The 57,671-nt window shown below is 67.0% G+C and carries 48 protein-coding genes and 1 pseudogene (1 of these 49 running past the window's edge); 20 read left to right on the top strand and 29 right to left on the bottom strand.

Features of this window, described 5'->3' with window-relative positions; all coding sequences use genetic code 11:
* The 6 genes from BAU06_RS00245 to BAU06_RS00220 form a co-directional block, all read right to left on the bottom strand.
* A protein-coding gene (locus BAU06_RS00245) for an ABC transporter ATP-binding protein (RefSeq protein ID WP_066342672.1) crosses the window boundary here: on the bottom strand, positions 1–438 show its 5' portion. Its footprint begins 273 nt before the window's first position; only the first 438 of its 711 coding nucleotides appear in the window; the start codon lies at positions 436–438; its stop codon lies beyond the left edge, outside the window.
* Positions 416–1,198, bottom strand: coding sequence for an ABC transporter ATP-binding protein (locus tag BAU06_RS00240; protein ID WP_066342669.1), 783 nt, complete (start codon positions 1,196–1,198; stop codon positions 416–418). The genes BAU06_RS00245 and BAU06_RS00240 overlap by 23 nt, the downstream gene beginning before the upstream one ends.
* The gene (locus BAU06_RS00235) at positions 1,195–2,193 is read right to left on the bottom strand and encodes a branched-chain amino acid ABC transporter permease (RefSeq protein ID WP_066342666.1); all 999 of its coding nucleotides are present in this window, start codon (positions 2,191–2,193) and stop codon (positions 1,195–1,197) included. The genes BAU06_RS00240 and BAU06_RS00235 overlap by 4 nt, the downstream gene beginning before the upstream one ends.
* 7 nt (positions 2,194–2,200) lie before the next feature.
* Positions 2,201–3,070, bottom strand: coding sequence for a branched-chain amino acid ABC transporter permease (locus tag BAU06_RS00230; RefSeq protein WP_066342665.1), 870 nt, complete (start codon positions 3,068–3,070; stop codon positions 2,201–2,203).
* Positions 3,071–3,140: 70 nt separating this feature from the next.
* Positions 3,141–4,319 carry an ABC transporter substrate-binding protein gene (locus BAU06_RS00225; protein WP_066342662.1) on the bottom strand — a complete coding sequence of 393 codons (1,179 nt, stop codon included), beginning with the start codon at positions 4,317–4,319 and terminating at the stop codon, positions 3,141–3,143.
* A gap of 43 nt (positions 4,320–4,362) precedes the next feature.
* Entirely contained in the window at positions 4,363–5,655 is a 1,293-nt protein-coding gene (locus tag BAU06_RS00220; protein WP_066342660.1) for an amidase, read from the bottom strand.
* A gap of 188 nt (positions 5,656–5,843) precedes the next feature.
* Between BAU06_RS00220 and BAU06_RS00215 the strand changes: the two genes are divergently transcribed.
* From BAU06_RS00215 to BAU06_RS00205, 3 genes are all read left to right on the top strand, one after another.
* Positions 5,844–6,731 (top strand): LysR substrate-binding domain-containing protein, encoded by an 888-nt coding sequence (locus tag BAU06_RS00215; RefSeq protein ID WP_066342659.1) that lies wholly within the window; start codon positions 5,844–5,846, stop codon positions 6,729–6,731.
* A gap of 123 nt (positions 6,732–6,854) precedes the next feature.
* Positions 6,855–7,877 (top strand): asparaginase, encoded by a 1,023-nt coding sequence (locus BAU06_RS00210; RefSeq protein ID WP_066342658.1) that lies wholly within the window; start codon positions 6,855–6,857, stop codon positions 7,875–7,877.
* A 1,179-nt stretch (positions 7,878–9,056) separates the two neighbouring features.
* Positions 9,057–10,304 carry an IS256 family transposase gene (locus tag BAU06_RS00205; RefSeq protein WP_066342657.1) on the top strand — a complete coding sequence of 416 codons (1,248 nt, stop codon included), beginning with the start codon at positions 9,057–9,059 and terminating at the stop codon, positions 10,302–10,304.
* 72 nt (positions 10,305–10,376) lie between these two features.
* Here BAU06_RS00205 and BAU06_RS00200 read toward each other — a convergent pair.
* A pseudogene (locus BAU06_RS00200) lies at positions 10,377–10,709 on the bottom strand (transposase); the annotation flags it as partial.
* Between the two features lie 1,400 nt (positions 10,710–12,109).
* Here BAU06_RS00200 and BAU06_RS00195 point away from each other — a divergent pair.
* On the top strand, positions 12,110–13,084 hold the full coding sequence (locus BAU06_RS00195) for a Bug family tripartite tricarboxylate transporter substrate binding protein (protein ID WP_197509394.1): 975 nt from the start codon (positions 12,110–12,112) through the stop codon (positions 13,082–13,084).
* Positions 13,085–13,158: 74 nt separating this feature from the next.
* On the opposite strand, the gene BAU06_RS00190 is transcribed toward BAU06_RS00195, so the two are convergent.
* Positions 13,159–14,049 (bottom strand): polysaccharide deacetylase family protein, encoded by an 891-nt coding sequence (locus BAU06_RS00190; RefSeq protein ID WP_066342652.1) that lies wholly within the window; start codon positions 14,047–14,049, stop codon positions 13,159–13,161.
* A 192-nt stretch (positions 14,050–14,241) separates the two neighbouring features.
* Between BAU06_RS00190 and BAU06_RS00185 the strand changes: the two genes are divergently transcribed.
* From BAU06_RS00185 to BAU06_RS00155, 7 genes are all read left to right on the top strand, one after another.
* Entirely contained in the window at positions 14,242–15,126 is an 885-nt protein-coding gene (locus BAU06_RS00185; RefSeq protein ID WP_066342649.1) for an FAD binding domain-containing protein, read from the top strand.
* Between the two features lie 19 nt (positions 15,127–15,145).
* Positions 15,146–15,676: a (2Fe-2S)-binding protein gene (locus BAU06_RS00180; RefSeq protein WP_066342647.1), complete on the top strand. Its 531-nt coding sequence runs from the start codon at positions 15,146–15,148 to the stop codon at positions 15,674–15,676.
* Positions 15,677–15,680: 4 nt separating this feature from the next.
* Positions 15,681–18,062, top strand: coding sequence for a xanthine dehydrogenase family protein molybdopterin-binding subunit (locus tag BAU06_RS00175; protein WP_082993456.1), 2,382 nt, complete (start codon positions 15,681–15,683; stop codon positions 18,060–18,062).
* A gap of 230 nt (positions 18,063–18,292) precedes the next feature.
* A complete protein-coding gene (locus tag BAU06_RS00170) occupies positions 18,293–18,952 on the top strand; it encodes an SRPBCC family protein (protein ID WP_066342645.1) in 660 nt (219 codons plus the stop codon).
* A 138-nt stretch (positions 18,953–19,090) separates the two neighbouring features.
* Positions 19,091–20,815 carry a class I adenylate-forming enzyme family protein gene (locus BAU06_RS00165; RefSeq protein WP_231933964.1) on the top strand — a complete coding sequence of 575 codons (1,725 nt, stop codon included), beginning with the start codon at positions 19,091–19,093 and terminating at the stop codon, positions 20,813–20,815.
* Complete coding sequence (locus BAU06_RS00160) at positions 20,812–21,285, top strand: PaaI family thioesterase (RefSeq protein ID WP_082987879.1); 474 nt, start codon at positions 20,812–20,814, stop codon at positions 21,283–21,285. The genes BAU06_RS00165 and BAU06_RS00160 overlap by 4 nt, the downstream gene beginning before the upstream one ends.
* A gap of 38 nt (positions 21,286–21,323) precedes the next feature.
* Positions 21,324–22,325: an NADPH:quinone oxidoreductase family protein gene (locus BAU06_RS00155; protein WP_066342643.1), complete on the top strand. Its 1,002-nt coding sequence runs from the start codon at positions 21,324–21,326 to the stop codon at positions 22,323–22,325.
* A 25-nt stretch (positions 22,326–22,350) separates the two neighbouring features.
* Here BAU06_RS00155 and BAU06_RS00150 read toward each other — a convergent pair whose 3' ends face one another.
* Positions 22,351–23,268 carry a LysR substrate-binding domain-containing protein gene (locus BAU06_RS00150; protein WP_066342641.1) on the bottom strand — a complete coding sequence of 306 codons (918 nt, stop codon included), beginning with the start codon at positions 23,266–23,268 and terminating at the stop codon, positions 22,351–22,353.
* 220 nt (positions 23,269–23,488) lie between these two features.
* Here BAU06_RS00150 and BAU06_RS00145 point away from each other — a divergent pair, with 220 nt between their 5' ends.
* Genes BAU06_RS00145 through BAU06_RS00120 form a run of 6 tightly spaced genes read left to right on the top strand, consistent with a single transcriptional unit; the run spans position 23,489 to position 29,455 of the window.
* Entirely contained in the window at positions 23,489–24,460 is a 972-nt protein-coding gene (locus BAU06_RS00145; protein ID WP_066342639.1) for a Bug family tripartite tricarboxylate transporter substrate binding protein, read from the top strand.
* A gap of 14 nt (positions 24,461–24,474) precedes the next feature.
* A complete protein-coding gene (locus BAU06_RS00140; RefSeq protein WP_066342638.1) occupies positions 24,475–25,641 on the top strand; it encodes a mandelate racemase/muconate lactonizing enzyme family protein in 1,167 nt (388 codons plus the stop codon).
* A gap of 41 nt (positions 25,642–25,682) precedes the next feature.
* Positions 25,683–26,729 (top strand): D-2-hydroxyacid dehydrogenase, encoded by a 1,047-nt coding sequence (locus BAU06_RS00135; protein WP_066342637.1) that lies wholly within the window; start codon positions 25,683–25,685, stop codon positions 26,727–26,729.
* A 9-nt stretch (positions 26,730–26,738) separates the two neighbouring features.
* Positions 26,739–27,836, top strand: a complete 1,098-nt coding sequence (locus BAU06_RS00130; protein ID WP_066342635.1) for a mandelate racemase/muconate lactonizing enzyme family protein — start codon at positions 26,739–26,741, stop codon at positions 27,834–27,836.
* A 20-nt stretch (positions 27,837–27,856) separates the two neighbouring features.
* Positions 27,857–28,837: a Bug family tripartite tricarboxylate transporter substrate binding protein gene (locus BAU06_RS00125; RefSeq protein WP_066342633.1), complete on the top strand. Its 981-nt coding sequence runs from the start codon at positions 27,857–27,859 to the stop codon at positions 28,835–28,837.
* Positions 28,838–28,891: 54 nt separating this feature from the next.
* On the top strand, positions 28,892–29,455 hold the full coding sequence (locus BAU06_RS00120) for a LuxR family transcriptional regulator (RefSeq protein ID WP_066342627.1): 564 nt from the start codon (positions 28,892–28,894) through the stop codon (positions 29,453–29,455).
* Between the two features lie 1,509 nt (positions 29,456–30,964).
* On the opposite strand, the gene BAU06_RS00115 is transcribed toward BAU06_RS00120, so the two are convergent.
* The 7 genes from BAU06_RS00115 to BAU06_RS00085 all read right to left on the bottom strand — a co-directional run bounded on the left by BAU06_RS00115 (position 30,965) and on the right by BAU06_RS00085 (position 37,633).
* The gene (locus BAU06_RS00115; RefSeq protein ID WP_066342626.1) at positions 30,965–31,951 is read right to left on the bottom strand and encodes an NADPH:quinone reductase; all 987 of its coding nucleotides are present in this window, start codon (positions 31,949–31,951) and stop codon (positions 30,965–30,967) included.
* Positions 31,952–32,005: 54 nt separating this feature from the next.
* A complete protein-coding gene (locus tag BAU06_RS00110) occupies positions 32,006–32,767 on the bottom strand; it encodes a fumarylacetoacetate hydrolase family protein (RefSeq protein WP_066342625.1) in 762 nt (253 codons plus the stop codon).
* A 21-nt stretch (positions 32,768–32,788) separates the two neighbouring features.
* On the bottom strand, positions 32,789–33,208 hold the full coding sequence (locus tag BAU06_RS00105; RefSeq protein WP_066342624.1) for a nuclear transport factor 2 family protein: 420 nt from the start codon (positions 33,206–33,208) through the stop codon (positions 32,789–32,791).
* Positions 33,147–34,418, bottom strand: a complete 1,272-nt coding sequence (locus BAU06_RS00100; RefSeq protein ID WP_231933963.1) for an alpha-hydroxy acid oxidase — start codon at positions 34,416–34,418, stop codon at positions 33,147–33,149. The genes BAU06_RS00105 and BAU06_RS00100 overlap by 62 nt, the downstream gene beginning before the upstream one ends.
* Before the next feature lie 25 nt (positions 34,419–34,443).
* Positions 34,444–35,448 (bottom strand): Bug family tripartite tricarboxylate transporter substrate binding protein, encoded by a 1,005-nt coding sequence (locus BAU06_RS00095; RefSeq protein ID WP_066342623.1) that lies wholly within the window; start codon positions 35,446–35,448, stop codon positions 34,444–34,446.
* Between the two features lie 112 nt (positions 35,449–35,560).
* Positions 35,561–36,448 (bottom strand): TauD/TfdA dioxygenase family protein, encoded by an 888-nt coding sequence (locus tag BAU06_RS00090; RefSeq protein ID WP_066342621.1) that lies wholly within the window; start codon positions 36,446–36,448, stop codon positions 35,561–35,563.
* 27 nt (positions 36,449–36,475) lie between these two features.
* Positions 36,476–37,633 carry an iron-containing alcohol dehydrogenase family protein gene (locus BAU06_RS00085; RefSeq protein WP_082993453.1) on the bottom strand — a complete coding sequence of 386 codons (1,158 nt, stop codon included), beginning with the start codon at positions 37,631–37,633 and terminating at the stop codon, positions 36,476–36,478.
* 111 nt (positions 37,634–37,744) lie between these two features.
* Here BAU06_RS00085 and BAU06_RS00080 point away from each other — a divergent pair, with 111 nt between their 5' ends.
* Positions 37,745–38,650 (top strand): LysR family transcriptional regulator, encoded by a 906-nt coding sequence (locus BAU06_RS00080; protein ID WP_066342619.1) that lies wholly within the window; start codon positions 37,745–37,747, stop codon positions 38,648–38,650.
* Positions 38,651–38,656: 6 nt separating this feature from the next.
* On the opposite strand, the gene BAU06_RS00075 is transcribed toward BAU06_RS00080, so the two are convergent.
* From BAU06_RS00075 to BAU06_RS00040, 8 genes are all read right to left on the bottom strand, one after another.
* Positions 38,657–39,562 (bottom strand): LysR family transcriptional regulator, encoded by a 906-nt coding sequence (locus BAU06_RS00075; protein WP_066342617.1) that lies wholly within the window; start codon positions 39,560–39,562, stop codon positions 38,657–38,659.
* Positions 39,563–39,796: 234 nt separating this feature from the next.
* The gene (locus tag BAU06_RS00070; RefSeq protein ID WP_066342615.1) at positions 39,797–41,236 is read right to left on the bottom strand and encodes an MmgE/PrpD family protein; all 1,440 of its coding nucleotides are present in this window, start codon (positions 41,234–41,236) and stop codon (positions 39,797–39,799) included.
* 105 nt (positions 41,237–41,341) lie between these two features.
* The gene (locus tag BAU06_RS00065; protein WP_066342614.1) at positions 41,342–42,532 is read right to left on the bottom strand and encodes a CaiB/BaiF CoA transferase family protein; all 1,191 of its coding nucleotides are present in this window, start codon (positions 42,530–42,532) and stop codon (positions 41,342–41,344) included.
* A gap of 37 nt (positions 42,533–42,569) precedes the next feature.
* Positions 42,570–43,727: an acyl-CoA dehydrogenase family protein gene (locus BAU06_RS00060; RefSeq protein WP_066342612.1), complete on the bottom strand. Its 1,158-nt coding sequence runs from the start codon at positions 43,725–43,727 to the stop codon at positions 42,570–42,572.
* 69 nt (positions 43,728–43,796) lie between these two features.
* Positions 43,797–44,711 carry an HTD2 family dehydratase gene (locus BAU06_RS00055; protein WP_066342608.1) on the bottom strand — a complete coding sequence of 305 codons (915 nt, stop codon included), beginning with the start codon at positions 44,709–44,711 and terminating at the stop codon, positions 43,797–43,799.
* Between the two features lie 513 nt (positions 44,712–45,224).
* Positions 45,225–45,548 (bottom strand): DUF4148 domain-containing protein, encoded by a 324-nt coding sequence (locus BAU06_RS00050; protein ID WP_066342596.1) that lies wholly within the window; start codon positions 45,546–45,548, stop codon positions 45,225–45,227.
* A gap of 320 nt (positions 45,549–45,868) precedes the next feature.
* A complete protein-coding gene (locus BAU06_RS00045; protein WP_197509393.1) occupies positions 45,869–46,849 on the bottom strand; it encodes a Bug family tripartite tricarboxylate transporter substrate binding protein in 981 nt (326 codons plus the stop codon).
* 131 nt (positions 46,850–46,980) lie between these two features.
* A complete protein-coding gene (locus BAU06_RS00040) occupies positions 46,981–48,456 on the bottom strand; it encodes a sulfatase-like hydrolase/transferase (protein ID WP_066342605.1) in 1,476 nt (491 codons plus the stop codon).
* 312 nt (positions 48,457–48,768) lie between these two features.
* On the opposite strand from BAU06_RS00040, the gene BAU06_RS00035 reads away from it, so the two are divergent.
* A complete protein-coding gene (locus BAU06_RS00035; protein ID WP_066342599.1) occupies positions 48,769–49,692 on the top strand; it encodes a LysR family transcriptional regulator in 924 nt (307 codons plus the stop codon).
* A gap of 301 nt (positions 49,693–49,993) precedes the next feature.
* On the opposite strand, the gene BAU06_RS00030 is transcribed toward BAU06_RS00035, so the two are convergent.
* Positions 49,994–50,317: a DUF4148 domain-containing protein gene (locus tag BAU06_RS00030; protein ID WP_066342596.1), complete on the bottom strand. Its 324-nt coding sequence runs from the start codon at positions 50,315–50,317 to the stop codon at positions 49,994–49,996.
* Between the two features lie 305 nt (positions 50,318–50,622).
* Here BAU06_RS00030 and BAU06_RS00025 point away from each other — a divergent pair, with 305 nt between their 5' ends.
* Positions 50,623–51,537 (top strand): DUF6216 family protein, encoded by a 915-nt coding sequence (locus BAU06_RS00025; protein ID WP_066342597.1) that lies wholly within the window; start codon positions 50,623–50,625, stop codon positions 51,535–51,537.
* A gap of 307 nt (positions 51,538–51,844) precedes the next feature.
* Here BAU06_RS00025 and BAU06_RS00020 read toward each other — a convergent pair whose 3' ends face one another.
* The 4 genes from BAU06_RS00020 to dnaA form a co-directional block, all read right to left on the bottom strand.
* Positions 51,845–52,168, bottom strand: a complete 324-nt coding sequence (locus BAU06_RS00020; RefSeq protein ID WP_066342596.1) for a DUF4148 domain-containing protein — start codon at positions 52,166–52,168, stop codon at positions 51,845–51,847.
* Positions 52,169–52,483: 315 nt separating this feature from the next.
* The gene (gene gyrB, locus BAU06_RS00015; protein WP_066342594.1) at positions 52,484–54,937 is read right to left on the bottom strand and encodes a DNA topoisomerase (ATP-hydrolyzing) subunit B; all 2,454 of its coding nucleotides are present in this window, start codon (positions 54,935–54,937) and stop codon (positions 52,484–52,486) included.
* An 89-nt stretch (positions 54,938–55,026) separates the two neighbouring features.
* The gene (dnaN, locus tag BAU06_RS00010; RefSeq protein WP_066359814.1) at positions 55,027–56,136 is read right to left on the bottom strand and encodes a DNA polymerase III subunit beta; all 1,110 of its coding nucleotides are present in this window, start codon (positions 56,134–56,136) and stop codon (positions 55,027–55,029) included.
* A gap of 2 nt (positions 56,137–56,138) precedes the next feature.
* Complete coding sequence (gene dnaA / locus BAU06_RS00005) at positions 56,139–57,671, bottom strand: chromosomal replication initiator protein DnaA (RefSeq protein WP_066342590.1); 1,533 nt, start codon at positions 57,669–57,671, stop codon at positions 56,139–56,141.

The raw sequence follows: 57,671 nt of genomic DNA, 5'->3' as shown, positions 1-57,671 counted from the left end.
GATGGCCAGCATCTGCTGTTCGCCGCCGGACAGGCTGCCGGCGGCCTGGCGCGCCCGTTCCTTGAGCCGCGGAAAATACCCGAACATCTGCTCCATGCGTTCGGCCTGGCGGTCCCCGCCGCGGCCGAAGGCGCCCATTTTCAGGTTCTCCTGCACCGATAGCGACGGGAACACGCGGCGCCCTTCGGGCGAAAAGCCGATGCCCAGCTTGACGACCTCCGACGCGGCCATGCCCTTGATGCTCTTGCCTTGCCACAGGATATCGCCGCCGTAGCCGTTGACGAGTCCGGTGATGGCCTTCAGCGTGCTGCTCTTGCCCGCGCCGTTCGAGCCGATCAGGGCCACGGTTTCGGCTTCGCCGATGCTCAGGTTCAACGCGCGCGTGCCGGCCACGCGGCCGTAGCGCACGTCCAGGTTACGCAATTCCAGCAGTGACATTCCTAGTTCCCAAGTAAGCCTCGACGACGCGCCGGTCGCGCAGGACCTCATCCGGCTTGCCGCGCGTCAGTTCCTGGCCGGCGGCGACCACCAGCAGGCGGTCGCACAATCCGGCGATGAAGCGCATGTTGTGGTCGATGACCATGACGGTGACGCCGGACTCGCGTACGCGCAGGATGGCGTCTCGCACCTGGTCGGTTTCCTCCGCGCTGAGCCCGGCCACGGGCTCGTCCAGCATCAGCAGGGTCGGCCGCGCCGCCAGCGCGATGGCGATGCCCAGGATCTTCTGCATCCCGTAGGGCAGGCTGCCGGCCGCGTCGTCGGCCACCGCGGCCAGCCCCATGCGATGGAGCAGTTCCTCGACCTGCGCGTCCGATTCTTCGCGGCGGCGGCGCGCGCGGGGCGTATCGAACAGCGTGGACAGGAAACCCGGATAGCGCGTCAGGTAGGAACCGCGCACGATGTTCTCGCGCACGCTGCGCTGCGCATAGACGGCCGTGGATTGGAAGGTGCGCACCAGGCCCCGCTCGGTCAGGCGCGAGGGCGCCATGCCGGTCACGGTTTCGTCGCGGAACACCACCGTGCCGCGCGTGGGCTTGATGACGCCGCTGATCAGGTTGACCAGCGTGGTCTTGCCGGCGCCGTTGGGCCCGATGACCCCCAGGATCTCGCCTTCATACACTTCGAAGGTGACGCCATCGACGGCCTTCAGTCCGCCGAAGCTGATGCCGATGCCATCCACATTGAGCAGTTTCTTCATGCCCGCGCCTCCTTGCGTTCGCGCCGCGCACCGCGCAGCATGCCGGCCAGGCCGACCAGGCCGGACGAGAAAGAGGCCATCACCAGGATCAGCGCCACGCCGAACAGGATGCGCTGGATTTCCACGTAACCGCGCAGCAGTTCGGGCAGCGCCACCAGGAAGACCGCGCCGACGATCGGGCCGACCACGTTGTACATACCGCCCAGCACGTTCATGACGACCAGGTTCAGCGAGTCCGTCATGCCGAAGGTGGTCGGATCGATGTAATGCATGAAGAAGGCCAGCAGCCCGCCTTGCAGGCCGACCAGCGCGCAGCCCAGCACGAAGATGCCCACCTTCAGGCGGATGACCGGCACGCCGGCGCATTCGGTGACCCGTTCGGCCTCGCGCACGGCATCCATGGCGCGTCCGGTCTCCGACATCAGCAGGCGGATGCACAGGGCGGCCACCAGCGTGGCGGCGACCAGGGCGATGTAGTACTGCGCCAGCGGCGAGCTCCAGCCCGCGTGCAGGTCGGGCAGGTTGGACAGGCCGTTGGAGCCGCCCGTCACGCTTTCCCACTCGACCAGCACCAGGCGGATGATCTCGCCCAGCAGGAAAGTCACCAGCACGAAGTATTTGCCGGTTAGCCGCAGCACGATGGGGCCCACCAGCAGGGCCAGCAGGCCCGAGGCCGCCGCGCCTATCGCCAGGCCGACGAAGGGCGAAACGCCCAGCTTCAGCACGGAGAGCGCGCAGGCGTAGGCGCCCACGCCCATGAAGCCGGCATGCGAGAACGAGATGTGCCCGGTGCGGATGATCAGGTGCAGGCTGAGCGCGCCGATGACGTTCAGCAGGATCAGCGCGCCGATGGCCAGGATGAAGGCGTTGTCGGCGACATGCGGCAGCACGGCCAGCACCACGACCGCCAGGACGCCGATGGCAAGCACCTTCATCCCGCGCGGCGCGCCTTCGGTATGGCGCGCGATGGGAGGATTCAAGGAAGTATTCGACATGGCGGCCTCAGCGTTCCGGTTTTCCAAGCAGGCCCCAGGGGCGCACCACCAGCAGCGCGATCACCACGCCGAAGGAAACGAAGGTGGACGTGGCCGAGCCGTAGAAGGTGGACAGGAAGCTTTCCCCGAAGCCGAAGAGCACGCCACCCAGCGCCGCGCCCGGGATGCTGCCCATCCCGCCCAGGATGACCACGATGAAGGCCACCATCAGCGGGCGTTCGCCCATGAACGGCGACAGGGCGTAGGTCTGCGCATAGATGGCGCCGGCGATGGCGGTCATGAAGGCAGCCAGGAAGAACGCCAGCTGGTAGATGCGCCGCGTGTTGACGCCTTGCGCCTCGGCGATTTCGATGTCCTCGGCGGCGGCGCGCACGGCCAGGCCGTAGCGGCTCAGGCTCATGAAGCCCCAGAACGCCAGCAGCACCACGATGGCGATACCGATGATCATCAGTTTGTCGGCGGGGATGAAGACGGGGCCCACGGAGACCATGGTGTCCAGCGCCGCGGGAATCGACCGTTCATAGACGTCGAATATCAGCACGCAGCTGTAGACGATGGCGATGTCCAGGCCGAGCAGGCCGATCATGCTCTGGAACATCTTCTGGTAGAAGCGGCGGTACACCAGCCATTCCAGGATCATGCTGGCGGCGGCGACGGTCAGCCCGGCCAGCAGGATGGCCACCACATAAGGCAGCTTGAATTCGCCGAAGTAATAATGCAGCGCATAGCCGCCCAGCATGGCCAGGCTGCCGTGCGCGAAGTTGACCACTTTCATGATGCCGAACAACAGCGTGAACCCCAGGGCGATCAGGACGTAGATCGCGCTGAGGCTCAGGCCGTTGATCAGCACCTGGGTCAGGACCGGTGCGGAAAACATGCAATCCCCTTGAAGGCGGAGCGTCCGGCGCGGCGGCCGCGCACGGGCCGCCGCGCCGGACGGATAAGGCTTATTCCTTGACGGGCGTCAGGGAGGTAACGGTCTGCGGCTTGCCGTCCTTGATCTGGGTGATCCAGAACTTGTTCAGCAACTGGCGGTTCACGCCATAGGCCTTCTGGCCGCCCCACACCACCGGGCCGTAGATGCCGGCGTCATAGCCGCTGACGTTCTCCAGCGCGGTGCGGACCTTGTCCGTGTCGGTGACCGTGCCGGCATTCTCCAGGGCCTTGAACAGGATCTTCGCGGAGTTGTACCAGCCCGGCGTCTGCGCGTTGATCACACCGCTCCAGCGCTTCTTGTAGGCGTCGACGAACTTCTGCGCGCCGGGCTCGCGGAAATCGAACACGTCATAGGACATGAAGCCTTCGGCGTAGGGCCCGGCGATGTCGTTGATCTCGTCGATGCCGGGGCCGCCCACCTGCCAGATCAGGCCCTTGTAGCCGATCTGCCGCGCCTGCTTGACCAGCAGGCCGGCTTCGCCGGGCGCGTTCAGGTTCAGGTCCAGGATGTCGACGCCCTGCGCCATCATGCGGGTCAGCAGCGGCGTGAATTCCTTGGAGCCGCGCTCATAGCTTTCGGACCACACGGTGTAGCCGTTGTCCTTGTAGGTCTGGCCCAGGGTGGGCAGCACGACCTGGCCGGTGGCGTCGTTGGGCACGATCAGCGCGACCTTCTTGACCTTCGGATGCGTTTCCTTCAGCCACTTCACCATGGCGGGGCCGAACTCGATGTTGCTGTTCATCGAGCGGAAGTTGTAGCCGTTGGCGCCGCCCTGCTTGAGGATATCCGGCGCGTAGCCGTTGGACAGGACGATGACCTTGCCCTGGTTGGTGATGGGCACCACGGCCATGGCCGAGGGCGTACCGATGGGGCCGATGACGAACTTGACCTTGTCGTAGTTGACCAGGCGCTCGGCGGCGGTGCGGCCGCCCGTGGCGGTGTACTTGTCGTCGTACATCACCAGTTCGGGCTTGTAGGTCTTGTCGCCCACCTTCAGGCCGCCCTGCGCGTTGACCTCATCGATGGCCATCTGCACGCCGCGCTGCACGGCCAGGCCCCAGGCGGTGCCGCCGCCCGACAGCGGTCCGATGCCGCCGATCTTCAATGTTTCCTGGGCATGCGCGGACAGGGCCGCGCCCGCGCCCAGCGCGGTAAGTATCAGGCTTCCAAGCAGTTTCTTCGCATGCATGAGGCATTCCCCTTGTTCTGGAGGCGGTTCGGTTGAAGATGAATCAGGCTGTCGGCGCGGGCACGGTGCCCAACACCGAGGTCGCGAATCGCGCGGCGGCCAGCAGGCGGTTGTCCTGGCCGTAGGCGCCGATCAGTTGCGCGCCCAGCGGCAGGCCGCCGGGTCCGGTTTCGAGAGGGAAGGACACGCAGGGCATGTGCAGCAGCGTCCAGATCGCGCCATAGCGCGGCGATCCCGAGTAGTCGTGGCCGGCTTCCGCTTCGCCTTCCGCCGCGGGATACAGCAGGACGTCGTATTCGTCGAACAGCGAACGCGCGCGGGCGCGCATTTGGGCCACATGCTGCAACATTCCCGTGTATTCGTCCAATCCGATCTCGGCGCCGCTGCGCAGCCGTGCCTGCAGGCGCGGGCTGAGCAGCGCTTCGTTCTGCAGCCTTTCCTGGGCCAGGGTCTGGCGCGCCTCGAAGGCGAACAGGCGCAGCTGCATGGCCTCCAGGGCCTCGAATTCGGCGGGCAGCCAGAAGCGCCCGACACGCGCGCCCGCCTGTTCCAGGCGGGCCGCGGCGCGATCGATGGCGGCGATGGTGGCGGGATGCGCGTAGTCCCACTGGCGCGACAGGCACAGGCCGATGCGCGGGCGCAGCACGCTGCCCGACATCACATCGCGCGCGCCGTGCAGGCCCATCGTGAAGAAGGCCGCGTCGGCGACATCGCGGGTGATGACGCCGATGGTGTCCTGCGAGGGACTCAGCGCCTTCATGCCGGCGGTGGCGATCAGGCCGAAGCTGGGCTTGTAGCCGACCGCGCCGCAGTAGATGGCCGGGCGCACGATCGAGCCCGTGGTCTGCGTGCCGAAGGCCACGGGCACCATGTAGTCGCCCACGGCCGCGCCGGATCCGCTGGACGATCCGCCCGGGGTGTGCGTGACGCGCAGCGGATTGACCGCCTTGCTGGGCGTTTGCGTGGCGAATTCGCCGGTCGCCACCTTGCCGATGAGCACCGCGCCGCGGTGCCTGGCCATCGCCACGCAAGCCGCGTCGGTGGCGGGACGATGGCCGCGGTAGATGGGCGATCCATATTCGGTCGGATAGTCCGCCGTATCGAAAATATCCTTGGCGGCGAAGGGCACGCCGCGCAGGGGGCCCGCCGCCATGGCCTCGGCCTGGCGCGCGCCGGCCAGGGCGCGTTCCGGATCGCAGGCAACGAAGGCGCGGATCTCGTCATTGCGTTCGGCGATGCGGTCCAGGCAGGCCTGGACGACGGCGGTGGGCGTGGTCTCGCCGCGCTCGATGGCCGCGTACGCCTCCCACGCGGTCAGCTGGTTCAGAGGTTTCACTTCTACGTTCCGTGGATGTTCGGATGGCGGGCCGCGGCCGGGACCCGGCGATCCGCGGCGCCCGGATCGCGGCCCCGGCCGGTGGCCGGCCCTTGAGCCTGCCTACTTTATGGACCGGGGATTGATATGTCTAATACAATCTAAGACCATCATTGAGATGGAATCCAACTTAATCATCCGGGAAAACGATGCCCCTGATCTCGCGCGCGCTGCGGGCCTTCGTGGTGGTCGCCGAGGAACTGCACTTCGGCCGCGCCGCGACCCGCCTGAATATCAGCCAGCCCCCGCTCAGCCAGCTGATACGGCAGTTCGAGGCCGAGGTCGGCACCGAGCTGTTCGTGCGCTCCACCCGCTCGGTGCGGCTGACGCAGGCGGGCGAGGTGCTGCTGCACCGCGCACGCCGCCTGGTCGACGACAATGACTCCACCCTGCGCGCGGTTCGCCGCGCGGGCAGCGGCGACGCCGGCCGCCTGGCGGTGGGCTTCGTCAGTACGGCCGCCTACCGGGTGCTGCCGGGCGCGATCGCGCGCTACCGCGCCAAATACCCCGAGGTCGAGCTGGTGCTGTTCGAGGAGCTGACCGGCGTCATCACCGACAAGCTGATGTCCGGCACCATCGACATCGCGATCTTTCGCAGACTGCCGCGCGCCGTCGAGCACGACCTGGTTTTCGAGCGCGTGCACCGCGAGAAAATGGTGCTGGCCATGCCGGCCGGCCATCCCTACCGCGAACTGGAACGCGTGCCGATGTCCAAGCTGGACGGCCAGGCCATGGTGGGCTTCCAGCGCGGGGCATCCTCGTACTTCAATGCGGTGCAGACGCGGCTGTTCCGCGACCACAATGTGCGTCCGCGCATCGTCTACGAGAGCGTGCTGCCGACGCTGCTGGCGCTGGTGGAAGGCGGCATGGGCATGGCACTGGTGCCGGAATCCGCCGCGGGACTGCGCAACTCGGTGGTGTACCGCCCGCTGTCCGGCCTGCCCAACGCCTTCGACGTGGACCTGTACTGCGCCCGCCGTCCCGACAATCTGAATCCCACCGCGCTCGCATTTGCGCGAATCCTGCAACAGGGCTAGTGTGTCGCCCGTCGCGGATCGCGGCAAGGTAGACCGTTCCCGCCGCACCGGCTCGGCGCCGGCGGCCGGCGGCTACCGCCAAGAGGCTGGCATCATGGTCCGGCGAACCACAGGAGCGTTTTCATGGCTGGCAATACTTCCCTGCCGCGCGTGGCCATCATCGGCTGCGGCGGAACGATCACGTCGCGCGGGACGGGTCCCCTGGACACCATGGATTACCCCGAGTTCGGCACCAAGCTGAGCGTGGCCGAGGTCCTGGAAGCCATCCCCGAGGCCGCGAACGTGGCGCGCGCGGTACTGGTGCCGTTCCGCGAAGTGAGCAGTTCCGCGATCACGATGGCGGACTGGTTCGCGCTGCGCGCCACGATACGGCGGATGGCGGCCGAGGAGCCCGACCTGGCCGGTTTCGTGATTCTGCACGGGACGGCAACGCTGGAGGAAACGGCGTTTTTCCTGGACCTGACCTTGTCGCTGGCGCAGCCGGTGGTGCTGGTCGGGGCGCAGCGGCCACTGAGCGCGGTGGGCTCCGACGCCCCGATGAATGTGATCGCGGCCCTGCGCACGGCGGCAGCCCCGCAGTCGCGCGGGCGCGGGGTGCTGGTCGTGCTGAACGACGAGATTTCCTCGGCGCGCGATGTGGTGAAGACACACACGCTGCGCGTGCAAACTTTCCGTTCCGCGGATTTCGGTCCGCTGGGCGTGGTCGATCCGGACGGTGTCTTCTACTACCGCCGCAACGAGCCGCGCATGCCCGCGGAGGCCACGGCTCCCGATTTCACGACCCTGCCGGACGATGCGGTGCTGCCGCGGGTGGACATCATCTATTCCCATGTCGGCGCGGACGGCATGCTGGTGGACGCCTGCGTGGCTGCCGGCGCGCGAGGGATCGTATCGGCGGGCCTGGCGCCAGGCATGCCGGCCAAGGCGGAACGCGAGGCCTACGAGAACGCGCGCCGCGCGGGAGTGGCCCTGGTCCAATGCACCCGGGCAGGCAGCGGCCGGGTGGCAAACCGGCGAGCATTGCGCGAGAACGGCTGGATCGCGGGCAACTCACTGAGTCCGCAGAAGGCGCGGATCTTGTTGGCGCTGGCACTATCGCAAACGCAGGAGCTGGAAACGTTGCGGTTAGTGTTTGCGGGGCATTAGGGCCGTGGCGGCTTGGGTGATCTTGCCGATGTAGTGCGTGGATGGTGCGGTTCGGGTGATCTTGTGCGTGCCGTGCGTGGATGGCGTCTGATGCGGATTTGTTTATGGCGTCGTCGGCTTGCTTATGTCGTCCGGCGGCTTGCTTATGCCGTCGTCGGCTTGCTTATGCCGTCGTCGGCTTGCTTATGCCGTCGTCGGCTTGCTTATGCCGTCGTCGGCTTGCTTATGCCGTCGTCGGCTTGCTTATGCCGTCGTCGGCTTGCTTATGCCGTCGTCGGCTTGCTTATGCCGTCGTCGGCTTGCTTATGCCGTCGTCGGCTTGCTTATGCCGTCGTCGGCTTGCTTATGCCGTCGTCGGCTTGCTTATGCCGTCGTCGGCTTGCTTATGCCGTCGTCGGCTTGCTTATGCCGTCCGGCGGGGGAGATGCCTGGCGTGTCCGGCCCGGTCGGCCGGCCCAGCGCCTTCGCGCTGGGCTACCGCGTCGTCTTCCTCGTCCGGCGGCCGAAGGAGCGGTGGTTTTCTAGCGGCTTTTTTGCCCGGCCGACCTCCCTACGGAAGCCCTCGCGCGGCCTCCGACGGGCCGGCCCCGCCAGGCATCTCCCCCGCCGGACTCACAGAGTGCCTAAGTCGCGGATGCTGCGACCGTCTTTGTTCTTGGCCCTTCGTGGGCGGGTTTTCGGGTTAAGAAAGATCTGCTGTTGCCCGTCGTTTTTGGGCCGCCCTGCGCGGCCCAAAAACGCCTACGCGGTGGGGGCATGCGGTGGTTGCTGGTAATGCGAGCGTTGCTGATGCGACGGTGGCCGGTGATGCGACGGTTGCGGGTGATACGACGGGCGTTGGTAATGCGACGGCTGCTGGTAATGCGACGATTACTAGTAATGCGGAGGTCGATGAATCGAAGTGAAATCTTCGCCCGCGCAGGGTTGGGGGAGACAAGGCGGTGTGGCGGGCCGCCAACCGGCCCGCCACACCGTAGCACCGTGCCTTGCCACGGGTGATGGCATAGGTGCGATGCGGCGCTCGCGCGATTGCGGGGATCAGCGAAGTGGGGCCGTTCAGGCCGTCAACCACGGCGATCAGGATGTCCTGGCGCCCCCGGGTCTTGAGTTCGTTGAAGACCTTGAGGGAGTGTCAGGAATTTTGTGCTTGAGGCCTAACATGTCGAAAACGGAGCATGTATGGCAACCCGAAAGAAGAATCCCCCTAAAGAGCTGCCGGCGATTCCTGCCGAGTTGGTCGAGCAATTGGTCAAAGGGCCGATGACGGCCGAGGCGGTGCAGGACCTGTCGATGGCGTTCAAGAAGGCGTTGATCGAGCGGGCACTGGGCGCGGAGCTGGGTCATCACCTGGGTTACGCACCGGGCCAACGGTCTGAAACGGCAACGAACCGACGCAATGGCACGAGCTCGAAGACCGTGCTGACCGACGACGGGGCCATCTCGGTAGATGTGCCGCGCGATCGCGACGGCAGCTTCGCCCCGATCCTGATTCCCAAGCATGAGCGGCGCTTCACGGGGTTCGATGACAAGATCATCGCGATGTACGCGCGCGGCATGACAGTGCGCGAGATACAGGCGTTTCTTCTGGAGCAGTACGGCACTGAGGTATCGCCAGAGTTCATCAGCTCGGTGACCGATGCGGTGGTCGAGGAGGTTACAGCCTGGCAAACCCGCCCGCTGGAGACGATGTACCCGGTGGTGTTCTTCGATGCGCTGCGGGTGAAGATCCGCGAGGACGGCGTGGTCAGAAACAAGGCCGTGTATCTGGCCCTGGCCATCCTGGCCGACGGCACACGCGACGTGTTGGGCTTATGGATCGAGCAGACCGAAGGCGCCAAATTCTGGATGAAGGTCTTCAACGAGCTCAAGACTCGTGGCACGCAGGACATCCTGATTGCAGTCACCGACGGCCTGAAGGGCATGGAGCAGGCCTTAAACGCCGTATTCCCTGCCACGACGTTGCAGACCTGCATCGTGCATTTGATGCGCTCAAGCCTGGACTATGCCAGCTGGAAGGAGCGCCGTGCCGTGGCTGCTGCGCTCAGGCCCATCTACAGTGCGCCAACGGTGGAGGCCGCGCAAGCCGAGCTGGCACGCTTCGAACAGGGCCTGTGGGGACAGCGCTACGCGCCGATCGCGCAGGCTTGGCGCAGCGCCTGGGACCGCGTGATCCCGTTTTTTACCTTCCCGCCGGCGATCCGCAAGATCATCTATACCACCAACGCCATCGAGAGCATCAACGCCCAGCTGCGCCGGGCGGTCAAAACGCGCGGGCACTTCCCCTCCGACGAGGCGGCCACCAAGCTGCTGTGGCTGGTGCTACGTAATATCACCGGCACCTGGGGCAGTTCCACTCACGAGTGGAAGGCAGCCATGAACCAGTTTGCGATCATCTACGCAGAGCGCTTCACCAATCCATATCGCTGAAATATCATCACTGGGCTGGGGCTCTTATAGACCGGCCTTTAATGCCTCAAGCACAAAAATACTGACACACCCGACCTTGAGCCAGAACTTGGCCCCCTCGGTCTGCTCGACCCACAGGCCCAGCACGTCGCGCTGGCCGTCAGCCTGCACGCCCAGAGCCAGGTACACGGCCTTGTTGGTGACCCCGCCGTCGTCGCGGATCTTAACCCGCAGCGCGTCGAAGAACACCACCGGGTACATCGCCTCCAGCGGCCGGTTCTGCCAGGCAATCGTCTCGGCCATGACCTCGTCGGTGACCGAGCTGATGAAGTCCGGCGAGACCTCGGTGCCGTGGCTCTCGGCCAGGAACGCCTGGATCTCGCGCACGCTCATGCCCCGTGCGTACATGGCGATGATCCGGTCATCATTGCGGGGGTCAGCGAATTGGGGCCGTTCCAGAAGGGGATACACGTCAGTCCAACGGTCACCTTCGTCCACTCCAGTAACGGTGGCTTGATACTGTCATGTGGCACAGCACCGCTTCGGCGACGCGGGCCACCGACATCGACCGGCGCGTCCCCATGTTGGCCCATTGGTCTGCCCGGTTGCGCGCCAGATTATTCAAGGGGCGCGATTCGATGGCCGATCCTGACGACGCCAGTGTTGGACGTCCGCTACGCCAACACCATCGGCCTGATATGTCGGCACCGTCTCTCCTCTCAACGTCTCTCCTTTAAACGTCTCTCCTCACATACCGACGCCATCCCTTATCGGTTTACCGTCTCACCTATCGCGAGCATCCGTTGCAAGCCTCGGTGCCACGGTGTGGCGGGCCGAGGGGCGGCCCGCCACACCGCCTTGTCTCCCCCAACCCTGCGCGGGCGAAGATTTCACTTCGATTCCTCGACCTCCGCATTACTAGTAATCGTCGCATTACCAGCAGGCTTCGCATCACCAGCAGCCGTTGCATTGCCAGCACCCGTCGCATTACCAACGCCCGTCGCATCACCCGCAACCGTCGCATCACCGGCCACCGTCGCATCAGCAACGGTCGCATTACCAGCAACACCGCATGCCCCCACCGCGTAGGCGTTTTCGGGCCGCGCAGGGCGGCCCGAAAACGACGGGCAACGGCAGATCCTTCTCAACCCGAAACGCCGCCCACGAAGGGCCAAGCACAAAGACCGCCGCAGCAACCGCGACTAAGGCAAGCCGTGAGTCCGGCGGGGGAGATGCCTGGCGGGGCCGGCCCGTCGGAGGCCGCGCGAGGGCTTCCGTAGGGAGGTCGGCCGGGCAAAAAAGCCGCTAGAACACCACCGCCACTTCGGCCGCCGGACGAGGAAGACGACGCGGTAGTCCAGCGCGAAAGCGCTGGACCGGCCGACCGGGCCGGACACGCCAGGCATCTCCCCCGCCGGACGGCATAAGCAAGCTACGACGGCATAAGCAAGCCACGACGGCATAAGCAAGCCACGACGGCATAAACAAGCCGACGAACGGCATAAGCAAACCGAACGGACGGCATGAGCAAGACAGACGACCCACATCAGCAAGCCAACAACGCCTGCCCCCTCCACAACCGTCACGCCCAACAAAACGCCCCGCAGCGCACAACCTGACGCTAGGGAATACCCACGTAGCGAACCGTACCAAAAACGGGAAAAATCCCAACAGTAGAACTACACCCGGCTCCCGCCGCATACCCACCCACGCCATCTTCAGGAACGCCCATGTCCGCATTCCCGCATCGTGCCCCTAGTGCCGGTCCCGCCTTTTTGCGATCCGGCTTGTCGAGCGACAGCGGTATCGCTTGCCGTGTCCGGCGATTGTTCGCGCTTTCTTCGCTTGCGCTGGCGGCCGCCGCGGCGGCCATACTGCCGGCGGGGCCGGCGCGGGCGGCTTTTCCGGAGCGTCCCATCACCATCGTCGTTCCGTATCCGGTTGGGGGCGCCACCGACACGCTGGCGCGCAGCATCGGCCAGCGCATCTCCGAAGCGATGAAGCAGTCCGTGGTTGTGGAGAACCGTACCGGCGGCAGCGGCTTGATCGGGATGTCTGTTGTCGCGCATGCGCCGGCGGACGGCTACACGATTCTGTTCGGGTGCACGACCGACTCCGCCATCTTCAAGGCGGCTTCCAAGGTACCGCCGTCGGTCAACCTGCGGGACGACTTCGCGGCCGTTGCGGGTGTCGCGCTCGCGCCGCACATTCTGGTCGTTCCGTCCAAATCCGCGCCGCAGAATGTCCAGCAGCTTCTCGACCTTCTCAAGCGGGAGCCCGGCAAGCATAACTTTGCCTCCATCGGCATCGGCACGCTATCGCACCTGGAAGGCGAACTCCTGATGCTGACCACCGGCGTACAGATCACCCATGTGCCCTACCGCGGCGGCTCGCAGGCATTGATGGATTTGATCTCCGGCAACTCCAGCCTGATGTTCCTTAGCGCGCCCGCCGCCGTCCCGCACATGAAGAGCGGCGCGGTGCGCGTCCTGGCCGTGGCCGGCGACCATAGGTTGCCCATGTTGCCCGAGGTGCCCACCATCACCGAAGCAGGCGTCAAGAACTTCAGCGCGGAGAATCTGTTCGGCTTTTATGCGCCCAAGGGTACGCCGCCCGCCATCGTCGACGCCCTATCGAAAGCCATCGACGCCGCGCTGCAGCGGCCGGACCTGAAGTCGCTGCTCGAATCGCAGGGGCTGGAAGTCCAGTACACCAGCCCGGACGTCTTCACCGAACGTACCGTGAAGAATTTTGCCAACTTCGATGCCATCGTCAAAAAGGCCAACATCACGCTGGATTGATGGAACGAAAATGCCGGGCCATGCCCGGCATGCCTCCAGCGAAGGGCCGCCGGCAATGCCGGCGCGCATTCCGCCTACATCGTGCCTTCCGGAAGATTGACGCAGTGATCGTAGATCGCGCCCGGCCGGGTGAACCAGACCTCGTTGCGACGCGGATGCTCGGCGATGTACTTCAGCGCGCGGCGCATCGCGCGCAGGCGATACGGCTGTCCCGTCACCATCGTGTGCAGCGCGATCCCGAACACCAGCGGCTGCTTGGCGCTCTGGTCCAGCATCTCTTCGAATTGATCGATCACCATTTGGCTGAACTGGTCCGGCGTGTGATGTCGCACCAGCATCTGCGGGGAATCGTTCAACTCCAGCGGATAGGGCACCGACATGATGCGGCCGCCGCGCGTCTTCATCCAGATCGGCTGGTCGTCCGCCGGCCAGTCCATCAGGAACTTGTATCCCGTCTCCTGCAGCAGGTCGGGCGTATGGCGGCTGTGGGACATCCACGGCGCCATCCAGCCGCGTACCTCCTGGCCCGTGTGTTCGCGGATCGCATCGCGCACCTCGGTCAGGAAGCGTGCCTCGTCCGGTTCCCACATCGAACCGTGGCGCTCGGCGTTGGTGCGGCCGTGGCCGATGAACTCGTCGCCGCGGGCCTTGATGGGCGCGATCAGCGCCGGGCAGTACTTGAAGATCTCGGTGTTGCAAAGGTGCGCCGCGGGCAGGCCCAGCTCGTCCAGCATATCCAGGATCCGCCACACGCCGATCCGGTTGCCGTAGTCCGTCCACGCGAAGGCGCGCTGGTCGGGCGCGGGCAGCGGCACGGTCAGGTTGTGGCTCAGGCCCGTACCGAAGGCGAATATCTCGATATTCAGGCCGATGTGCATCGCCAGGCGCTTGCCTTCCGGCCAGCTGTAGTCTTTGCGCGCGCCGATGGCGCGATAGGGATAGCGATCGTGGCTGGGCAACAGCATGGCGGTTCTCTCCGGAGGTGCTCGGGTGGCCGGGGCCGGTTTGGGAAAGGGGCGCGGCGGCGCGTCCCGTCAGGAAAAGCAATGCCAGGCTTGGTGCGGTACCCGCGTTGTGACCGTACCAAAAATAGTTATAATCCCATAAATATAACACCGCGCACTCGCTCACGGGTGCGGCGCAGGGGCAAGGCGGCGATGAAACCCAGCAGATTCGTGCACTACGTACCCACTTCGGTGGACCAGGCGGTCATGATCCTCGCCGACGTCTGCGAGCAGGACGGACGCGTGCTGGCCGGTGGCCAGACCCTGGTGCCCGCCATGGCGCTGCGGCTGGCGCGCCCCGCCTACCTGGTGGACATCAACCGCATCGACGAACTGCGCCGGCTGGAAGTGCGCGACGGCCGGCTGCACATCGGCGCCTGCGTGCGCCACGCCGGCTTCCATGCGCCCGTCGCGCCGGGTCCGCTGGGCACGTTGCTTTGCACGGTCGTCCGACATATCGCGCACCTGCCCATCCGCACCCGCGGCACCTTCTGCGGCAGTATCGCCAATGCCGACCCGGCGTCGGAATGGTGCCTGGTCGCGGCCACGCTTGACGCCGTCTTCGAGGCGCGCAGCCTGCGCGGGACGCGGCATATCGACGCGCGCGATTTCTTTCACGGCTATATGGCCACCGCGCTGGCCGCCGACGAACTGCTGGTGGGCGCCAGCCTGCCCGTCCTGCCCGAAGGCACCCGCTGCGGCTTCTACGAGTTCAGCCGGCGCGCCGGCGATTTCGCCCAGGCCATGGCGCTGGTCACATACGAGGAACACGCCGGCAGTGGCGGGACGGTCATGCGCAACGTGCGCATCGGCCTGGGCGGCGTGGAAGACCGCCCGCGCCGCATGCCGGCCGCCCAGGCTTGCCTGGAAGGCGAAGCGCCGCACCCGGATACCTTCATGCGCGCGGCGGAGGCCGCGGCCATGGAAGCAGAGCCCGTGGACAGCGGCGACGACGAGCGGGCCTATCGCCGCGACCTGGTGCGCGCGGCCGTGCGGCGCGCGCTGGCCCAGGCCCACGGCGGCGCGGCGCCGCGATAACGCATCGCAGGGGATACCGATGAACGAGCGTGACGAAACAGCCGGCATGGACCACGACGTCGTCCTGGAAGTGAACGGGGTGGCATATCCGATACGCGTGGAAGCGCGCAAGACGCTGGTCGATGCCATCCGCGACGACTGCGGACAGACCGGCACGCACATCGGCTGCGAGCATGGCGTATGCGGCGCCTGCACCGTGCTGGTGGATGGCGAGCCCGTGCGGTCCTGCCTGATGTTCGCGGTGCAGGCCGAAGGCTCTTGCATCCGCACCGTGGAAGGCCTGGCCGACGGCGCCGGTTTCCACCCCATGCAGCAGGCCTTCATGGACCATCATGCCTTGCAGTGCGGCTTCTGCACGCCGGGTTTCCTGATGCTGGCCACGGGGGCGCTGGAGCGCAACCCCGACATCAGCGATGCGGAATTGCTGGACGTGCTGTCCTCCAATCTATGCCGCTGCACGGGCTACCAGAATATCCTGGCCGCCGTGCGCGCCGCCCGCGCGGCCATGGCGGCCGGCCATGCCGCGCCGAACGCCGCCAAGGGAGGCTGACCCCATGAGCGCCCACGTGTACGAAGTCCCGCGCGTCGACGCGCCCGCCACCGGGGAACGCATCGTCGGCCGCTCCGTTGCGCGGCTGGAAGATCCCCCGCTGGTCCGTGGCGAGGCCTGCTTCGCCGCCGATGTGAATTTCCCGCGGCAATTGCATATGCGCGTCGTGCGCGCGCAAACGGCGCACGGCCGCATCGTCGGCATCGATACCGCGCCCGCGCTCGCGCTGCGCGGCGTGGTGGCCGCGTGGACAGGCGCGGACGTCGCCGATATTCCGCCCATCCCTTTCCGCGCCACCAAGGTCACCGGGCTCGAACCCTATTGCCAGCCCATCCTGGCGCGGGAGCGCGTGCGCTACGTCGGCGAGCCGGTGGCGGTGGTATTCGCCGACAGTCCCTACGTGGCGGAAGACGCGGCGGACCTGGTCGAGGTCCGGATCGATCCCTTGCCGCCCATCCTGTCGGCCCGCGACGAGCCCGGCGAGTTCCTGCCCGGCCTGAACACCGAACCCACGGTGATCCGCAAGGGCTATGGCGACGTGGCGGCCGCTTTCGCCGCGGCGCATGCCGTCATCGCGCTGGATCTGGCCGTCGGCCGGCATTCCGGCGTGCCGCTGGAATGCCGCGGCGCCGTGGCGCGCTACGACGCCGCGCGCGACGTGCTGGAGATGCACGGCGCCGCCAAGAAGTCGCATTGGAACCGCGACGAAATGGCCAAGATGCTCGGCCGCAGCCCCAGCAGTTTCCACCTGTACGAAGGGCACGTGGGCGGCGGCTTCGGCGTGCGCGGCGAGATCTATCCCGAGGACGTGCTGGTGTGCCTGGCCGCGCTGCGCCTGCGCCGCCCGGTCAAATGGATAGAGGACCGCCGCGAGAACCTCATGGCCACCAACCATTCGCGCGAGCAGCAGCACCAGATCGAGGCCGCCATCGATGCGCAGGGGCGCATCCTGGGCATACGCAATACCTTCTTCCATGCCCAGGGCGCCTACACCCGCACCCACGGCGCGCGCGTGGCCGACATGTCGGCGGGACTGCTGCTGGGCCCCTACCGCGTACCCGCCTACGAAGTGGCCGGCCACTATCGCCTGGTCAACAAGACGCCCGCCGCCACCTACCGTTCGCCCGGCCGCTACGAAACCACCTTCGTGCGCGAACGCCTGATGGATGCGATCGCCCGCCGTGTCGGCATCGACCCCGTCGAGGCGCGCCGCCGCAACCTGATCAAATCGCAAGAGATGCCCTACGCGCGCCCGCTGGATGCGCTGGGAACGGACGTCGTGCTGGATTCCGGCGACTACGACGGGCTGATCGACAAGACGCTGGCCAGGCTGGACTGGCCCCGGCTGCGGGCCGAGCTGACGCAGCGCCGCGCCGCCGGCGAGCGCGTGGGCCTGGGCCTGGCGATGTTCGTGGAGAAGTCCGGCCTGGGCCCCTCCGACATGGTCCGCCTGACGGTGGACGTCAGCGGCGCGATAGAACTCGTGACCGGCGCCGGCTCGGTGGGCCAGGGCATGGAAACCGCGCTGGCGCAGATCTGCGCCCAGGAGCTGGGCGTGGACTACCGCCGCGTGCGGGTCATCCACGGACGCACCGACCAGATCGAGTTCGGCAACGGCGCGCACGCGTCGCGCGTGACCGTGATGTCCGGCTCGGCCACCCAGATCGCGGCGCGCAAGGTGCGCGCCAAGGCCCTGGACGTGGCCGCCAAGCTGCTGGACGCCACGCCGGCCGATCTCACGGTGGAAGGCGGCCGCATCCGCCGGACCGCCGATCCGGCCGGCCGCGCGATCGGCCTGGAGGAAGTCGCCCGCTACCTGCATCCCTCGTCGCGGACCAGCGACGGCCACGAGCCCGGCCTGTCGGCCGAAGGCTGGTTCTACAGCGACCATATGAACTATCCCTACGGGGTGCATGTGGCACAGGTCCGCGTGGACGGCGACACCGGGCAGGTCCTGGTCGAGAAATACCTGGTGGCCTATGACGTCGGCCGCGCGGTCAATCCCATGCTGATCGAAGGCCAGATCGTCGGCGGCTTGGCGCAAGGCATAGGCGGCGCGCTGTTCGAAGAGTTCACCTACGACGCCGAAGGCCAGCCGCTTTCGACCACCTTCGCCGACTACATCATGGTCACCGCCCATGAGATGCCGCCCGTCGATGTGCTGATCACGGAGGACGCGCCCAGCCCCCTGAACCCCATGGGCCTGAAGGGAGCCGGCGAGGGCGGGACCAATGCCGCGGGCGCCGCCATCGCGGCCGCGGTGGACGACGCCCTGGACGCACCCGGCTTCGTGACGCGGCTGCCCATCAGGCCGCTGGACGTGCGGCGCCATCTGGCGGCGCGGGAGGCGCGGGACCGCGAACAGCGCCATGACCTGCGCCCCTGAGGGACGCCCTGGCCGGCGCCGCCGGAATTTGTACCGTACTATTTTTGGAACGAGTATCTATTTTGGCATAGACCTGCTACACTGCATCATGCTCGGGCGCGCAGCGTCCGCATCGCCGCACCGCATGCAATAGGGCGTGCGCGCCACAGGGTGCCAGCGCCACAGCGCGCCGGGCAAGAACAGGAATTTGGGCCAGCGCCGTCCGCGGCGCACCGGGGAGGACCACCGTCATGCAATTCACCAACGATTTCGAAGTATCGCTGCCGCCCGACCAGGCATGGCAGGTCCTGATGGATGTCGAGCGCATCGTGCCCTGCATGCCGGGCGCCGAACTGGTGGAGATCGTCGATGACAAGACCTTCAAGGGCAAGGTAAGCGTCAAGCTGGGCCCGGTGGCGCTCACCTTCCTGTGCAACGCCGTTTTCGAGGAAGTGGACAACGCCGCGCACACCGCGCGCATCAAGGCCAACGGCGCGGACGCCAAGGGCCGCGGCAATGCGAACACCACCATCCGCTTCGGCCTGCAGCCCAGCGCCAAGGGGTCGAAGGTCATCATCGATACCGACCTGACGCTGACCGGCGCGGTGGCGCAGTACGGCCGCGGCGTCGGCATGATCCAGACCGTGGCCAACCAAATCATCTCGCAGTTTTCCAAGAACCTGGAAGCGCAGATCTCGCAAAGCCGGCAGGCCGGGGCGGCCGCCCCAGCGGCGGCCGCAGGCGCGGCGGATGGCGGGGCCGCTGCCGCTTCCGGCGGCGACGCGGCGCCCGTCCGCCCGGCCGCGCCGCGCCCGCCGGTGCAGCCCGCCAAGCCCATCAGCGGTTTCTCGCTGATCCTGTCTTCGCTGTGGGCCATGATCCGCGGCTGGTTCGGCGGCTCCTCGCGTTGACGGGACCGGCGTGCCCGCGCCGGCGTCACGCGCCGGCGCCCACGCGCGCCAAGCGAGTACAAAAAACGACACTAATACCGATTTTTACGTAGCACGCGCGGACCGCCCCGGCCGCCCGGGCTGCAGCCGGAGCGATCCTTGACCAAGCCTTCCATCAACACCGTACTGACCCTGCTGAGCGCCGAGCGGATGGCGGCGTTCTACGCAGCGGGCTACTGGCGGGACGAAACGATATACATGGCGGCCCGGCGCCACGCCCGGGCCGCGCCGGACGCCTGGGCGGTGCGCGACCGGGGCTTGCGCCTGACGTATGCGGAGCTGATCGCCGCCGCGGATCGCCTGGCCGCGACGCTGCAGGCCGCCGGCGTGCGTGCCGGCCAACGCGTCGGCGTCTGGATGTCCAGCCGCGTCGAAACCGCGATTGCGCTGCTGGCCTGCTCGCGCAACGGCTACGCCTGCTGCCCCTCGCTGCACCGCGACCACACCGCGCCGGACGTGCTGGCATTGATGGAAAGCGTCAGCGCCGCCGCCTTCATCGGCGAAATCGGCTATGGCGCCGATGCCGATCGCAACGATATCTTCAGCCTGCTGGCCCGGGTGCCCAGCCTGCGCCACGTCATCGCACTGCCCACGGTGGACCAGCGGCCGGCCGGCGCGCTGTTCGACGCCGGCACGCCCACCGCCGACGACGCCTGGTCCACCGAGCCCGACCGGCTGGTGTACCTGGCCTTCACATCGGGCACGACGGGCGCGCCCAAGGGCGTCATGCACAGCGACAACACGCTGCTGGCGAATGCCCGCGAAATCGCCAAGGACTGGTCGTTCGGGCCCAGTTCCGTCATCTACACCATGAGTCCGCTCAGCCACAACCTGGGCCTGGGCGCGCTGATCAGCGCGCTGGCCACCGGCGGCGAACTCGTGGTGCACGACCTGCCGCGTGGCGCCAGTGTGCTGGACCGCCTGCTGGACACCGGCGCGAGCTTTCTCTTCGGCGTGCCCACGCATGCGGTCGACCTGCTGGCGGAGCTGAAATCGCGCGGCCTGTCGCGGGTGGGCAACTTGCAGGGCTTCCGCATCTCCGGCGCGTCGGCACCCAAGGATGTCGTGGCGGAATTGCTGCGCTACGGCGTCACGCCGCAAAGCGGCTACGGCATGACCGAAGCCTGCTCGCATCACTACACGCTGCCCGGCGACGACCCGCAACGCATCATCGAGACCTCCGGCCGCGCCTGCGCCAGCTACGAAGTCAAAATCTGGTCGACCGAAGACCCCGACCAGGAAGTCCCCATCGGCGAGACCGGCCAGATCGGCGGGCGCGGCGCCAGCCTGATGCTGGGGTACTTCGACAACCAGAAGGCCACCGAGAGCGCATTCAATTCGCACGGCTGGTTCATGACGGGCGACGTGGGACGCCTGGACGCCGACGGCTATCTGGTGATCACGGGCCGCAAGAAAGACCTGATCATCCGCGGCGGACACAACATCTATCCCGCGCGCATCGAGAACCTGGCCATGCAGCACGCTGCCGTTGCGCGCGCCGCGGTGCTGCCCGTGCCGGATGCCCGCCTGGGCGAAAAGGTCTGCCTGGCGGTCATGCTCAAGCCCGGCGCCAGCCTGTCGGGCGAAGCGATGCTGTCCCACCTGGACGCCTGCGGCCTGTCGCGCTACGACATGCCGGAGTACTACATCGAACTGCCGGAAATCCCGCTGACCGCCAGCGGCAAGATCTTCAAGCGCGATCTGGTGGAAGACGTGCGCGCCGGCCGCCTGGCGCCGCGCGCGGTACGCTGGCAGGGCGGCGCGCCAGCGGCGGCGCCGTCCTCCTTGCCGTCGCCGCCGGTCGCGGCGAAGCCGGCGCCATGAACGCGCCCGCGCCCGACTTGGCCGCCGCCGGCGCCGAACGCGCGCAGGCGCTGCTGCAGCGCCTGCGCCACGAGCTGGCCCATCCGCCTTTCCATGCGCTGCTCAACCCGGAGGCCGTGTCCGTCGACGCCGACACCGGGGTCGTCGTGATCCGGCTGCCCTATCGTCCCGCGCTGCGCCGCGCGGCGGGCTCGGAAAACATACACGGCGGCGTCATCGCGGCCTTGATAGACATGGCGGCGCATGCCTCGGTCGCCGTGCAGACCGGCCGCATGGCACCCACCGTGGACCTGCGCATCGATTACCTGAAACCCGCCCCGGGCGCCGACCTGTACGCCACCGCCAAGGTCCTGCGGTTGGGCCGCGCCATCGCGCGCGCCGATGTCGAGATCTCCCACGCGCCCGGCGCGGCGCCCTGCGCCGTGGGGCGCGGCACTTTCAGCACGCTGGACACCGGCGGCACCGCGTAGGCACGCGGTGCCGCGCATTCAACCATAGGATCCGCACCATGCAGGCAGCTATCCTGAGGGAATTCGGCGCGATCGAGCAATTGCGCATGGAGACCGTGGCCGACCCCGCGCCGGCCGCGGGACAGGTGGTGGTCGACATCCAGGCCATCGCCGCCAACTTCGTCGATACGCTGGTCGTGGCCGGCAAATACCAGTTCCTGCCGGAACGGCCGTTCTCGCCGGGCAAACTGCCCACGGGCATTGTCAGCGCCGTGGGCGCCGGCGTCGCGGACCTGAAACCGGGCGACCGCGTGCTCACCCTGGCCGAACACGGCGGCTATGCGGAGAAAATCGCCGTCCCGGCGGCCAGCTGTTTCCGCCTGCCCGGCACGCTGTCCTTCATCGATGCGGCCGCCATGTCGCTGGGCTTCGATACCGCCTGGTTCGCGCTGTGCGAGCGGGGCCGCGCCAAGGCCGGCGAGACGGTGCTGGTGCTGGGCGCCACCGGCGCGGTGGGCCTGGCCGCGGTACAGCTGGCCAAGGCGTACGGCCTGCGCGTGCTGGCCGCCGTCAGCAACCCGGCCAAGTCGGACGCCGTGCGGCGCGCGGGCGCCGATGCCGTCATCGACCTGTCGGCGGCGGACCTGCGCGACAGCCTGCGCGCCCAGGTGCACGCGGCCAACGGCGGCAAGGGCGCCGATATCGTCCTGGACCCCCTGGGCGGCGATATTTTCGACGCGGCGATCCGCGCGGTGGCGTGGCGCGGCCGCTATGTCGTCATCGGTTTCGCGGCAGGCCGCATCCCCACGCTGAAGGTCAATTACGTCATGCTGAAGAACATGGAAGTGAGCGGCGTACAGGTCAGCGACTACCGCAAGAAGGCGCCCGACGAGATGCGCCATTGCATCCACGAAATCTTCCGCCTGTACGAGGCCGGCCAGCTGGCCGCGCCGCCGGCCACCGTAATGCCGCTGGACCAGGTACAGGACGCCCTGCGCCAGCTGGAAGCGCGCACCGCCCGCGGCAGGCTGGTACTGGTGCCCGCCAGCGCGGCGCCTTGACGCGCGCGGCGCCGGGGGCCAGGCGTCACGGGCGGTCGGCGTGCAGCCGGGCCGTCATCAAAAAGGCGTGCGCCGCGTCGCTGAGCCGGTCGGGGCGATAGGCCGCGTGGATCTTCACGCGCAGCAGCTCGGCATCCGCGACGATAGGCTTGCAGACCACGGCCCCGGTGGCCATCGCGCCGATGGAGCCGGGCAGAATGGACACGCCCAGGCCGCCCGCCGCCAATCCCAGCACCGTCGAAATCTGCACGGCTTCCTGCGCGATGCGGGGCTCGAAGCCTGCCTGGCGGCATAGCGACGCGATGCGCGAGGACAGCGTCGGCACGCCTTGCGCGGAGAACAGCACGAAGGCGTCGTCCGCCAGATCCTCCAGCCGTATGCAGGAAGCGCCGCTCAGCCTGTGGCCGGCCGGCAGGACCGCCACCAGCGTATCGACCACGATGACCTCCGTCTCGACATCGGGCGCCAGTTCGGCGGGCGTCACCAGGAAGCCGATATCGACGGTGTCGGAATTGATCATGCCGGCGACCTGCATGGAACTGCCTTCGTGCAGCGCCAGATCCACACCGGCGAAGCGCTCGCGGAAAGCCAGGATGACCTTGGGCAGCAGGGCGATCATGGCAGGTCCGATGAAGCCCACGTGCACGGTGCCCAATTCGCCGCGCCCCGCGCGCTGCGTGCGCTCCAGCGCACGGCTGGCCTGGTTCAACAGACGCACGGCTTCCATCTTGAAGACTTCGCCGGCCGGCGTCAGCCGCACCCCGCGCGGCGAGCGCTCGAACAAGCGGGCCTGCAGCAGCGATTCCAGCCGCATGATGGCCTGGCTGAGCGGCGGCTGCGCCATATGCATCTGCTCGGCCGCCTTGCGGAAACTCAGCGTTTCGGCCACGGCCAGGAATTGCTGCACCATGCGTAGGTCCAGGTTGGATGCGCGGGTGGACATGGCGGTGGGCGGTCCTCTGTACGGGGGTGTTGCGCCGCGCGGCAACGCTGCCAGCGCCTGCCGTTATGGTGCCCGCCGCGTGCGGTGAAACGCGTCGCGTATCGCGCAGGACCATTTTGGTATTAGACCATCGCCGGCGATCTTCCTACCATCCACCTATCACCGACCGCCACGCGACGCGCCCCAGCCGGAGCGCGCGACGTGCCGGCAAGGAGACATCATGCGCCGACTGCTTACCCTCCTTGCATGCCTGCCGGCATGCCTCGCCGCCGCCCATGCCGCCGCACAGGACTTTCCCACGCGGCCCATCACTTTGGTAATCGCCTCGCCGGCAGGCTCTACCCCGGACACCGGCGCGCGCGCCATCGCCTCGTCCATGGCGCAGGCGCTGGGCCAGCCCGTCGTGGTGGAGAACCGCCCGGGCGCCAATGGCCAGATCGCCGCGCAGGAGGTGCTGAAAAACCCGCCCGACGGCTATACGGTCCTGGTGGCCGCCGGCAGCACCATGGCCATCAACCCGCATGTCTATCCGCGGCAGGCCGTGGACGTGCTGAAGGACCTGAAGGCCGTCGGCAAGATCTACTCGACCGACTTCTTCCTGATCGTCCGCAGCGACACCGGCATCGATTCCATGGCGGCCTTGATCGCGCGCGCCAGGCAAAAGCCCGGCGCCCTGGTCGCCGCCAATAGCGGCCCGGGCAGCGCCGCGCAGCTGGCCACCGAGGTACTCAAGCAGCAGACCGGCGCCGACATCTACCAGGTTCCCTTCAACGGCAGCCCGGCGGCGGCGCTGGGCGTCGCATCGGGCAACGCCGACATGCTGATCGAAACCCAGGCCGTCACGGAGCCCTTCGTCAGTAGCGGCCGCGTGCGCCGCCTGGCCACGACCGGACACGCGCGGTCGCCCGCCTATCCGGATGTCCCGACGATGGCCGAGGCCGGCGTGCCGGGCATGGAGATCTCCTCGTGGGCCGGCATGTTCGCCCGCATCCAGGTGCCCCCGGAACGGGTGGAGCGCCTGAACGCCGCCCTGAACAAAGCGCTTGCCGACCCCGGCATCCAGGCGGCGCTGCGCGGCGGCGGACTGCAGCCTGGCGGCGGTTCGAGCGCCGATTTCCAGAAAGAATGGCAGGCCCAGTCGCAGCTTTGGGCCGGGGTCGTGGCGCGCTCGCCAGGCCTGACCAACCGTTGAACGCAGGACATCCGATGGCCTCCGCCAGCTCTACCGCCGCGGTCCCGCACGGTCCGCTTCACATCGCCCGCATCCATGTGTACGTCTTCCAGGACGACGCGCCCCCCGCGGTGCGGTCCTCCTTCGGCACATCGACGCAGCGCACCTCGGCGCTGATCAAGGTGGAAGACGAGTCGGGGCAACATGGCTGGGGCGAGATCTGGAGCGGCCATCCGCCTTTCGGCGCCTATCACCGCGCCACCATCCTGGAACAGCTGGTGGCGCCCAGGGTGGTCGGCCAGACAGTGGCGTCCATTCCGGATTTGCTCGGCGCACTGCGGGAAGCCATGCTGCCCATGCTGCGCCTGGCGGGCGAGCCGGGCCCCATCGCGCACGTACTGGCCGGGCTGGATTGCGCCTTGTGGGACCTGGCCGCGCGGCTGCGGGGCGTGCCGCTCTACCGCCTGCTGGGCGGCGACGCGCGGCGCCTGCCCGTGTACGCCAGCGGCGTATCGCCGTCGATCGCGCCGGACGCGCTCGATGCGCTGCGCGCCCGCGGCTTCCGCGCATTCAAGTTCAAGGCCGGCTTCGCCGACGACCGCGCGCTCGACGACCTGGCGCGCACCGTGGACCGCCTGGCCCCCGGCGAGAGCGCGATGATAGACGCCAACTGCGGCTGGGACGTGGCGCAGGCCCGGCATGCGCTGCAACGCATCCGCGCCCTGCCGCTGCAGTGGGTGGAAGAGCCCATCGGCCCGGAAAGGCCGGCCGCGGAATGGCGGGCGCTGCGCGATGCCGGCCACCGCCTGGCCGCCGGCGAAAACCTGCTGGCGCGAGAGGCCTTCCACGACGCCTTCGACTGGCTGGACGTGGTGCAGCCCGATCTGGGCAAATGGGGCGGCGTCAGCCAGGTGTTGCCCTTGGCCCGAGAGGCACTGGCGCGCGGCAAGCGCTATTGTCCCCACGCCTTCGGCTCCCACATCGGCGCCGCGCTGGCCGCGCACGTACTGTGCGCCGCGGGCGGGGACGGCGTCCTGGAACTGGACGCCAATCCCAATCCCCTGCGCACGCTGGGCGCCCCGGGCTTTCCGCAACCGGTGGACGGAACCATCGCGCTGGACGACGCGCCCGGCATCGGCATCGATGCGGACCCGGCCGCGCTGCACGTCTATCCGGGCCGGCACGCGGTCGTCGAGCGGTGATCCGCGCGATCGGGCCGGCCCTACGCCTACAAGGAGGCGACATGAGCAACGAAGCGGTCGGGCTGTTGATATCGCAATCCGTGCACGACGAACTGGGCGAGCGCCTGTCCGCCCTGGCTCGCGCGGCGGGCCACGTGCTGCGCCTGGTCGTCGCGCCGGCCGAGCCGGGGCGGGCCCTGGCCGCGGACGAGCAGGCCGCGATACGGCTGGCCTACTATTCGCGCGACCTGCTGACCGGCGGAAACCCGGCCGCGGGCCGCGCCTTTTTCGACGTCTTCGATGCGGCGCCGCGGGCCGAGTGGCTGCATGTCGGCTCGGCCGGCATCGATAATCCGCTATACCAGCCCACGCTGCGCCGCGCCGTGCGGCTGACCACGTCGTCGGGCGGCAATGCCCTGCCCATCGCGCAAACCGTCGTCGGCGCCATTCTGGCGCAGGCGCGCGGGTTCACCCATTGGCTGGCCGCGCAGGGCGAACGCCGCTGGCGGCCGCTGACCGCCGCGCAGATGGCGCGCGACCTGCACGAACAGACCGCCATCATCGTCGGCCTTGGCCCCATCGGCCGCGAGATCGGCCGGCTGCTCAAGGCCGTGGGCCTGACGACCATAGGCGTACGGCGCGGCGCAGCGCCCGTGCCGCACTTCGACCGTATCTGCCGCCCGGACGTCCTAGACGAGCTGCTGCCCGCCTGCGATTGGCTGGTGCTGGCGTGTCCCCTGACACCCGAGACGCGCCACTTGCTGGATGCGCGCCGCATCGCGCTGCTTCCCGCCCACGCGGGCGTCGCCAATATCGGCCGTGGCGAACTCCTGGACGAGGCCGCATTGGCTGCCGCGCTGCACCAGGGCCGCCTGCGGTCTGCCTACCTGGATGTCTTCGCCACCGAACCGCTGCCCGCCGGATCGCCGCTGTGGAACGCGCCCCACACCTGGCTATCGCCGCACAACTGCGGCGCATCGCCCGGCAATGCGGCGCGATTCACCGAAATATTCCTGCGCAACTTCATGCACTGGCTGAACGGCGAACCGTTCGACAACGACGCCACGCCGGCCGCACGCCGCGCCGATGGCGGCACGCGCGCCACCTGAGGACACGCCATGAAAATCGTCGCCATCGAAACCCTGCCCATCGCCATCCCCTACGACAGCGGCGCCGCGCCGCTGCCGCTGGGCGGCAAGCCGCGCACCAACATGGAAAGCCTGCTGGTCAAGGTCACGACCGACAGCGGCATCGTGGGCTGGGGCGACGCCTTCGGCGTGCGCATCTGGCCGGTGACACGCCTGCTCATCGACCGCCTGGCGGCACCGCTATGCCTTGGCGAGGACGCGCTGCAGCGCGAGCAGATCGTGGACAAGCTGAACCGCACGCTCTACCACTTCGGCCGCGCCGGCCCGCTGCAATATGCGATATCGGCGGTGGACATCGCTTTGTGGGACATCGCGGCCAAGGCCGCCGGGCTGCCCGTGCACGCCCTGATCGGCCCCGTGCGCACGCGCGATATCCCCGCCTACGCCAGCCTGCTGCCTTATCGGGATCCCGCCCTGGCGGCCCGCTTCGCCGCGCGCGCGGTGGACCAGGGCTACCGCTACGTGAAGCTGCACGAACGCGACGTCGCTTCGGTCCGGGAGTCGCGCGCGGCCATCGGCCCGGACATCGGCCTGATGGTGGACCTGAATTGTCCCTTCGATCTACGCCAGGCCGAGCGCTTCGCGCACGACGTCGCGGACTACAAGCCGATGTGGCTGGAAGAGCCGCTGTTCCCGGTCGACGATTTCACCGCGATGGCGGAACTGGCGCGCTGCATCGAAACGCCGCTGGCGATGGGCGAGAACGTCGGCAACCCGGTGGAGTTCCGTCGCGTGCTGGACAGCGCGGGCATTGCCTACGCCCAGCCCAGCGTGATCAAGACCGGCGGCATCACGGCCCTGCTGGAGGTGGCGCACGATGCCGCGCAACGCGACATCCGGCTGATGCCCCACAGCGCTTATTTCGGTCCGGGACTGCTGGCCACGATGCACGTACTGGCGACCATACGGACCGACCCCATACTGGAACGCTTCTATTGCGAGATGCCGGTGGAGCTTTCCGGCGGCGCGACCTTGCCGCGCGACGGCGCGGTGCGGGTCCCCGATGTGCCGGGCCTGGGCTTCGACCCCGACCCGCAGGCGCTACGCCGCTACGCGGCGGTGGAATAAGAACAACCGGAGGAGACCTCATGAATCTGCGCATCCCCTTGCGCGCGGCGGCCGTTGCGCTGTCCTGCGCGCTGGCCGCACCCGGCCACGCCGCCGACGCCTTCCCGTCGCAAGCGATACGCATCGTGGTGCCCTATGCCCCGGGCGGGGCATCCGACGTCATCGCGCGCCTGCTCGCCAGCACGCCCGGCGGCGGCCTGGGCGACCGCATCATCGTGGAGAACCGCGCCGGCGGGGCCTCGGTGGCCGGGACGAATATCGTGGCGACCGCACAACCCAACGGCTACACCCTGGGCGTGGTGGACAGCGCCTTCCCGATCAACGCGACGTTGCTGGGCGCGAAGCTGCCCTACGACACGCGCCAGGATTTCCGCGCCATCATCCTGGCCGCGACCTCTCCCATTGTGCTGTCCGTGAACAAGGACGTGCCGGCGCATAGCGTGTCCGAACTGGTGGCGCTGGCCAAGGCCCAGCCCGGCCGCTACAACTTCAGCTCGGCGGGCAATGGCACGGCGCTGCATCTGGCGGGCGAGCAGTTCAACATGGCGACCGGCGCGGGGCTCGTCCACGTACCGTACCGCGGCGGCGCGCCATCGGTAATGGCGGTGGTGGCCGGCGAGACGCAAGTGAATTTCTCCGCGCCATCGACGGTGCTGGCCCATATCCAGTCCGGACGCCTGCGCGCCCTGGCCGTCACGGGCACGCACCGGCTTGCCTCGCTCCCCGACGTACCGACATTCGCCGAGGCCGGGGTGCCGCAAGTGGCGGGCGTCATTTCCTACGGGGTCATCGCGCCCAAGGGCGTCCCGGACGCCATCGTCCAACAGTTGGCGGCCGGCTTCGACGCCAGGCTGAAGACACCGGAGGCCGCCCGGCGCATCGCCGACCTGGGCTTCGAGGCGGCGGGCGGCAACGCCGATGACTACGCCAAATTCCTGGCCCGCGAGATCGATACCGCGCGCGAAATCATACAGAAGGCGCATATCACGACCAGCGACTAGTGGCGTAGATTTCGGCTAACGTGCCAGATCCGGGCACGCCATCGCGGGGGCCGCATGGACACGCAGCCGCAGCTCGACTACAGGCAGGCATTCATGCTGGCACCAGCCGGACTGTGCGTGTCGCGATGGCGGGTCATCCAACAGGCCAACGCCCGCCTGGAATCGATCTTCCGCTACCCGCCCGGCGAGCTGAACGACGCCTCGTTCGATGCCTTGTACCCCACACGCCGCGACATGGCCCGCGCGACGGAAGGCACTGCCGCGGCCTTGAACGCGCGCGGCATATATGCGTGCGACCGGATCATGAAGCGGCTGGACGGCGAACTCTTCTGGTGCCGCCTGGTCGGCCGCTCCCTGACGCCGGCGGACCCGCTGGCCCTATGCATCTGGACTTTCGAAGACCTGAGTTCGCCGCATCCGGTGCTGCCGAACCTGAACGATCGGGAGCGCGAGATCGCGCTGCTGATTGCCGAAGGCAAGACGAGCAAGATGGTGGCCAGGCATCTCAACCTAAGCCCTCGAACCGTGGAGATGTACCGATCCCGCCTGATGTCGAAGTTCTCGGAAACGACGACGAACGGGCTGGCGGGGAAGCTTATGCGGCCGGGGGAAGGGTGATTGCCTTTCTTCGCGCATGCCCTTCTTGGATGGTGCCGTCGTTAGGTTGCTATAGCTGTTGTCGTCTTGGTGATGGCGGTCGTGTGTCTTTGTGATGGCGGTCGTGTGTCTTTGTGATGGCGGTCGTGTGTCTTGTTCATGCCATCCGTCGGGGGAGATGCCTGTCGGGGCCGGCCCGCTCGGGCGGTCCAGCGCCTTCGCGCTGGACTACCGCGTCGTCTTCCTCCTTCGGCGGCCGAACGGGCGTTGGGGTTCTTGCGGCTTTTTTGCCCGGCCGTCCTACGTACGGAAGCCCTCGCGCGCCCTCGGACGGGCCGGCCCCGACAGGCATCTCCCCCGCCGGACTCACGGTTTGCCTTAGAGGCGGTCGCTGGGGCGGGCGGTGTTCTTGGCCCTTCGTGGTCGCGTGTTCAGGGTAAGAAAGATCTTGCGTTGCCCGTCGTTTCTGGGCCGCCCTGCGCGGCCCAGAAACGCCTACGCACTCAGGGCATGCGGTGGTTGCTGGTAATGCGACGGGGAGTGGTAATTCGACGATTGCTTGTGATGCGACGGTTACCGGTGATGCCACGGGCGTTGGCAGTCGACGATTGCCGGTAATGCGGAGGTCGAGGAAGCGGAGTGGAATCTTGTCCGGCCGGTTGGGGGGGAGACAAGGCGGTGTGGCGGGCCGCCCGCCGGCCCGCCACACCGTAAGGCACCGAGGCTTGCCACGGATGCTGGCATAGGTGCCATATGCCGCTAGCGCGAATGCCGGGATCTTGGAACCGCCCGGAATCTTGTGTTCGAAGCGTCCGGGACTGTCAGGATTTTTGTGTTTGAAGCATCCGAACGCCGTGCTCAACCATGACCGCACCTATAGCGACCACCCTCGGCAAGGCACGGTGGCCTGGCCGCGATTCGATGGGAAACGGTGCGTGCAATCGCGCTAGCGGCGCATGGCACCTACGCCAGCATCCGTGGCATGCCACGGTGCCTACGGTGTGGCGGGCCGGCTGGCGGCCCGCCACACCGACTTGTTTCTCCCCCGATCTGCGCAGGCAACGCTTCCACTCCGGGCGCAGAACCATCGCAGGCGTGCACCCGCCGCACGCCACCACCGCGTAGCCGGTTCGGAGCCGCGCAGGGCGGCTCCGAACCGGCGGGCACCCCAAGATTCTTCTTATCGAGCGACAAGCGCCCCACGAAGTGCCAAGCACACAGACCGTCCCAGCAACCGGCTCTAAGGCACCCGGTGAGTCCGGCGGGGGAGATGCCTGTCGGGGCCGGCCCGTCCGAGGGCGCGCGAGGGCTTCCGTACGGAGGACGGCCGGGCAAAAAAGCCGCAAGAAAAACACCGCCACTTCGGCCGCCGAAGGAGGAAGACGAAGCGGCAGTCCAGGGCGAAGGCCCTGGACCGCCCGAGCGGGCCGGACACGACAGGCATCTCCACCGACGGACGGCATGAGCAAGACAGACGAAGAATCCAAAAAACCCATCGCCCAAAACCGCCAGCAAAAAATCCGCTGACCTCTACTCCGGCAAGGCAACCACCACATTCCCCAGAACCCGTCCGGATTCCACTGCCTCGTGCGCCGCCACGATGTCATCCAGCGAAAACGAAGGTGCGAGTAGATGGGACAAGGCGCCTTCGCGCAGCAGGTCGTCCAGGGCCTGCACCGTCTCCCGGCGCTGCACCGGCAGCAGGTCATACACCAGGAAAAAGTTGAAGCTCAAGGACCTCGGCAGGCAAGTCCCGAAGTTCAAGGAGATATCGCCACGCTGGTTGGAGCCATACACAGACACAACACCGTGCGCGGCGACCGCTCCGGCATTCACCAGGCCCGCGGTGGTGGAGAAATCCATATCGATCACGGCATCCACCCCGCGCCCGTCCGTCAGCGCGAGGAGACGCTCCGCCACCGGCTCTTGCTTGTACAGGATGTTCTCAGTCACCCCGACCTGTTCCAGGCGAGCCGCCTTCTCCGTCGATCCCACAGTCGTAATCACGCGGGCACCGCGCAGCCGCGCCATCTGCGCCGCGTAAAAGCCCACGCCGGAAGCCCCGCCCGTCACCAGCACCGTCTTGCCCTCGATATCGCCCAGCAGCGAGATCCCGCGCATCGCCGTCAGGCCGGGGATCCCCATGCATGCGCCCGCCTCGAAACTGACCGTGTCGGGCAAGGGTACCGCCTGTTCGGCCGGCAGCGCGATGTACTTCGCCGCCGTGCCCATCGGACGCTGCCATTGGCCATTCCAGATCCATACCCGCTCGCCCACCCGGCTTTCCGGCACGCCGCGCCCCACGCGGTCTATCGTGCCCGCGCCGTCGCTATGTGGCACCACGTAGCCTTGCGTGACCGGCCGGCTGCCCCCGCGCGACTTCACGTCGGAAGGATTCACGCCAGAGGTCGCGAGCTTCACCCGCACCTCGCCCGGTCCGGGTTCGGGCGTCGGCAGGTCGGTCAGTTGGAGAACGTCCCGCGCCGGTCCGTTCCGGGAATACAGGGCTACACGCATGTCGGCCTCCTGAAGGGTGCGTGGCGTAAAGGCATGCGCCGATTCTAGCGCCGGCTATTTTGCGCGTACGAAGCGGTTGGATAGTGTCCCCAATCCCGTGATGGAGACCTCCACCACGTCGCCGTCCCGCAGATCGGGCGAATGGCCGTCCGTGCCCATCCAAAGGATATCGCCCGGATATAGCGTCAGGTAGCGGCTCATCGTGCTGATGAAGCGATCGATGCCGAACAGCATATCGTTGGTGCGGAAGCGCGTGCGCGCCTCGCCGTTCAGGCGCACCACGGTTTCCATGGCGTCCACGTCCGCCTCGGTTTCGATCCAGGGTCCCATCGGCTTGAAGGTGTCGCTGTTCTTGGCCCGCCAGAACGTGCGGTCCGACGCTTGCCACACCCGTTCGCTGACATCGTTGCCGATGGTATAGCCCAGCACGCACGCGCGGGCGTCGGCCTCGCTCACATTGCGCGCCTGCTTGCCGATCACCACCACCAGCTCGCCTTCGTAGTGCACCCTGCTTGCGTCCGCGGGCATGATGACATCCTGCCCGTGCGGCAACAGGGCATTGTTGGCGCGGTAGCCCACGTCGGGCTGCGTGGGGATTTTCAGGCCTTCCGTGCCGATGTGCGTCACGTAATTCAGCCCCACGCAATAGAAGGTCGGGGGCACCACGGGCACCTCCAGGCGTACGTCCTGCAGCCGGACCACTTGCCCGGTCTTCTCATGTCCGAGGAACGGATCCCCGCGTACGGCGGCGATGCGTTCGCCTTCGAGTATGCCGTAGCCGGTGTGGCCGCCCTGCGTATAGCGTATCCATTTCATCGTGTCGTCCCCTTGTCCGGGCTATGCCTGCGTGGCGAAGGTGGGTTCGTCGTTGCGCATCAGCGAGATCAGCCACCGGCCATCGCGCCGCGCCAGCTCCACGTGCGTGGTCCGGATATTCTCGATGCCCGCCAGTGGCGCGGGCCCGGTGATCGGCCGGCCCGCGTCGTGGCGCACGACCAGCATGTAGGCTCGCATGACGCAGCGGTGTTCGTCCACGACGTCAGCCAGCAGGTTGGCGATCAGGTGATGGATGCGCATGGTCTTCGATCGCGTGGACAGGGCCTGCAGCACCGCCTCGCGGCCGTTCAGCACCTTGCCCTGGCGGTGCCATACGCCGTCGGGCGCCATGCGGCCCGCCAGGCTATCGTAGGCATTGTCATCCAGGTCGCGAAAGAACCCCATGACCTGGTTGCGGCACAGGCTGATCGTGTCGTTCATTCCAACTCCTTTGCGGGACCGCGGGCGGGATCGCCCGCCCGTCCTGGTTAGTGGCGGGCGGCACGCTCAGCACGTCGCGAGAGATGTCCGCCAAAGTGGGGGTGCCGCACAAGGCCATGGTGCGGGCCAACTCGTCGCGCAGGATATGCAGGGCGCGCTGTACGCCGTCATGGCCGCCGGCCAGCACCCCGTACAGGGTGGCGCGACCCGTCAGCACGGCGCTCGCGCCCAGCGCCAAGGCCTTGAACACATCGCTGCCGCGCCGCACGCCGCCATCCAGCATCACCGGCACCCGGCCGCGGGCGGCGGCGACGATGCCGGGCAGGGCGTCCAGGGTCGCGATGCCGGTATCCAGCTGGCGCCCGCCGTGGTTGGACACGACCAGCGCGTCCGCCCCCAGTCCCACGATGGCGTCCACATCGGCGGGATGCACGACGCCCTTGACGATAAGCTTGCCCGGCCAGCGGTCGCGGATGCGTGCCAACGCCGCCAGGTCGAAGGCCGGGTCGTAATTGCGGCCCGCCACCGACTGGATGGCCTTGCGGTCGCTTTCCACCTTCTTCATGCCGGCCAGGCTGGGCATCGCGGGCGGCCGTCGCAGCAACATGTCCAGCGACCAGGCCGGCCGCCGGGCGAAGTGCCAGAAGTTACGCGGCGTGATCTTCATGGGAAAGCCCAGCCCATGTGCCAGGTCGCGTTCCCGCTTGCCGCCCACCGGAAGGTCCACGGTGATGACCAGGCCTTCGTAGCCGGCCGCGCCGGCGCGATCGATCAGCGTGTGCAGGCGCGCCTTGTCCTGCAGGATATAGGCCTGGAACCACAGGCGGCCCGGCGCCTGCTCGGCGATCTCCTCGATCGATGCGGTGGCGGACGTCGACAGCGCATACGGCAGGTCCATGCTGGCGGCCGCGCGGGCCAGCGCCACGTCGCCGCCGCGCCAGCCGAAGCCGACGGCGCCGGTCGGGCCGATGGCCAACGGCAGCTGCGCGGGCCGGCCCAGCAGCGTGGCGCGCATGTCCACCCGGGACACGTCGCGCAGCACGCGGGGCAATAGCCGCACGCGACGGAAGGCCTGCGCATTGTCCTGCAGGGTGATCTCGTCCTCGGCGCCGCCCTCGAAGAAATCGAACACGGGCAGGGGCAGGCGGGCGCGCGCCGCCGCCCGCAGGCGATCGATGGAATAGCAGTCGTCCAGCGCGGTGTTGTTCACGGTGCGGTCATCCTTCGCGCCGCGCTCAATTGCCGGCATCGTCCGCCGTCACATTGCCTTTCTTGATGACCGCCGCCCAGCGCGCCTTGTCCTGGATCAGGAACTGGCGGAATTGCTCGGGACTGTCGGCCACGACCACCGCACCCAGCTGTGCCATCTGCTCGCGCACCGCGGGCTTGGCCAAGGCGTCCACCGCCGCCTTGTTCAGCTTGTCCACGATGGCCTTGGGCGTGCCGGCCGGCGCCAGCATGCCGATCCACGGCGCCCCCTGTTCGAAGCCCTTGAAGCCCAGGCTGTCCATGGTGGGCACGCCGGGGAACTCCTTCTGCGGTTTCTCGGTGCCCACCGCCAGCACGCGCAGCTGCTTGGCGGCGACATAGTTGGGAATGCCCACGCTGGGGTAGAACATGAAGCTGATGCGGCCCGCCACCATCTCCTGCAGCGCCGGCCCGTTGCCCTTGAAAGGCACGTGGACCATCTTGATGCCGGCCTCCGTGGCCAGCATCTCGGCCGCCAGATGAGCCGAGCCCCCCACGCCGGACGACCCGAAGGTCAACTTGCCAGGATGCGCCTTGGCGTCGGCGATCAGGCTCTTCAAGTCCTTGTAGGGCGAGTCGTAGTTCGTCACCAGCAACATGGGATTGTTGACGAAGTTGGTGATCGGCTCGAAGGCCTTGACCGGATCGTAGTCGTAGCGCTTGGGATACAGCAGCGGGTTCACATTCAGCGTCAGTGAGGTAACCAGCAGCTTGTAGCCATCGGGTGGTGAACGCATCACGTCGTTGGCGGCGATGGATGCGCTCGCACCGGGCTTGTTCTCCACCACGATGGAGGCGCCCATGCTTTCCGACATTTCCTTGGCCATGACGCGCGCGACCACGTCGGTCGGCCCGCCGGCGGCATAGCCGACCACCATGCGGATGGGCCGGGAAGGATAGTCGTCGGCGCGCGCGGCGGTCGCCAGCGCCGCGCTCAGCGCGGTGCCCAGTGCCGCGGCCAGCGCCCGCTTGGCCAGGTTTCTTGGGTTCATGCCTGTCTCCTTGTTTTAGGCGGCGTTGCCGCTCGTCCCGGCGGGCGCCGCCCTGCGGCGGCCTGCCGGCTGTGCATCGGCGCGGCGGGCGTCGGGCCTGCCGCGCGGCGCGTTACCCCTGGTCCCGATAGAGCTCGGGAAAGTACTTGTCCGCCATGACCTGGCAGCGCTTGATCAGCCGCGGTTCATCCGGCCGGTAATCGGCCACCGCGTTGTGGATGGTCCCCATGTTGTCCCACATCAGGACGTCGCCCTCGGCCCAGTGATGGCGGTAGCGATACTTGTCCTGCAGCTGGTGCTCGAACAGGAAGGCAAGCACTTCCTCGCTGCGCGACGCCGTCATTTCGTTGATGCGCACCGAATACCCGGGGTTGGCGTACAGCACCTTGCGGCCCGTGATGGGATGCGTCAGGAAGACCGGGTGCGACACCGGCGGCTTGCGCCTGCGCTGTTCTTCCGTCAGCGGCGGACGCGTGCTGCCTTTCTCCCGGCGCATCATTTCCCAGAACTTGTTGAAGTCATGGGTGATGGTCATCCCATCCAGCTCGTCTTTCAGCGCCTGCGGCAGGCCTTCGTAGGCCGCGTGCATATTGCAGAACTCGGTATTGCCCAGCGAGCGGCCGTCGCGCATGGGGATGCGGATACCGTACAGCACATTGCTGAACGCGATGGTGCGGCTATAGGACATGTCCGTATGCCAGTCCTGGCCCGCGTCGCTCAGGCCTATCGGTTTGCCATCCTCGACAATGTTGGACAGGATCATGACCTCCGGCATGCCGGGCTCGTGGTATAGGTTGGCGACGTTGACTTCCAGGGTGCCGAAGTTTTCGGCGTAGCGTTTCAGCGCCGCGGCATCCAGTCGCTGCCGCGGAAAGCACACCACGCCGTACCGGCCCAGGGCCTGCTCGATGGCGCGGTAGTCCTCGCGCGACAGCGGGCGGGCCAGGTCCACGCCCTCGATGCGGGCGCCCAGCGTGGCGCCGCTTCCAACGATTTCCATGTTGTCTCCTACCAGTGTTGATCGGCCCTAGAACGCCTGCCGCAATATCGCGAGGACCTCGCCCGCGTCGGCCACGGGCCGGGGATTGAGCGCCAGCCCGCGTTCCGTCATGACGTGGGCCGCGATGTCCGGCAGCGCGGTTTCGGCCACGCCCAGGTCGCGCAGGCGCCGTGGCAGGCCCAGTTCCACCCCAGTCTGTGCCAGCCAGTCCGACAGGCTGCCGTGGCGGCGCGCCGCCAGACTGTTCACGCGATCGAGCGCCGGGGCCAGCATGGGTGCGGCGGCGTCTTCGTTGAAACGCAGGGCATGCGGCAGGATGACGGTATTCACCAGGCCGTGCGGCAGATCCAGGCGCGCGCCGACCACGTGGCAGATCGCATGGTGCAGGCAGCTGCGCGCCATCGCCAGCACCATGCCCGACAGATGCGCGGCCGCGAGGATCAGGCGGCGCTGCGCGGCCTCCGCCGGCAAGGGATGCGCCAAGGCCTGGTGGAACAGGCCCACGGCCTGCACGGCCAGGCCGTCCGAGACGATGGAGCGGCCCTTGGAATACAGGCCCTCCAGACAATGGGCGATGCCGTTCATGGCCGTATAGCGCATCGTGGCCAGCGGTACGTCCTCGCTCATCAGGGGATCGACCAGGATGGCGGCCGCCGAAACCTGGCGGTTCCAGAACATCAGCTTGTCGCCGTCGCCATCGCGCACGCCGAACGAAGAGGTGGTCTCCGCGCCCGATGCCGTCGTGGGTACCGCGATGATGGGCAGCTTGGGCGCGGTGCGCCGCGGAATCTCGATGGTGGCGGGCGGCCGGAACACGGTGACGTGGTCGGCCAGGCGGCCGCCTTCGGCCAGCAGGAGCGCCAGCGCCTTGGCCGAGTCCGCCACGCTTCCTCCGCCCACGGCGATCAGGCAGTCCGGTCCGAAGGCGGCGACATCCGGCGCGATTGTTTCGATTAAACTGACACTGGAATGCGGCGGGATGCCGCTGCGTTGCAGCACCGTCATGCCTTCCAGCCCGCGCAGCAGGGCCGCGTGCCGCGGCGCGCCGGCGATGCGGTCCTGCGTCAACACCACCGGCCGCCGCAGGCCCCGCGCCCGCAATTCCTCGCCCGCGCGGGCGGCCACGCCCTCGCCGAAACGGACATGCGTGCCGAACAGGTGGTAGTCGAAATCGCCTGGGATCATAAGCAAGGACAGGTCGCGTTCACCGTAAGAGATAGCCCAGTGTAGTAAGCACGCCAGTCGCGCAGAAGGGCCGCGCAACGAAATGATTTTTTCCAGAATGGAAACACACCGATGGACTTGATCGAGTGCATGGAGGTCTTCCAGGAAGTCGGCAAGAGCCTCAGCTTTTCGAAGGCGGCCGAAAGCAGGGCTTCCAGCCGATCGTCGGTGACCAAAAAGATCGCCTGGCTCGAAGGCTATTTCGGCGTCCAGCTTTTCAACCGCAATACCAAGCACGTCAGCCTGACCGAAAGCGGGCGGCTGCTGCTGGAGAACGCCGACACGCTGGCGCTGGCCACGCGCAATCTGAAGGAGCTGGTGCAGGGTCCGGTGCGCACGCCCACCGGACGCATACGCCTGGGTACGCCGCCGTCGTTCGGCGCCGTGCATCTGGCGCCGGCCATCGAGGACTTCCTGCGCCGCTATCCCGCCATCAAGATATCGCTGCTGCTGGATGACGGCCGCAGCGACCTGATCGCGGAGAATCTGGACCTGTCCGTGCGCATCGCGCCGCGGCTGAAGGACACCAACCAGATTGCCTACCTGATCACGGTCGTGCCCCAGGTCGTCGTCGCCACGCGCGCCTATCTGCGCACGCACGGCACGCCGGCCACTCCCAAGGACCTGGAGCAGCACAATTGCCTGGTTCATAGCCTGAAGGCACCCACCAATATGTGGACCTTCACGGACCCGCGCAACAACACGCAGGTCGTGCACGTCTCGGGGACGTTCAATTCCAATCTGGGGGAGTCCATCATGCATCTGGCCCAGCTGGGCCATGGCATTTCCATGCATCCCCGCTATATGGTGGAAAGCGCATTGCGGGCGGGGACCCTGCAGGTGGTCATGCCGGAATATCGGCCGGAAGGCCTGGATATCTACGCCATTGTGCAGAGCAAGCGCCACCTTCCCTACAAGGTACGGCTATTCGTCGAGCACTTGCGGCGCTGGTTCAAGGACGCGGAGTGGAAGCAATAGCGGCCTTCAACCGCGCGACGCCTCCCGCGCGTCGGCCATCAGGCGCTCGACCAGGGTACGGGCAAAGGGCGGCAGGTCGGCCAGCGCCCGCACGCAGATCTTCAGTTTGCGCTCCGCCCAGGGATCGTTGAGCGGAATAAGCGCGATGGCCATGGCACGGGCATGGCGGCGCGCCACCGACCGCGGCACCACGCCTATGCCGACGCCCGCCTCTATCATCCGGCAGGCCGCCTCGAAGTTGCCAACCTGTATGCGCAGCTTGATGCGGCTGCCCAGCGCCTGGGCCGCGTTGTCGATGAACATATGGATGGCGCTGGACGCCGGCAGGCTGACGTAGTAGTCGCCCAGCGTGCGGGCAAAATCGACGGAGGCCTCTTGCGCCAGCGGATGCTGCACCGCCGTCACCAACACCAGCCTATCGTCCAGATAGGGCAGCATCTCCAGCGGCCCGGCGTGTACATTGCCCGCGACGATGCCGATATCGGTCGCGCCGTCGGCCACCCCCTTGACGATGTCGCCGCTCAATACCTCCCTGAGATCGATATTGACGTCGGGATAGTCGCGCAGAAAGGTGCTGAGGGCCTCGGGCAGGAACTCGCTGATGGCGGTGGTGTTGGCCCAGATGCGGACATGACCCTTGATGCCCTCGCCATACTCCTGCATGTCGCCGGCCAGGTGCTCCACGCGTTCCAGTACCAGCCGGGCATGGTGGACGAAGGCCTCGCCGGCGGGTGTCGGCGTCATGCCCTGGCTGCTACGGTACAGCAGGGGAAAGCCCAGGTCGCGTTCCAGGTTGCGGATGCGGTTGCTTGCCGCGGGCGCCGACATATGCGAGCGCTCCGCGGCGCGTGCCAGGTTGCGGGTATCGGCCAGATGGACGAGCAGCCGCAGATCGACGAAATCGAAATGCATGTCCGCGCGGTTCGGAAATGAGGACAGGCTCATGGTAACCGAGCGGGGGCCTGGGACGGGGCCGGGCTGCAAGCCATGTGGCCACTCCGATATCGGGGAGCCGCGCGGTGCAGGACCGCGCGGTAAGGTGATGCCTGGTCAAAAGATGTGCGCACCGCCGACGCGGGGCGCGCCGATGCGCGGCGCGAGTCCGCGGGTGCGGGCGCGCGGCCCGCGCCACGCGCCCGCCCTGCGTCAAGCCATATCGGCGCGCGCCACAGGCCGGTCGGCGCGCGAGGACACGGTCGCCCCCGCGAACACGCTGCCGACGACGGGCAGCGATGCCAGCTCCCAGGCACGTGCCAGCATGTCGCGCGCCTCCTGCGGCTCGGCCGTGCGCGAGAACGCCGCCAGCCGCAGGAACTTGTCCGAGATCTCCTGGCGCGACAAGGTATTGCCCGGGTCGCCCTTGGGCTCGTCGACACGGCCTTCCAGCACGCGGCCATCGGTGGTGGTCACGCTGACCTTGCCTATCCAGCGCGCGGGATAGGCGCGATCCACTTCTTCGTCCCGCACCATCTCGACCTTCTCGCGGAAGGCGGCGATTTCCGGCGCGTCATAGGCCTGTTCGAACTCGTTCACGCCCGCATAGCCGCGGTGCGCCACGATGCCCAGCACCGTGCCCATGTTGAACTTGGCCTGATGTACGCTGCGCGGGATCACGACATTGCCCAGCACATCGATGGCGCCCTGGTGCACCCGCGCCGTCACGCGGGCGACGTCGTCCGGCCGCAGCCGATGCTGCGTCACGACCGCCAGCAGGGCATCGGCGGCCGGATGCGTATGACGGCAGGCCGCGTGGTATTTGAAGGACGTTTCCATCGTGGCCCAGCGCCGGCCCAGGCCGTCCAGCAGCCGCGCGGGATCGGCATCGCGCGACATGCCTGCCGCCATGCCTTGCGCGCCTTCCAGGATGCGCGCCGCGCCGCGGAAACCGTCGGCGGCCAGGCGCGCGGCCATCAGGCCGTTCGCCGCCGCCATGGCCGTATGCAGCTGCTTGGAGTCGGCGGCATCGCGCAGGAACTCCCACAAGCCGCTGGCCTGCGTCCCGGCCGATCCGAAGGCGTGCAGCATGCCTTGCTCGTCCAGGCCCAGCAGGCGCCCGGCCGCGGCCGCCGCGGCCAGGGTACCTGCCGTGCCCGTGGTGTGGAAGACCTTGTAGTGCGAGCGCCCCAGGTATTCGCCCACGCGGATGCCGACCTCGTAACCGGCCACCGCGGCAGCGATGAGGTCGCGTCCGGAAGCCCCCCGCTCCTGCGCCAGCGCCAGCACCACGGGGAAGACCACGGTGGCCGGATGCAGGACGGACCCGTTGTGGACGTCGTCCTGTTCGACGAAATGCGAAGCGGCGCCATTGGCCATCGCGGCGAAATAGGCCGATGCGCCGCCGCGGTCAACGATGACTTCCGCCGGCCCGGCGTGGCCGCCGGCCGCGCGGGCGAAGCGTGCAATGGTTTCCACCGGCCGCGCGCCCTTGCCCGCCAGCGCGGATCCCAGCCAGTCCACATACAGGTTGACCGTGCGTTCCACCACCGGGCCTGGAATGGCCTCGAAGCGCAGCGCGGCGGCAAAGGCAGCCAGTGCGCGGCTGGGATGATCCAGCCCCTCCGGGCCACCTGGGCGATCGTTGTTCATGGTCGGGCTCCTTTATGTCGATACGTGATCGTGTTCATCCGCGACGTGCCGATGGCGCCGCGCGCCGCGATGTGTCCATGTGCGCGCCACCATCGCGCCGTCTACTCAGATCGCCTGCGCGGCGCGCAGTTGCTCGATCGCCGCCGCGTCGTAACCCAGCTCGGCCAGTATGGCTTCGGTATGCTGGCCCAGCGCCGGCACCGGGTCCATGCGCGCCGGTATGCCCTGGGGCATGCCCGGCGGCAACAAGGCCGGAATGGGGCCGCCGGGCGCGTCGACCTCCCGCCACCGCTCGCGCGCGCGCAACTGCGGATGCGTCCAGACGTCGTGCATGGTGTTCATGCGCGCATTGGCGATGCCGGCCTCGTCCAGGCGCTGCACCACTTGTTCGGCGCTCAGGTCGGCGAAGGCGGCGACGATAGCTGCGCGCAGCGCTTCGCGCTCGCGCGACCGCGCGGAATTGCTCGCGAAGCGCGGGTCCTCCGCCAATGCGGGCTGGCGCAGCACACGCTCGCAGAACAGTTTCCACTCGCGCTCGTTCTGCAGCCCCAGCATCACGGCTTTGCCGTCGCCGGTGGGGAAGGGCCCGTAGGGATAGATCGTGGCGTGCGAGGCGCCGGCGCGCGGCGGCGGGGACTGCCCGTCCATGGCGTAGTACAGCGGGTAGCCCATCCATTCCACCATGCTTTCCAGCATGGAGACATCGATGCGGCATCCGCGCCCCGTGCGCCCGCGCAGAAGCAGGGCGTTCAGGATATTGCTGTAGGCGTACATGCCGGCGGCGATATCGGCGATGGAGCATCCCGCCTTCGCCGGCTCGTCCGGCGTGCCGGTGACCGACAAAAACCCCGATTCGCTCTGTATGAGCAGATCGTAGGCCTTGCGATCGCGATAGGGTCCATCCGCGCCGTAGCCGGAGATGTCGCAGACGATCAGGCGCGGACATTCGCGCGACAAGGCCTCGTAGCCCAGGCCCAGGCGATCCGCCGCGCCGGGCGCCAGGTTCTGCACCAGTACGTCGGCATCGGCCACCAGCGCGCGCAGGATGCGTTGCGCCTGGGCCTGTTTCAAGTCCAGCGTCAGGCTTTCCTTGGACCGGTTGGTCCACACGAAGTGCGAGGCCTGCCCGTGCACGCGCTCATCGTAGCGGCGGGCGAAGTCGCCCACGCCCGGACGTTCGATCTTGATGACACGCGCGCCCTGGTCCGCCAGCTGGCGCGTGCAGAAGGGCGCGGCGATGGCGTGTTCCAGCGCAATCACTTTGATGCCGTCCAGCGGCCTGGTAGTTCCGTCCACTCTCTTGCTCCCGCAATGCCGACGATCCGCGCGCCGGTCAGAAAGACCGCGGCAGCCCCAGCACATGTTCGGCCACGTACGACAGGATCAGGTTGGTCGATATCGGCGCCACCTGGTACAGCCGCGTCTCGCGGAACTTGCGCTCCACGTCATACTCGCTGGCGAAGCCGAAGCCGCCATGGAATTGCAGGCAGGCGTTGGCGGCTTCCCACGAGGCATCCGCCGCCAGCAGCTTGGCCATGTTCGCCTGCGCGCCACAGGGCTCTCGCGCATCGAAGCGGCGCGCGGCGTCGAAACGCATCAGGCTGGCCGCCTCGACATTGATATAGGCGCGCGCGATGGGAAACTGCACGCCCTGGTTCTGCCCGATGGGGCGCCCGAACACCACGCGTTCCTTGGCATAGGCGCTGACCTTGTCGACGAACCAGTATCCGTCGCCGATGCATTCCGCGGCGATCAGGGTGCGTTCCGCGTTCAGCCCGTCCAGGATGTACTTGAAACCCTGGCCCTCTTCGCCGATGCGGTTCTCCGCGGGAATTTCCAGGTTTTCGAAGAACAGCTCGTTGGTCTCGTGATTGACCATATTGCGGATGGGGCGCACCGTCAGGCCCTTGCCGATCGCCTGGCGCAGGTCGACCAGGAAAATCGACATGCCCTCGGATTTCCGCGCGACGTCCGCCAGCGGCGTAGTGCGCGCCAGCAGGATCATCAGGTCGGAATGCTGCACGCGCGAAATCCATACCTTCTGGCCGTTGACCACATAGCGATCGCCACGACGCTCTGCCGTGGTCTTGATCTTCGTGGTATCGGTGCCCGTCGTGGGTTCGGTCACGCCCATCGATTGCAGGCGCAGCTCCCCGCTGGCGATGCGGGGCAGGTAGGCGCGCTTTTGCGCATCGGATCCATGCCGCAGCAGCGTGCCCATGTTGTACATCTGGCCGTGGCACACGCCCGCATTCCCGCCGGAGCGGTTGATCTCTTCCATGATGACCGAGGCCTCGGTCAAGCCCAGGCCGGAACCGCCGTACTCCTGCGGGATCAGCGCGGCCAGCCAGCCGGCCTTGGTCAGCGCGTCGACGAAGGCCTCGGGATAACCCCGCACTTCGTCGATCTCGCGGAAGTATTCGGGCGGAAACTGCGCGCAGAGATCGCGCACCGCTTCGCGGATGTCCTGGAACGATTCCTGTGGATTCATGGCTGCGACGATGCTCCAAATGAGGGTGTGGCGGGTGCCCTGTGTGTCGAGATATCGGCGGTGACCAAGTCACGCCAGGGTGGCCGTCGCCTGCATGCCCACGTTGCCTTCATGATCGCGCGTCCATAGCGACACCTCGCCGTTGTCCCGCGGCTTGCCGCATACGGTCAAGGCATTGCCCGCGAAGCAGGGCCGCATGGCGCGGAAGGCGAAACCGCGCAGCGTGGCGTCGGGCCGCTCGCGCCGCAGCAGGTCCACCAGCAGCGTGGCGATCAGCGGTCCATGCACGATCAGGCCCGGATAGCCCTCTTCCCCGGTCACGTAGGGGTGGTCGTAATGGATCCGGTGGCTGTTGAAGGTCAAGGCCGAGTAGCGGAACAGCAGCACGGCGTCCGGATGCAGGGTGCGAGACCAGGTTTCGTCTTCCAGCGCGGGCGACTGGCGTATCCCCGGAGCAGCGTTGCGGTCGCCGGAATGGCCCACGCCGATCACGCTATCGCTTCCCGGCACGCTTGCCGCCTTGGCGCCCGGGGAAGCGGGCGGCGCGTCGCGGTAGACGATGTCGTGCTCTTCTTCCAAGCGGGCTTCGCCGTCGACCTCGTAGCGGTGGTGCACGGTGACGAACACCAGCCGTCCGCTGCGGCCGGTCTTGTCTTCGATGTGGGTGATGGTGGACGTGCGCGTCGCGCGCTCGCCTTCGCGCAACGGCGCCTGGAACGTCAGCCGGCCGCCGGCCCACATGCGGCGCGGCAGGGGCACGGGCGGCAGGAAACCGCCGCGCCGGGCATGCCCATCCGGTCCGACCTCGCTCATGGGGGTGACAGGCAGGAAGTACAGCCAATGCCATAGCGGAGGCACAACGCCGCGCGGGTCGGGGCGTTCCAGCGTAGCGGCCAGCGCCGCCAGGGGGAAGGGCGTAATCAGGTCATGGACCGTCTCGGTCTTGTCCAGCCAATCGTTGAGCGAGGCGCCAGCGTCCGGCATGTAGGAGTCTCCGTCTTGCAGGGATGGCTCCACTATGCACCCCCGCGCCGCGATCGCGAAGTCGCATTTGCTTAAGGTGGCGTTTCGGCGGGATTAAGCTCGAGCGCCAAAAACGAAATCGGCCCCCGTAAGGGGGCCGACCGTACTGCACCGAGAGGACTGCCACTACAGCATCCCCCGCCTCTCGCCGGGGGGACCGTTCACCCGTGCTGGCATGAACGGCAGGACTTCCTGGTGGCGTGCCCGGCCCTCCGGGCCGGCATGGCGGGATATCCGCGCCGGCGAAAGCACTGCATCGCCGGCCCCACCGGACTCCCGTTGCTGCGTCATGTGGCGGCTGCGCATTCCGCTTCGCCGCCTTCACGCCACCCCTCGCTTGCTTCAACGCTTGCTTGCTGCGACTTCCTGGATGCTTCAGACCTTTCCAGGCCTGGCCCTGCCGCGGCCTGGGGTTGCCAGATCCCTCTCGGCGCTCGGCGCCGGAATCCCTGGCTGTCCCCGGCCCTGGCGGGCTTAGCCCTGGAACGGCTGGTTGTCGATGTCGCCGAAGGCCAGGTCGCCATGCACGCCACCGCCTTGCGCGACAGCGGGGATGGAGGGCGTATCGGCCTGGGCGGTAAACGGCGCGTTGTCGCTGTCGGCGTTACCCGTCAGGCCCGCGGCGCGCGCTTGTTCCAGCTGCGCAACCACCTGGTCGCGGCTCACGCTGCTGGCCTGCTGGCCGTAGACGCCTTGGAACGGCGTGTTGTCCGAATCGCCGCGCGGGGTGCCCGCTTGGGCCGCGCCGATGGCGGCGAACGAGAGAATCAGAGCGGAAACGATGGTCTTGGCTTTCATGGCAGTACTCCTAGTCCTGGTTAAGTGATTCGGGCCGTGCATCGCGATCTGTTTGCTTGGGAAAGTTCGCGATGTCCGTTGCTGTTCCCGATGAAACGCATTCTGCGCCGCCCAGGCCTAGGGATAAACCCTGATCCGAGAAAATCATCTTTCCAATTTCTGGAGCAATCCAGATTTATTCCATCATTCCGACTATCGAATTCATAAACCTCGACTATCGCCGCTGCGGTCCCTCCGGCCCCCGGTGTCCACAACCCCTCGCCGACGCGGCCGAATCGTCCGCACGCCGAAGGACGTCGCGCGCAGAAGGGTTAGCGGCGCTACTGCGCCAGCTTCAACCCGCGCTCTTTCACGACGGCCTCCAAGGACTCCCGCTGGTCGGTGATGAAAGACGCGAAAGCGGCGCCGTGCTGCGTATCCAGCCCGATGCCCAAGGCCTGGAATTGCTTGCGCACTTCGGGATCCTGGGCCGCGCGTCCGAGCTCGGCGGCCAATCTGTCCACGACCGCCTGCGGCGTTCCCTTGGGCGCGAACACGCCGTGCCAGGACACGAAGCGGTAGCCCGGCACGCCGGACTCCGCCAGGGTGGGCGTATCGGGGAAGGCGGGCGAGCGGTCCGCCGTAACGGCAAGCAGGTCCAGTTTTCCGGCCTTCACCAGCGGCGTGGCGGCACCGTCGATCATTGCGTTCACCTGGCCCGAGACCACATTGGTCAATGCGGGCGCGCTCCCCTTATACGGAATCTGCAGCATGTCCAGCCCCGCGGCGCCGCGCAGCATTTCCATGGCCAGTTGACTGGGCGTGCCGTTGCCGCCGGTGGCGTAGGCCAGCTTTCCGGGATGGGCCTTGACGTAGGCGATGAACTCCCCGGCCGACTTGAAACCGTATTTCGGATTGGCCACGAGCAGCAGCGAGATGCTCGTCAGGCGCGACACGGGCACGAAATCGGCCTGCGCGTCGTACGGCAGGTTGGGCATGGACAAGCGGTTGATCGCGTGCGTGGCGATGTCGCCCAGCAGTAGCGTGTAGCCATCGGCTTGCGCCTTGGCCACCAGCGCGGCGCCGATGGAACCGCCGGCGCCCGGCCGGTTGTCCACGATGACGGCCTGGTGCAGCGCGTCCGCCAGCTTGCGGGCGAAGACGCGGCCGATCACATCTGAATTGCCCCCAGCGGGATACGGCACGACCAGGCGTATCGGCTTTTCGGTGGGCCATTCCGCGGCGTGCGCCGCATGGAAGGCACCCGCCAGGGCCATGCCTATCGCCAGCGCGCCTGCCAGCGCGGCCTTTACTCGATTCATGATGCGTGTCTCCATTGTGCTTGTTGTGCTTGTTGTGCCCTGGGGGCAGCATGGGCCGGGTCGATCCCCGACGCCGGCGGCCCCTGCATGCGCGGCCCCCCAGGCGCCGGCATGCGGAAGCGTAGGCATCGCTAGCCCGGCGATCCCACCGTCTGCGTCGGATCGCTCAGCGGCGGCTGCGGATAATGCAGGCCACGTTGGCCGCCGAAGGCCCGATCGGCGCCTCGCTTCGGCGCGTCGGCGGGAGCGCCGACCAGTCTCCCGTCCTGGATCCACTGCTTGTCGACGCCCCAGGCCTTATCCACCAGCACCTGCTCCAGCCGCCGGCGCACATCCGCATAGGCGGGCGCGGCGGACAAGTCGCGGCATTCGCGCGGGTCTTCCTGCAAGTCGAACAACTGCACCACGTTGCCCGCCGGATACCAGATCAGCTTGTGGCGGCCGTCGTGCGCCATGCGGGTGGCCAGCACATTCTCCTTGCATTCGCCGTAGAGGAATTCGCGGCGCCGATCGCCCACCATCGGCATGCCTTCCACCGTGTCCGGGATGGGCAGCCCCGCCAGCGACAGCAGCGTCGGCATCACGTCCTGCAGGCCGACCAGGCGATGGTCGACATGGCCGGCCGCCACGCGCGCGTCGCGGGCACGGTCGACCAGGATCATCGGCACCTGGGCCGAGCCCTCGTAGAACAGGCGCTTCGCCCACAGGCCGAACGCGCCCAGCATGTCGCCGTGGTCGCCGGTGACCATGATGATGGTGTCGTCCAGCAGGTTCTCTTCGCGCAGGGTGCCGAGCAGCACGCGCAGTTGATGGTCGATATGCGTACAGAGCGCGTAGAACGCGCGCCGTATGCCTTGCACGTGGGTATCCGTAGCCTGGATGGGCCAGTGGTCCCGTATGCTTTGCAGGGCGGGCGGCAACGCGCCGCTGGCCCAATCGGCCTGGGCGGGCAGGTCGATGAGCGCGCGCTCGTACAGGTCCAGGTAGGCGGCCAGCGGCACCAGCGGCGGATGCGGATGCGTGTACGACACGTGCCAGAAACCGGGACGGCGCGGATCCCGCCGCTTGATCATCTTCGCGGCTTCGCGCGTCGTCCAATTGGTCACGTGCAGCTTCTCGGCCAGATGCCAGGGCCGGTGCATGTAGTCGTTGTTGTTCATGCCGTGCAGGTACTGCTCGCCGGCGGCGCCCTGCTCGGCCAGGTAGATGTCATAGTCGTCCACCGCGCCCAGCTGCGGCCGGCCCTCTTCGGCCAGCAGGATGTCGTCGAACCCGATGCGGTCGCGCTGCGGATACAGGTGCATCTTGCCCACCGCGTAGGCCTGGTAGCCGCCGTCGCGGAACGACTGCGCCAGTGTGGGCAGCGCGGGCATTTCCAGCGCTGGCGCGAAGTTGCGATCGCCATGCCCGCGCGGCGAGGTACCCGTCATGACCGTGCGACGCGCGGGGATGCAGATGGGGCACTCGGAATAGGCGCGCGGGAAACGCGTACCCAGGCGGGCCAGATGGTCCAGCGTGGGAGTCTGAACGACCGGATGGCCGGCGCTGCCCAGCAGCGCGCCGGGCCACTGGTCGACCATGATGAAGAGCACATTGGGAGGGGCCATGGATGTCCTTGTTGCAGCGCCTGGCTGGCGGCGGCGAGGCGGCCGTTGCGCCGCTCCGCCAGCGCGGCGCGGTTCGGCCGGAGCCGAGCCGGTCCGCCGTTTCCGGGAAAGTCTAGGCGCGGGCAGCCCTGGTCGCCAGAGGCATATCAGGAAGATCAGATATGATTTCGGAGTTATGTCTTTGGGCCCTGGAACTGGCTGGCGGCGGGTGCTCAGGCCGATCCGGCCAGCGCGGACCGGCCCCACCGTCCGGGCGGCGGATCGCAACCGGTTGCCCCCGTGGAGCGCAATCAAACCCTCAGGTGAACCTGCATGACTGCCCTTTCGCTGGACCAATGGCGCCTGTTCGTGCAGATTGCGGACCAGGGCAGCCTGACCAAGGTGGCCGTCCTGCGGGACCGCGCGCAGCCCGCCATCAGCAGGCAACTGTCCGCCATGGAAAAGCAGTGCGGCGGCCGCCTGTTCCACCGTACCGGCCGGGGCGTGGAACTGACCGAATCCGGCCGACAGCTGTACCCGCGCGTGCTGGCCTGGCTGGAGGAGGGCGACGCATTGGGCCGCGACGTGGCACAGGCGGTGGACCAGCCCGCCGGCCTGGTGCGCATCGGCGTGCTGTCTTCCATCGACCATGAATGCCTATCCCGCGCCTATGACCAGATTCGCCGACAGCACCCGCACATCCGCCTGCGCATCCGCGACGGCGTGGGCGCCGCGGTCAGCGAGTGGCTGGAAAACGGCGATGTCGACATCGGCATCCTGATGCGCGGCGGGCGCGAGAGCCGCCGCCGCGAAACCACGCTGTTCAGCGCGCGGCACCTCCTGGTGGCCGCCCCCGGCGATCCGGCGACCCGCGCCGCCACCGTTCCCTTCGCCAGCCTGGAAGGCCTGCCGCTGGTGCTGGCCGGCGCGCCCAGCGCCTTTCGCCGGCAGATGGACCAGCTGGCGCGGCGCATGGGGGTGACGCTGACGGTTGCCCTGGAATGCGATTCGCTGCAGATCCAGAAGCAGATGGTTTTGCGCAGCGGCCTGTATGCCGTGCTGGCGGAACATGCGGTCACGCGCGAATGCGCCGCCGGCGAACTGCAGGCCGCGCGGATCGTGAAACCGTCGCTCACCCGCAGCATCACGCTGGCCATGTCCGAAGTCAGGCCGATGACGCTGGCCTGCCGCGAGGTGGCGCACATCCTGCGCGGCAGCCTGGAGGAGATCGGCCAGGCCATCGGCGCCCGCCGCTGAATCGGCACCGCCAAACAAATCGGCCCCCGTAAGGGGGCCGACCGTACTGCACCGAGAGGACTGCCAACACAGCATCCCCCGCCTCTCGCCGGGGGAACCGTTCACCCTTGCTGGCATGAACGGCAGGACTTCCTGGTGGCGTGTCCGGCCTGCGCGGCCGGTGTGGTGTCACGCCACGCTTGCTACTTCAATGTGCTACTTCATTCGGCCCTTCCAGGCGCCAGCCTGGAAGAACCTGCTTGTTTCATCGCCCTTCCAGCTCGACGCGGCAAGGGCTGGGCCGTCCCGGCCCCTTGCAGGCTTAGCCTTGGAACGGCTGGTTGTCGATGTCGCCGAAGGCCAGGTCGCCATGCACGCCGCCGCCTTGCGCGACAGCGGGGATGGAGGGCGTATCGGCCTGGGCGGTAAACGGCGCGTTGTCGCTGTCGGCATTACCCGTCAGGCCCGCGGCGCGCGCTTGTTCCAGCTGCGCAACCACCTGGTCGCGGCTCACGCTGCTGGCTTGCTGGCCGTAGACGCCTTGGAACGGCGTGTTGTCCGAATCGCCGCGCGGGGTGCCCGCTTGGGCCGCGCCGATGGCGGCGAACGAGAGAATCAGAGCGGAAACGATGGTCTTGGCTTTCATGGCAGTACTCCTAGTCCTGGTTAAGTGATTCGGGCCGTGCATCGCGATCTGCTTGCTTGAGAAAGTTCGCGATGTCCGTTGCTGTTCCCGATGAAACGCATTCTGCGCCGCCCAGGCCTAGGGATAAACCCTGATCCGAGAAAATCATCTTTCCAATTTCTGGAGCAATCCAGATTTATTCCATCATTTCGACTATCGAAGACATAAAGCCAGTCTATCGAACAGCCTTGAATCTGCCGTAACCCTGAAAGGCCATCCGCCGCGGCGCTTCATGCAAGACGCGCCAGCGAACAAGGAGTCATTGCTTGGAATCTCTCTCAGCCATTGTCCAGAACTCACTCTTTCCTCACCTTTACGCGCTGTTGGGCGGGATTGCCTTGGTCGCCTTTTTCTTGTGGCGCGCCGGCTCGGTCTATACATTGCTGGACCGGCTGTGGCGCCTGCTGGCAGGGAAAGCAGAGGTGGAGGATCCCATCGTAAAAGGGCTGATACGCAGGAACCTGGATCTGGAGAAATTCCGGTTCATCTATCGCTTGCCAGCAGAAACCTTGGGGGATGTGCACAAACTCGCGCTTTGGCTGGACGAGCACCGCATCGACATTTCCAAATTGTTGAAGGTGCGCAAGTGGATCGACCCCGCGTCAGCTGACATTGTGCTGGAACCGCCCAAGGGCTACGCTGCTTATCCCCTTGTTTCCTGCGCAATGGCGACGCTGCTTATGCTAGTGGCAGCCTATGTTGCCGCCTACCCGGCGGCACTGCTTCACATGCGTGAATCGAAGACCTGGTTCATCACGGACGGTGTCACTGTCCGGGCGCCGTCGGGAGGCTGGCACTTTTCTGCAAAGGAATGTTCCGCTGATACGGACGAATTGTCGCGCTTGGCCGGCATGTCGACGACGGAGATCACGACGCTGTGCCATGCGTTGAATACCGAAGAACTCAGACAATACGTGCAGGACACAACAGACGGTCAGCGCAATGTCGGCATAACGGCCTTATCGATCGGCGGCTGGGCGGCGCTTCTTGGCATGCTTGCGTTTCGTTCCGCCATTGAGGCGCGAAGACTGCGGACGAAAATATATGGCTCCGCTTCGGACGGCGGCGCACGGAGCCCGACGAGAAATACGGTGCCCGCCTCGGCACATCGTGAAGTGCCGGACCGGCGCGGTACGCGTGCCGGCCGGGTTTCCTCGCCACGAGTCCGCCGTAGCGGATGAATACATCCGCAATGCGCAAACAAATCGGCCCCCGTAAGGGGGCCGACCGTACTGCACCGAGAGGACTGCCAACACAGCAACCCCCGCCTCTCGCCGGGGGAACCGTTCACCCTTGCTGGCATGAACGGCAGGACTTCCTGGTGGCGTGTCCGGCCTTCGCGGCCGGTGTGGCGTCACGCCACGCTTGCTACTTCAATGTGCTACTTCATTCGGGCCCTTCCAGGCGCCAGCCTGGAAGAACCTGCTTGTTTCATCGCCCTTCCAGCTCGACGCGGGAAGGGCTGGGCCGTCCCGGCCCCTTCCAGGCTTAGCCTTGGAAGGGCTGGTTGTCGATGTCGCCGAAGGCCAGGTCGCCATGCACGCCACCGCCTTGCGCGACAGCGGGGATGGAGGGCGTATCGGCTTGGGCGGTAAACGGCGCGTTGTCGCTGTCCGCGTTACCCGTCAGGCCCGCGGCGCGTGCTTGTTCCAGCTGCGCAACCACTTGGTCGCGGCTCACGCTGCTGGCTTGCTGGCCGTACACGCCTTGGAAGGGCGTGTTGTCCGAATCGCCGCGCGGGGTGCCCGCTTGGGCCGCGCCGATGGCGGCGAACGAGAGAATCAGAGCGGAAACGATGGTCTTGGCTTTCATGGCAGTACTCCTAGTCCTGGTTAAGTGATTCGGGCCGTGCATCGCGATCTGCTTGCTTGGGAAAGTTCGCGATGTCCGTTGCTGTTCCCGATGAAACGCATTCTGCGCCGCCCAGGCCTAGGGATAAACCCTGATCCGAGAAAATCATCTTTCCAATTTCTGAAGCAATCCAGATTTATTCCATCATTCCGACTATCGAAGACATAAAGACAGCCTATTGTCCTAAGTGGCCCCGGCGTCAACCCACCGGAACCCCGCGCATAAAAAAAGCGGCGGCGCCTTCCGGCACCGCCGCTTTTCCATGGCCGCGAACGGTCAGATATCGATGTTGCTCGCCGACAGCGCATGGGTTTCGATGAACGCCCGGCGCGGCTCGACTTCGTCGCCCATCAGCGTGGTGAAGACTTCGTCCGCCGCGATGGCGTCTTCGATCTGCACGCGCAGCAGGCGGCGCACCTTGGGATCCATGGTAGTTTCCCACAGCTGTTCCGGGTTCATTTCGCCCAGGCCCTTGTAGCGCTGCTTGGACACGCTGCGTTCGGCCTCGCCGCGCAGCCACCGCATGGCTTCGCGGAAGTCGCCGACCGGCGCCTCTCTGCGCTTTTCGCCTTCGCCGCGCGCGATCACCGCGCCATTGCCGATCAGGCCCAGGAAGGTCTTGGCGGCGGCGGACAATACACCGTAGTCCGCGCCTTCGACAAAGGTAGCGTCCACCAGGCTGATCCGCGCATTGCCATGCCGCATGCGCTGCACGACCAGGCGCTGCTTCTCGGTGGCCGGATCGACTTCCGCGTACACCTTGACCGCATGCGGATTCAGCGGGTCGAACAGGGCTTTCTCCAGGCGCTGCGCCGAGGCCTCGGCGGCCTCCGCGGTATCCAGGTTGATTTCCACGCCCTCGGCCATGGCCGACAAAGCGGCCTCGTCGATCATGCGCGACGCGCGCGCGATGACGGCGTCGGCCAGCGTGTACTGGCGCGCCAGCGCGGCCAGCGCCTCGCCGGAGATGGGCTCGGCCCCTTCGGCCGGGATCAGCTCGGCGTCTTTCAGCGCCAGCTGCAGCATGAATACCGCTTCTTCCTGGTCGTCCTTCAGGTAGCGTTCGTCGCGGCCCACCTTCACCTTGTACAGCGGCGGCTGCGCGATGTAGACGTAGCCGCGCGCGACCAGCTCCGGCATCTGGCGATACAGCAGCGTCAGCAGCAGCGTGCGGATGTGCGCGCCGTCCACGTCCGCATCGGTCATGATGATCAGGCGGTGGTAGCGCAGCTTGTCGATGTTGAAGTCCGGCCCGATGCTGGTGCCCAGCGCGGTGATCAGCGTGGCGATCTGCTCGCTGGCGATCAGACGGTCGAAGCGCGCCTTTTCGACGTTCAGCACCTTGCCGCGCAGCGGCAGCACGGCCTGGAACTTGCGGTCGCGGCCCTGCTTGGCCGAGCCGCCCGCCGAATCGCCCTCTACGATGTACAGCTCGCACAGCGCCGGATCCTTCTCCTGGCAATCCGCGAGCTTGCCGGGCAGGCCGGCGCCTTCCAGCACGCTCTTGCGGCGCGTCATCTCGCGTGCCTTGCGCGCCGCTTCACGGGCGCGGGCCGCTTCCACGATCTTGGCGCACAGCGCCTTGGCATCGATGGGATGTTCCAGCAGCCACGATTCCAGCGTGCGCGCGACCGCGTCTTCCACCGCGGGGCGGACCTCGCTGGACACCAGCTTGTCCTTGGTCTGGCTGCTGAACTTGGGCTCGGGCACCTTGACCGACAGCACGCAGGCCAGGCCTTCGCGCATATCGTCGCCGGAAGTCTCGACCTTGGCCTTCTTGGCCAGCTCGTTGTCCGCGATGTACTTGTTGATCACGCGCGTCATCGCCGCGCGCAGGCCGGTCAGGTGCGTGCCGCCGTCGCGCTGCGGAATGTTGTTGGTGAAGCACAGCACATTCTCGGAATAGCTGTCGTTCCACTGCATGGCCACGTCCACCGTGACCGGCACGCCGCCGGCGCTGGATTCCGCGCTGACGGAGAACACATTCGGATGCAGCACGGTCTTGCTGCGATTGATGTACTCGACGAAGCCCTTCACGCCGCCGGAGAAGGCGAAGTTCTCTTCCTTGCCCTGGCGCTGGTCGATCAAGCGGATCTTCACGCCATTGTTCAGGAACGACAGCTCGCGCAGCCGCTTGGACAGGATGTCGTAGTGGTATTCGATGTGATTGAAGATCAGCGGATCGGCCAGGAAACGCACTTCCGTGCCGCGCTTTTCCGTCTTGCCCGTCACGGTCAGTGGATTGACGCGCTGGCCCTGGCGGAACTCCATCTCATGCACTTCGCCGTTGCGGCGGATGGTCAGGCGCAGCCATTCGGAGAGTGCGTTCACGCAGGACACGCCCACGCCATGCAGGCCGCCGGACACCTTATAGGAGTTCTGGTCGAACTTGCCGCCGGCGTGCAGCTCGGTCATGACGATTTCCGCCGCGCTGCGGCCAAACTCGTCATCCTTGTGGATGTCGGTGGGAATGCCGCGGCCATTGTCCGACACCGAGATCGAGTTGTCGGTGTGGATGGTGACCACGATGTCGTCGCAATAGCCCGCCAGCGCTTCGTCGATGGCGTTATCCACGACCTCGAACACCATGTGATGCAGCCCGGTGCCATCGGAGGTATCGCCGATGTACATGCCGGGTCGCTTGCGCACGGCCTCCAGCCCCTTGAGCATCTTGATCGAATCGGCGCCGTAGCCGGAGTTCTCGGGAGTGGTATTCGGAGTGTCGGACATAAATCTCTGTAAATGCGCGAATAAAGCGGCCGGCTTGCGGCCCGGCGGCGGCGCGACGCGCCGCGACCAGGAATGGCGGACCCTGGATGTCAGATGCGCATGGGCATCACGACATACTTGAAGTTCTCGTCATCGGGAAGGGTGATCAGGGCGGACGCGTTCTGGTCGGGCATCACCGACCATTTCACTTCTTCCACCTTGACGTTGCTCAGGACGTCCAGCAGGTAGCCTACGTTGAAGCCGACGTCGAGCGCCTCGTGGGCGTAATCGATATCCAGTTCTTCCTGCGCCTCTTCCTGCTCGGCGTTGGAAGAAGAGATCTTCATCTGGTTCTGCGCCAGCTGCAGGCGCACGCCCTTGAATTTGTCCGTGGTAAGGATGGCGGCGCGTTGCAGGCTGCCCTGCAACGCTTCGCGATTGACCACGAAATGCCGCGTGTAGGTCGTGGGGATCACGCGGTTGAAATCGGGGAACTTGCCTTCGACCAGCTTGGAGACGAGCTCCACGTCGCCGAAGCGGAAGCGGATCTGGCCCGGGGCGACGTCCACCGAGACCGGCGCATCGGTGTCTTCCAGCAGGCGCTGCATTTCCAGCACGGTCTTGCGCGGAACGATGACCTCGTGCCGCTCGCTGATGCCTTCCGCCTCGGTGGCGCAATGCGCCAGGCGATGGCCATCGGTGGCCACGGCGCGAACGCGGCCGGGTTCGAAGACCATCAGCATGCCGTTCAGGTAATAGCGGATGTCCTGCTGCGCCATGGCGAAATACACCATGTTCAGCAGATGCCGCAGGTTCTTCTGCGTGAGCGTCAGCGACACGTCCCATTGCTCGGGCTGGGCCACGGTGGGGAATTCGCTGGCCGCCAGCGTTTGCAGCGCGAAGCGGCTTTTGCCGGTCTGTACCGACAGCTTGTTGCTGGCCAGGGAAAGCCGGACGTCGCCGGTATCCGGCAGGGCGCGCAGGATGTCCAGCAGCTTGCGCGCGGCCACGGTCGTGGATTCGTTGTCGGAGCCCACGCCGAACTCGGCCTGGGTCGTGATCTGCACTTCCAGGTCCGTCGCGATGAACGATACCTTGTTGGCCTCTTTGCGCATCAGGATGTTCGCCAGGATGGGCAGGGTATGGCGTCTTTCGACGATGCCCGCCACAGTCGATAGCGGTTTCAGCAATGCATCGCGTGTGGTTTGTACGAGTTGCATGTTCATCCTTTTAGAGTTTGTTCCAACACGTGCAGGGTATGGTTGAGCTCGGCAAGCTTGCCACGCGCGTCTGAAATCTTGCGCACGGCGTGAAGTACGGTGGTGTGGTCGCGGCCACCGAACAGGTCACCGATTTCAGGCAGGCTTTTCTGGGTCAGCTCCTTGGCCAGGTACATGGCCACTTGGCGGGGCAGCGCAATATTGGCCGGACGCCGTTTCGAATACATGTCGGCGACCTTGATCTTGTAGAAGTCGGCCACCGTCTTCTGGATGTTCTCGACCGTGATCTGGCCGTTGGACACCGACAGCAAGTCCTTGAGCGCATCCTTGCAGACATCGACGGTAAGCACGTCGCGGCCATGGAAGCGCGCGTAGGCCAGGACCTTGCGCAGCGCGCCTTCCAGTTCGCGCACGTTGCTGCGCAAGTGCTTGGCGATGAAGAAGGCGACTTCCTCCGGCATGGGCACGCCTTCGGACTCGGCCTTGCGCAGCAGGATGGCCACGCGCATTTCGAGTTCCGGCGGCTCTATGGCCACGGTCAGGCCGGAGTCGAAGCGGGAGATCAGCCGGCTGTCGATGCCGGCGAGTTCCTTGGGATAGGTATCGCTGGTGATGATGATCTGCTTGCGCTGGGCCACCATGGCCTCGAACGCGTAGAAGAACTCTTCCTGCGTGCGGTTCTTGCCGGAGAAGAACTGGATATCGTCGATCAGCAGCAGGTCCAGCGAATGGTAATAGCGCTTGAAGTCGTCGAAGGCCTTGCGCTGGTAGGCCTTCACGACGTCCGACACGTATTGGTCGGCATGCACGTAGCGCACGCGCACGCCCGTGCCCGCCGCCACCATGGCATTGCCGATGGCGTGGATAAGGTGTGTCTTGCCCAGGCCCACGCCGCCGTACAGGAACAGCGGGTTATAGGAAATGCCAGGGTTCTCGGCAACCTGCAGCGCGGCCGCGCGGGCCAGCTGGTTGGCTTTGCCGGTGACGAAGTTCTCGAACGTCAGGTCGGTGTTCAGGCGCGAACGCTCGTAGATGACGTTGGCCGCGTCGGCATTGACGGCGGCCGCCACCGCACCGGATGTGGGCGCCCCGGGCATGGCGCCGCCCGGCATGGCCGGCGGCGCGGCGGTCTCGCCGACCGGCACCGAGGGGGCAGGGGCGTGGGCGGCCCCCAGACCGGCGGCCGGCGTCCCGGCGGCCGGCGATCCGGCGGCCGGCGATCCGGCGGCCGGCGTTCCGGGCGTGGCCAGGGGCTGGCGCGGCATGACCGGCATGCGCGGCGCGCCCGCGCCGGCCGGCAGCTCGAACTGCACCTGCACCGGCCGCTGATACCATTCCCCCGCCAGTTGCTCTATCTGGTGGGCAAAGTTCTTGCGCACCCAGTCCAGCTTGAAGCGGTTGGGCGCCGAAATGCGCAGCACCCCCTGCGTTTCGTCGAACGCAAGCGGCACGAGCGGACGTATCCACGCGCTGATCTGTTGAGGGGGGAGTTCCTGCTCAAGACGACTGACGCAGGTCTGCCAGAATTCTTTCAT

This window comes from Bordetella bronchialis, from assembly GCF_001676705.1.
GTDB lineage: Bacteria > Pseudomonadota > Gammaproteobacteria > Burkholderiales > Burkholderiaceae_B > Bordetella_C > Bordetella_C bronchialis.
Note: the sequence above shows the minus strand (reverse complement) of the source record. Positions and strands in the feature narration are given on the sequence as shown.

Excerpts from the sequence above, each read along its gene's own strand:
- BAU06_RS00240 (WP_066342669.1), bottom strand. The coding sequence starts at position 1,198 with ATGAAGAAACTGCTCAATGTGGATGGCATCGGCATCAGCTTCGGCGGA.
- BAU06_RS00235 (WP_066342666.1), bottom strand. The coding sequence starts at position 2,193 with ATGTCGAATACTTCCTTGAATCCTCCCATCGCGCGCCATACCGAAGGC.
- BAU06_RS00230 (WP_066342665.1), bottom strand. The coding sequence starts at position 3,070 with ATGTTTTCCGCACCGGTCCTGACCCAGGTGCTGATCAACGGCCTGAGC.
- BAU06_RS00225 (WP_066342662.1), bottom strand. The coding sequence starts at position 4,319 with ATGCATGCGAAGAAACTGCTTGGAAGCCTGATACTTACCGCGCTGGGC.
- BAU06_RS00215 (WP_066342659.1), top strand. The coding sequence starts at position 5,844 with ATGCCCCTGATCTCGCGCGCGCTGCGGGCCTTCGTGGTGGTCGCCGAG.
- BAU06_RS00210 (WP_066342658.1), top strand. The coding sequence starts at position 6,855 with ATGGCTGGCAATACTTCCCTGCCGCGCGTGGCCATCATCGGCTGCGGC.
- BAU06_RS00205 (WP_066342657.1), top strand. The coding sequence starts at position 9,057 with ATGGCAACCCGAAAGAAGAATCCCCCTAAAGAGCTGCCGGCGATTCCT.
- BAU06_RS00190 (WP_066342652.1), bottom strand. The coding sequence starts at position 14,049 with ATGCTGTTGCCCAGCCACGATCGCTATCCCTATCGCGCCATCGGCGCG.
- BAU06_RS00185 (WP_066342649.1), top strand. The coding sequence starts at position 14,242 with ATGAAACCCAGCAGATTCGTGCACTACGTACCCACTTCGGTGGACCAG.
- BAU06_RS00180 (WP_066342647.1), top strand. The coding sequence starts at position 15,146 with ATGAACGAGCGTGACGAAACAGCCGGCATGGACCACGACGTCGTCCTG.
- BAU06_RS00175 (WP_082993456.1), top strand. The coding sequence starts at position 15,681 with ATGAGCGCCCACGTGTACGAAGTCCCGCGCGTCGACGCGCCCGCCACC.
- BAU06_RS00170 (WP_066342645.1), top strand. The coding sequence starts at position 18,293 with ATGCAATTCACCAACGATTTCGAAGTATCGCTGCCGCCCGACCAGGCA.
- BAU06_RS00160 (WP_082987879.1), top strand. The coding sequence starts at position 20,812 with ATGAACGCGCCCGCGCCCGACTTGGCCGCCGCCGGCGCCGAACGCGCG.
- BAU06_RS00155 (WP_066342643.1), top strand. The coding sequence starts at position 21,324 with ATGCAGGCAGCTATCCTGAGGGAATTCGGCGCGATCGAGCAATTGCGC.
- BAU06_RS00150 (WP_066342641.1), bottom strand. The coding sequence starts at position 23,268 with ATGTCCACCCGCGCATCCAACCTGGACCTACGCATGGTGCAGCAATTC.
- BAU06_RS00145 (WP_066342639.1), top strand. The coding sequence starts at position 23,489 with ATGCGCCGACTGCTTACCCTCCTTGCATGCCTGCCGGCATGCCTCGCC.
- BAU06_RS00140 (WP_066342638.1), top strand. The coding sequence starts at position 24,475 with ATGGCCTCCGCCAGCTCTACCGCCGCGGTCCCGCACGGTCCGCTTCAC.
- BAU06_RS00135 (WP_066342637.1), top strand. The coding sequence starts at position 25,683 with ATGAGCAACGAAGCGGTCGGGCTGTTGATATCGCAATCCGTGCACGAC.
- BAU06_RS00130 (WP_066342635.1), top strand. The coding sequence starts at position 26,739 with ATGAAAATCGTCGCCATCGAAACCCTGCCCATCGCCATCCCCTACGAC.
- BAU06_RS00125 (WP_066342633.1), top strand. The coding sequence starts at position 27,857 with ATGAATCTGCGCATCCCCTTGCGCGCGGCGGCCGTTGCGCTGTCCTGC.
- BAU06_RS00120 (WP_066342627.1), top strand. The coding sequence starts at position 28,892 with ATGGACACGCAGCCGCAGCTCGACTACAGGCAGGCATTCATGCTGGCA.
- BAU06_RS00115 (WP_066342626.1), bottom strand. The coding sequence starts at position 31,951 with ATGCGTGTAGCCCTGTATTCCCGGAACGGACCGGCGCGGGACGTTCTC.
- BAU06_RS00110 (WP_066342625.1), bottom strand. The coding sequence starts at position 32,767 with ATGAAATGGATACGCTATACGCAGGGCGGCCACACCGGCTACGGCATA.
- BAU06_RS00105 (WP_066342624.1), bottom strand. The coding sequence starts at position 33,208 with ATGAACGACACGATCAGCCTGTGCCGCAACCAGGTCATGGGGTTCTTT.
- BAU06_RS00095 (WP_066342623.1), bottom strand. The coding sequence starts at position 35,448 with ATGAACCCAAGAAACCTGGCCAAGCGGGCGCTGGCCGCGGCACTGGGC.
- BAU06_RS00090 (WP_066342621.1), bottom strand. The coding sequence starts at position 36,448 with ATGGAAATCGTTGGAAGCGGCGCCACGCTGGGCGCCCGCATCGAGGGC.
- BAU06_RS00085 (WP_082993453.1), bottom strand. The coding sequence starts at position 37,633 with ATGATCCCAGGCGATTTCGACTACCACCTGTTCGGCACGCATGTCCGT.
- BAU06_RS00080 (WP_066342619.1), top strand. The coding sequence starts at position 37,745 with ATGGACTTGATCGAGTGCATGGAGGTCTTCCAGGAAGTCGGCAAGAGC.
- BAU06_RS00075 (WP_066342617.1), bottom strand. The coding sequence starts at position 39,562 with ATGCATTTCGATTTCGTCGATCTGCGGCTGCTCGTCCATCTGGCCGAT.
- BAU06_RS00070 (WP_066342615.1), bottom strand. The coding sequence starts at position 41,236 with ATGAACAACGATCGCCCAGGTGGCCCGGAGGGGCTGGATCATCCCAGC.
- BAU06_RS00060 (WP_066342612.1), bottom strand. The coding sequence starts at position 43,727 with ATGAATCCACAGGAATCGTTCCAGGACATCCGCGAAGCGGTGCGCGAT.
- BAU06_RS00055 (WP_066342608.1), bottom strand. The coding sequence starts at position 44,711 with ATGCCGGACGCTGGCGCCTCGCTCAACGATTGGCTGGACAAGACCGAG.
- BAU06_RS00050 (WP_066342596.1), bottom strand. The coding sequence starts at position 45,548 with ATGAAAGCCAAGACCATCGTTTCCGCTCTGATTCTCTCGTTCGCCGCC.
- BAU06_RS00045 (WP_197509393.1), bottom strand. The coding sequence starts at position 46,849 with ATGAATCGAGTAAAGGCCGCGCTGGCAGGCGCGCTGGCGATAGGCATG.
- BAU06_RS00040 (WP_066342605.1), bottom strand. The coding sequence starts at position 48,456 with ATGGCCCCTCCCAATGTGCTCTTCATCATGGTCGACCAGTGGCCCGGC.
- BAU06_RS00035 (WP_066342599.1), top strand. The coding sequence starts at position 48,769 with ATGACTGCCCTTTCGCTGGACCAATGGCGCCTGTTCGTGCAGATTGCG.
- BAU06_RS00030 (WP_066342596.1), bottom strand. The coding sequence starts at position 50,317 with ATGAAAGCCAAGACCATCGTTTCCGCTCTGATTCTCTCGTTCGCCGCC.
- BAU06_RS00020 (WP_066342596.1), bottom strand. The coding sequence starts at position 52,168 with ATGAAAGCCAAGACCATCGTTTCCGCTCTGATTCTCTCGTTCGCCGCC.
- gyrB (WP_066342594.1), bottom strand. The coding sequence starts at position 54,937 with ATGTCCGACACTCCGAATACCACTCCCGAGAACTCCGGCTACGGCGCC.
- dnaN (WP_066359814.1), bottom strand. The coding sequence starts at position 56,136 with ATGCAACTCGTACAAACCACACGCGATGCATTGCTGAAACCGCTATCG.
- dnaA (WP_066342590.1), bottom strand. The coding sequence starts at position 57,671 with ATGAAAGAATTCTGGCAGACCTGCGTCAGTCGTCTTGAGCAGGAACTC.